The sequence below is a fragment of the Cupriavidus sp. GW823-FHT07B10 genome (assembly GCF_058794355.1).
In genome coordinates, this window is sequence record NZ_JBXAGS010000002.1 from 1 (window position 1) to 56163 (window position 56163).

At 67.4% G+C, this 56163-nt stretch carries 52 protein-coding genes, 1 tRNA gene and 2 pseudogenes (1 of these 55 only partly in view); 29 read left to right on the forward strand and 26 right to left on the reverse strand.

Going from position 1 to position 56163, the window contains the following annotated elements; all coding sequences use genetic code 11:
* From AC1Q6V_RS04815 to AC1Q6V_RS04835, 5 genes are all read left to right on the forward strand, one after another.
* Positions 1-457 (forward strand): citrate/2-methylcitrate synthase (locus AC1Q6V_RS04815; protein ID WP_492316401.1); only part of this gene is annotated, 457 nt, incomplete at its 5' end.
* A gap of 165 nt (positions 458-622) precedes the next feature.
* Positions 623-1180, forward strand: coding sequence for a hypothetical protein (locus AC1Q6V_RS04820; RefSeq protein WP_010813536.1), 558 nt, complete (start codon positions 623-625; stop codon positions 1178-1180).
* 279 nt (positions 1181-1459) lie between these two features.
* A complete protein-coding gene (acnA, locus tag AC1Q6V_RS04825; protein WP_454751417.1) occupies positions 1460-4165 on the forward strand; it encodes an aconitate hydratase AcnA in 2706 nt (901 codons plus the stop codon).
* Positions 4166-4403: 238 nt separating this feature from the next.
* A complete protein-coding gene (locus AC1Q6V_RS04830; RefSeq protein ID WP_010813538.1) occupies positions 4404-4559 on the forward strand; it encodes a hypothetical protein in 156 nt (51 codons plus the stop codon).
* A gap of 106 nt (positions 4560-4665) precedes the next feature.
* Complete coding sequence (locus AC1Q6V_RS04835; protein ID WP_010813539.1) at positions 4666-5868, forward strand: DUF2863 family protein; 1203 nt, start codon at positions 4666-4668, stop codon at positions 5866-5868.
* 65 nt (positions 5869-5933) lie between these two features.
* Here AC1Q6V_RS04835 and trmB read toward each other — a convergent pair whose 3' ends face one another.
* On the reverse strand, positions 5934-6620 hold the full coding sequence (trmB, locus tag AC1Q6V_RS04840; RefSeq protein ID WP_454751416.1) for a tRNA (guanine(46)-N(7))-methyltransferase TrmB: 687 nt from the start codon (positions 6618-6620) through the stop codon (positions 5934-5936).
* Between the two features lie 137 nt (positions 6621-6757).
* Here trmB and AC1Q6V_RS04845 point away from each other — a divergent pair, with 137 nt between their 5' ends.
* Positions 6758-8389 (forward strand): ABC transporter substrate-binding protein, encoded by a 1632-nt coding sequence (locus AC1Q6V_RS04845; RefSeq protein ID WP_011615749.1) that lies wholly within the window; start codon positions 6758-6760, stop codon positions 8387-8389.
* A 52-nt stretch (positions 8390-8441) separates the two neighbouring features.
* On the opposite strand, the gene AC1Q6V_RS04850 is transcribed toward AC1Q6V_RS04845, so the two are convergent.
* The 3 genes from AC1Q6V_RS04850 to AC1Q6V_RS04860 form a co-directional block, all read right to left on the reverse strand.
* Complete coding sequence (locus tag AC1Q6V_RS04850) at positions 8442-9314, reverse strand: class I SAM-dependent methyltransferase (protein ID WP_010813542.1); 873 nt, start codon at positions 9312-9314, stop codon at positions 8442-8444.
* A gap of 54 nt (positions 9315-9368) precedes the next feature.
* Entirely contained in the window at positions 9369-10121 is a 753-nt protein-coding gene (locus tag AC1Q6V_RS04855) for a tetratricopeptide repeat protein (protein ID WP_010813543.1), read from the reverse strand.
* 74 nt (positions 10122-10195) lie between these two features.
* Positions 10196-11332, reverse strand: a complete 1137-nt coding sequence (locus AC1Q6V_RS04860; RefSeq protein WP_010813544.1) for a PLP-dependent cysteine synthase family protein — start codon at positions 11330-11332, stop codon at positions 10196-10198.
* A gap of 323 nt (positions 11333-11655) precedes the next feature.
* Here AC1Q6V_RS04860 and AC1Q6V_RS04865 point away from each other — a divergent pair, with 323 nt between their 5' ends.
* Positions 11656-12525 carry a spermine/spermidine synthase domain-containing protein gene (locus AC1Q6V_RS04865; protein ID WP_011615752.1) on the forward strand — a complete coding sequence of 290 codons (870 nt, stop codon included), beginning with the start codon at positions 11656-11658 and terminating at the stop codon, positions 12523-12525.
* 56 nt (positions 12526-12581) lie between these two features.
* A pseudogene (locus tag AC1Q6V_RS04870) lies at positions 12582-13388 on the forward strand (YoaK family protein); the annotation flags it as partial.
* 46 nt (positions 13389-13434) lie between these two features.
* Here the strand turns inward: AC1Q6V_RS04870 and AC1Q6V_RS04875 are convergent.
* Both AC1Q6V_RS04875 and AC1Q6V_RS04880 read right to left on the reverse strand, forming a co-directional pair.
* Positions 13435-13872, reverse strand: a complete 438-nt coding sequence (locus AC1Q6V_RS04875) for a universal stress protein (RefSeq protein ID WP_010813547.1) — start codon at positions 13870-13872, stop codon at positions 13435-13437.
* A 52-nt stretch (positions 13873-13924) separates the two neighbouring features.
* A complete protein-coding gene (locus AC1Q6V_RS04880) occupies positions 13925-14416 on the reverse strand; it encodes an MFS transporter (protein WP_168163304.1) in 492 nt (163 codons plus the stop codon).
* A 29-nt stretch (positions 14417-14445) separates the two neighbouring features.
* On the opposite strand from AC1Q6V_RS04880, the gene AC1Q6V_RS04885 reads away from it, so the two are divergent.
* The 3 genes from AC1Q6V_RS04885 (at position 14446) to AC1Q6V_RS04895 (ending at position 16389) form a co-directional block, all read left to right on the forward strand.
* Positions 14446-14664 carry a type 2 periplasmic-binding domain-containing protein gene (locus tag AC1Q6V_RS04885; protein ID WP_174549479.1) on the forward strand — a complete coding sequence of 73 codons (219 nt, stop codon included), beginning with the start codon at positions 14446-14448 and terminating at the stop codon, positions 14662-14664.
* Positions 14665-14906: 242 nt separating this feature from the next.
* Positions 14907-15587, forward strand: coding sequence for a methyl-accepting chemotaxis protein (locus AC1Q6V_RS04890; protein WP_041687462.1), 681 nt, complete (start codon positions 14907-14909; stop codon positions 15585-15587).
* Between the two features lie 13 nt (positions 15588-15600).
* Entirely contained in the window at positions 15601-16389 is a 789-nt protein-coding gene (locus AC1Q6V_RS04895; protein ID WP_454751415.1) for a type IV pili methyl-accepting chemotaxis transducer N-terminal domain-containing protein, read from the forward strand.
* 18 nt (positions 16390-16407) lie between these two features.
* On the opposite strand, the gene AC1Q6V_RS04900 is transcribed toward AC1Q6V_RS04895, so the two are convergent.
* The 3 genes from AC1Q6V_RS04900 to AC1Q6V_RS04910 form a co-directional block, all read right to left on the reverse strand.
* Positions 16408-16920 (reverse strand): DNA-deoxyinosine glycosylase, encoded by a 513-nt coding sequence (locus AC1Q6V_RS04900; RefSeq protein WP_011615757.1) that lies wholly within the window; start codon positions 16918-16920, stop codon positions 16408-16410.
* Between the two features lie 73 nt (positions 16921-16993).
* Complete coding sequence (gene htpG, locus AC1Q6V_RS04905) at positions 16994-18895, reverse strand: molecular chaperone HtpG (protein ID WP_010813553.1); 1902 nt, start codon at positions 18893-18895, stop codon at positions 16994-16996.
* Positions 18896-19018: 123 nt separating this feature from the next.
* Positions 19019-20569: an aminotransferase-like domain-containing protein gene (locus tag AC1Q6V_RS04910; RefSeq protein ID WP_454751414.1), complete on the reverse strand. Its 1551-nt coding sequence runs from the start codon at positions 20567-20569 to the stop codon at positions 19019-19021.
* A gap of 84 nt (positions 20570-20653) precedes the next feature.
* On the opposite strand from AC1Q6V_RS04910, the gene AC1Q6V_RS04915 reads away from it, so the two are divergent.
* From AC1Q6V_RS04915 to AC1Q6V_RS04950, 8 genes are read left to right on the forward strand one after another with little or no spacing between them, the layout of a single operon-like run.
* Complete coding sequence (locus AC1Q6V_RS04915) at positions 20654-21331, forward strand: VOC family protein (protein ID WP_058696636.1); 678 nt, start codon at positions 20654-20656, stop codon at positions 21329-21331.
* Positions 21332-21365: 34 nt separating this feature from the next.
* A complete protein-coding gene (locus tag AC1Q6V_RS04920) occupies positions 21366-22079 on the forward strand; it encodes an alanyl-tRNA editing protein (RefSeq protein WP_010813556.1) in 714 nt (237 codons plus the stop codon).
* Entirely contained in the window at positions 22079-22717 is a 639-nt protein-coding gene (locus tag AC1Q6V_RS04925; protein WP_454751413.1) for a LysE family translocator, read from the forward strand. Before AC1Q6V_RS04920 ends, AC1Q6V_RS04925 begins: the two co-directional genes overlap by 1 nt.
* A gap of 46 nt (positions 22718-22763) precedes the next feature.
* The gene (locus AC1Q6V_RS04930; protein WP_454751419.1) at positions 22764-23747 is read left to right on the forward strand and encodes a DMT family transporter; all 984 of its coding nucleotides are present in this window, start codon (positions 22764-22766) and stop codon (positions 23745-23747) included.
* An 11-nt stretch (positions 23748-23758) separates the two neighbouring features.
* Positions 23759-24220, forward strand: coding sequence for a RidA family protein (locus tag AC1Q6V_RS04935; RefSeq protein WP_010813559.1), 462 nt, complete (start codon positions 23759-23761; stop codon positions 24218-24220).
* Positions 24221-24227: 7 nt separating this feature from the next.
* Positions 24228-24557 (forward strand): DHCW motif cupin fold protein, encoded by a 330-nt coding sequence (locus AC1Q6V_RS04940; protein WP_010813560.1) that lies wholly within the window; start codon positions 24228-24230, stop codon positions 24555-24557.
* Between the two features lie 53 nt (positions 24558-24610).
* On the forward strand, positions 24611-25801 hold the full coding sequence (locus AC1Q6V_RS04945; protein WP_439668085.1) for an aminotransferase-like domain-containing protein: 1191 nt from the start codon (positions 24611-24613) through the stop codon (positions 25799-25801).
* A 31-nt stretch (positions 25802-25832) separates the two neighbouring features.
* Positions 25833-26477, forward strand: a complete 645-nt coding sequence (locus AC1Q6V_RS04950) for a glutathione S-transferase family protein (protein WP_010813562.1) — start codon at positions 25833-25835, stop codon at positions 26475-26477.
* A gap of 34 nt (positions 26478-26511) precedes the next feature.
* Here the strand turns inward: AC1Q6V_RS04950 and AC1Q6V_RS04955 are convergent, their stop codons facing one another.
* Positions 26512-27165 carry a LysE family translocator gene (locus tag AC1Q6V_RS04955; RefSeq protein ID WP_011615762.1) on the reverse strand — a complete coding sequence of 218 codons (654 nt, stop codon included), beginning with the start codon at positions 27163-27165 and terminating at the stop codon, positions 26512-26514.
* Positions 27166-27579: 414 nt separating this feature from the next.
* Here AC1Q6V_RS04955 and AC1Q6V_RS04960 point away from each other — a divergent pair, with 414 nt between their 5' ends.
* Both AC1Q6V_RS04960 and AC1Q6V_RS04965 read left to right on the forward strand, forming a co-directional pair.
* Positions 27580-29262 (forward strand): L-lactate permease, encoded by a 1683-nt coding sequence (locus AC1Q6V_RS04960; protein ID WP_439670816.1) that lies wholly within the window; start codon positions 27580-27582, stop codon positions 29260-29262.
* Positions 29263-29423: 161 nt separating this feature from the next.
* Entirely contained in the window at positions 29424-31253 is a 1830-nt protein-coding gene (locus AC1Q6V_RS04965; RefSeq protein WP_454751412.1) for an ABC transporter ATP-binding protein, read from the forward strand.
* A 74-nt stretch (positions 31254-31327) separates the two neighbouring features.
* Here AC1Q6V_RS04965 and parC read toward each other — a convergent pair whose 3' ends face one another.
* From parC to AC1Q6V_RS04980, 3 genes are all read right to left on the reverse strand, one after another.
* Positions 31328-33670, reverse strand: coding sequence for a DNA topoisomerase IV subunit A (parC, locus tag AC1Q6V_RS04970; protein WP_454751411.1), 2343 nt, complete (start codon positions 33668-33670; stop codon positions 31328-31330).
* A 72-nt stretch (positions 33671-33742) separates the two neighbouring features.
* Entirely contained in the window at positions 33743-34540 is a 798-nt protein-coding gene (locus AC1Q6V_RS04975) for a lytic transglycosylase domain-containing protein (protein ID WP_058696637.1), read from the reverse strand.
* Positions 34541-34647: 107 nt separating this feature from the next.
* Positions 34648-36639 (reverse strand): DNA topoisomerase IV subunit B, encoded by a 1992-nt coding sequence (locus tag AC1Q6V_RS04980; RefSeq protein WP_454751410.1) that lies wholly within the window; start codon positions 36637-36639, stop codon positions 34648-34650.
* 348 nt (positions 36640-36987) lie between these two features.
* Between AC1Q6V_RS04980 and AC1Q6V_RS04985 the strand changes: the two genes are divergently transcribed.
* Both AC1Q6V_RS04985 and AC1Q6V_RS04990 read left to right on the forward strand, forming a co-directional pair.
* Positions 36988-38199, forward strand: coding sequence for an MFS transporter (locus AC1Q6V_RS04985; RefSeq protein ID WP_037023614.1), 1212 nt, complete (start codon positions 36988-36990; stop codon positions 38197-38199).
* On the forward strand, positions 38196-38339 hold the full coding sequence (locus tag AC1Q6V_RS04990; RefSeq protein ID WP_155737093.1) for a hypothetical protein: 144 nt from the start codon (positions 38196-38198) through the stop codon (positions 38337-38339). Before AC1Q6V_RS04985 ends, AC1Q6V_RS04990 begins: the two co-directional genes overlap by 4 nt.
* 18 nt (positions 38340-38357) lie before the next feature.
* Here AC1Q6V_RS04990 and AC1Q6V_RS04995 read toward each other — a convergent pair whose 3' ends face one another.
* A complete protein-coding gene (locus AC1Q6V_RS04995) occupies positions 38358-40289 on the reverse strand; it encodes an ATP-binding cassette domain-containing protein (RefSeq protein WP_010813571.1) in 1932 nt (643 codons plus the stop codon).
* Positions 40290-40622: 333 nt separating this feature from the next.
* Between AC1Q6V_RS04995 and AC1Q6V_RS05000 the strand changes: the two genes are divergently transcribed.
* The gene (locus tag AC1Q6V_RS05000; protein WP_010813572.1) at positions 40623-41801 is read left to right on the forward strand and encodes a benzoate/H(+) symporter BenE family transporter; all 1179 of its coding nucleotides are present in this window, start codon (positions 40623-40625) and stop codon (positions 41799-41801) included.
* A 9-nt stretch (positions 41802-41810) separates the two neighbouring features.
* On the opposite strand, the gene AC1Q6V_RS05005 is transcribed toward AC1Q6V_RS05000, so the two are convergent.
* Entirely contained in the window at positions 41811-42320 is a 510-nt protein-coding gene (locus AC1Q6V_RS05005) for a hypothetical protein (protein WP_010813573.1), read from the reverse strand.
* Between the two features lie 260 nt (positions 42321-42580).
* On the opposite strand from AC1Q6V_RS05005, the gene AC1Q6V_RS05010 reads away from it, so the two are divergent.
* From AC1Q6V_RS05010 to AC1Q6V_RS05020, 3 genes and pseudogenes are all read left to right on the forward strand, one after another.
* Entirely contained in the window at positions 42581-42913 is a 333-nt protein-coding gene (locus tag AC1Q6V_RS05010) for a DMT family transporter (protein WP_010813574.1), read from the forward strand.
* A 76-nt stretch (positions 42914-42989) separates the two neighbouring features.
* Positions 42990-43175: pseudogene (locus AC1Q6V_RS05015) on the forward strand (type II toxin-antitoxin system HigB family toxin); the annotation flags it as partial.
* A gap of 29 nt (positions 43176-43204) precedes the next feature.
* A complete protein-coding gene (locus tag AC1Q6V_RS05020; RefSeq protein ID WP_058696640.1) occupies positions 43205-43567 on the forward strand; it encodes a helix-turn-helix domain-containing protein in 363 nt (120 codons plus the stop codon).
* A 27-nt stretch (positions 43568-43594) separates the two neighbouring features.
* On the opposite strand, the gene AC1Q6V_RS05025 is transcribed toward AC1Q6V_RS05020, so the two are convergent.
* From AC1Q6V_RS05025 to AC1Q6V_RS05045, 5 genes are all read right to left on the reverse strand, one after another.
* Positions 43595-43831 carry a hypothetical protein gene (locus tag AC1Q6V_RS05025; protein WP_010813577.1) on the reverse strand — a complete coding sequence of 79 codons (237 nt, stop codon included), beginning with the start codon at positions 43829-43831 and terminating at the stop codon, positions 43595-43597.
* Between the two features lie 31 nt (positions 43832-43862).
* The gene (locus AC1Q6V_RS05030) at positions 43863-44072 is read right to left on the reverse strand and encodes a hypothetical protein (protein ID WP_010813578.1); all 210 of its coding nucleotides are present in this window, start codon (positions 44070-44072) and stop codon (positions 43863-43865) included.
* A 164-nt stretch (positions 44073-44236) separates the two neighbouring features.
* Positions 44237-44311: transfer RNA gene (locus tag AC1Q6V_RS05035), tRNA-Arg, on the reverse strand.
* A 62-nt stretch (positions 44312-44373) separates the two neighbouring features.
* Positions 44374-44604 (reverse strand): hypothetical protein, encoded by a 231-nt coding sequence (locus tag AC1Q6V_RS05040; protein WP_010813590.1) that lies wholly within the window; start codon positions 44602-44604, stop codon positions 44374-44376.
* A gap of 34 nt (positions 44605-44638) precedes the next feature.
* A complete protein-coding gene (locus AC1Q6V_RS05045) occupies positions 44639-45130 on the reverse strand; it encodes a lecithin retinol acyltransferase family protein (protein ID WP_010813591.1) in 492 nt (163 codons plus the stop codon).
* A gap of 497 nt (positions 45131-45627) precedes the next feature.
* Here AC1Q6V_RS05045 and AC1Q6V_RS05050 point away from each other — a divergent pair, with 497 nt between their 5' ends.
* Together AC1Q6V_RS05050 and AC1Q6V_RS05055 are read left to right on the forward strand one after the other, a co-directional pair.
* Positions 45628-45807 carry a hypothetical protein gene (locus AC1Q6V_RS05050; protein WP_234788091.1) on the forward strand — a complete coding sequence of 60 codons (180 nt, stop codon included), beginning with the start codon at positions 45628-45630 and terminating at the stop codon, positions 45805-45807.
* Between the two features lie 74 nt (positions 45808-45881).
* Positions 45882-46658 carry a PP2C family protein-serine/threonine phosphatase gene (locus tag AC1Q6V_RS05055; protein ID WP_010813593.1) on the forward strand — a complete coding sequence of 259 codons (777 nt, stop codon included), beginning with the start codon at positions 45882-45884 and terminating at the stop codon, positions 46656-46658.
* Between the two features lie 38 nt (positions 46659-46696).
* Here AC1Q6V_RS05055 and AC1Q6V_RS05060 read toward each other — a convergent pair whose 3' ends face one another.
* The 6 genes from AC1Q6V_RS05060 to AC1Q6V_RS05085 form a co-directional block, all read right to left on the reverse strand.
* Complete coding sequence (locus AC1Q6V_RS05060; RefSeq protein ID WP_454751409.1) at positions 46697-48013, reverse strand: sigma-54 interaction domain-containing protein; 1317 nt, start codon at positions 48011-48013, stop codon at positions 46697-46699.
* Positions 48010-51129: a peptidase domain-containing ABC transporter gene (locus AC1Q6V_RS05065; protein WP_234788093.1), complete on the reverse strand. Its 3120-nt coding sequence runs from the start codon at positions 51127-51129 to the stop codon at positions 48010-48012. The genes AC1Q6V_RS05060 and AC1Q6V_RS05065 overlap by 4 nt, the downstream gene beginning before the upstream one ends.
* The gene (locus AC1Q6V_RS05070) at positions 51110-51862 is read right to left on the reverse strand and encodes a peptidylprolyl isomerase (protein ID WP_010813596.1); all 753 of its coding nucleotides are present in this window, start codon (positions 51860-51862) and stop codon (positions 51110-51112) included. The genes AC1Q6V_RS05065 and AC1Q6V_RS05070 overlap by 20 nt, the downstream gene beginning before the upstream one ends.
* A gap of 80 nt (positions 51863-51942) precedes the next feature.
* Positions 51943-53322: a beta-barrel domain-containing protein gene (locus tag AC1Q6V_RS05075; RefSeq protein WP_454751408.1), complete on the reverse strand. Its 1380-nt coding sequence runs from the start codon at positions 53320-53322 to the stop codon at positions 51943-51945.
* On the reverse strand, positions 53319-55931 hold the full coding sequence (locus AC1Q6V_RS05080; protein WP_454751407.1) for an FHA domain-containing protein: 2613 nt from the start codon (positions 55929-55931) through the stop codon (positions 53319-53321). Before AC1Q6V_RS05080 ends, AC1Q6V_RS05075 begins: the two co-directional genes overlap by 4 nt.
* Before the next feature lie 227 nt (positions 55932-56158).
* On the reverse strand, positions 56159-56163 hold the final stretch of the coding sequence (locus tag AC1Q6V_RS05085) for an efflux transporter outer membrane subunit (RefSeq protein ID WP_454751406.1). The gene runs 1516 nt beyond the window's last position; 5 of the gene's 1521 nt are visible here — the last part of the coding sequence; the start codon falls outside the window, past its right edge; it ends in the stop codon at positions 56159-56161.

Genomic DNA, 56163 nt, shown 5'->3' on the forward strand with positions numbered 1-56163 from the left:
CAATGAAGTCGCGTTCGAGATCCAGAAGCGCTACGACAACCCCGACGAGGCCCAGGCCGACATCACGCGCCGCGTCGGGAACAAGGAAGTCGTGATCGGCTTCGGCCACCCGGTGTACACCACCGGCGACCCGCGCAACCAGGTGATCAAGGAAGTGGCGAAGAAGCTGTCTAAGGATGCCGGCTCGATGAAGATGTTCGACATCGCCGAGCGCCTGGAAACGGTGATGTGGGACATCAAGAAGATGTTCCCGAACCTGGACTGGTTCAGCGCGGTGAGCTACCACATGATGGGCGTGCCGACGGCGATGTTCACGCCGCTGTTCGTGATCGCGCGTACTTCGGGCTGGGCCGCGCACATCATCGAGCAGCGCATCGATAACAAGATCATCCGCCCGAGCGCCAACTACACCGGTCCGGAGAACCTGAAGTTCGTGCCGATCGGCAAGCGCAAGTGAAGCGGGGCCAACTAGCCCCCGTCGATAATGTAACCAAAGACCAGAGCACTACGCCGCTCTGGGCAAATCGTAGAGAATAGCGGCGGAAATTGTCCCGGCGCCGCCCGGTTTGACGGCGGCGAATGAAACATAAATCGATTTCAGTATCCGAAAGGCACTCACAATATGAAACATCTTGTCCTTGCCGCCTGCATCGGCGCATTCAGCCTGACCACCGCCACCGCCGTGATGGCGCAGGAACCCGCCAAGAAGACCACCAGCAAGAAGGCTTCGACCAAGAAGAAGGCGGCCGCCGGAACCGCCGCAGCGGCCGGCGCTGCTGCCGCGGTCACCCCGAACGGCGAAAAATGGCAGTGTGAACTGGGCAACAACCTGTATATCGCCGGCGACATGCTGCGCGACGAAGTCCTGACCGTGCACTGGCAAGGCAAGGACTACAAGCTGCCGCGCCAGGCCACGGTGACCGGCGCCGACCGCTACTATGACGCCCGCACCGGCCTGGACCTGGTGGTGATCCCGAGCAAGGCCATGCTGTTCAACAAGAACCTGGGCCAGCGCCTGGCCGACGACTGCCAGAGCGCCGCCATGCAGGCCGGCGCCGCGGCCCCGACCCAGGCCGGCGGCCTGCGCGCCCCGGCCACCACCCCGCTGCTGGTCACGCCCCCGGGCGGCCCGACGCAGGTGCCGGAAGGCGCCCAGCAATCCGCAGCACCCAAGCAGTAAGTCCGTACCGGGGCGCTGGCGGCCGCTGAATTCCGGCCGCCAGCGCCCTTTTTTGCCTTGCCGGACGGCCAATCCCGGGTGGGCATGCTGTCGGGCCGGCGCCGTCGCGGCCGGCGGGTTGCCGAGCCGGGTGGCGCCAAAGCCGCGCGGCGGTTAGAGTATGCAGTTGCAGTGCGCTGCCGGCCTCGGACCGCGGTCAAATGCCGCGGCAGCGCACCGGGGTCTCGATTCAGGTCCGAGCCAAATGCCATCGCATCATCCTTCGATCGGAGTACGGCAATGCCCCACAACCTCAAGAACACGCTAAAAGAATTCAAGATCGGCTCTTCCGGCAAGGGCCAGTATTACTCCCTGCCCCAGTTGGGCGAGGAGCTGGACGTGGCAATCGGGCGACTGCCGGTGTCGATCCGCGTGGTGTTGGAATCGGTGCTGCGCAACTGCGACGGCAAGAAGGTCACCGAAGAGCACGTCAGGCAACTTGCCAACTGGAAGCCGAACGCCGAGCGCGTCGACGAAATTCCCTTCGTGGTGGCCCGTGTGGTCTTGCAGGACTTTACCGGCGTGCCGCTGCTGGCCGACCTCGCCGCGATGCGCAACGTCGCCGAGAAGATGGGCAAGAACCCCAAGAAGATCGAGCCGCTGGTGCCGGTGGACCTGGTGGTCGACCACTCGGTGCAGGTCGACCATTTCCGCGAAAAGAAGGCGCTGGACCTGAACATGCAGCTGGAATTCCAGCGCAACAACGAGCGCTACCAGTTCATGAAGTGGGGCATGCAGGCGTTCGATACCTTCGGCGTGGTGCAGCCGGGCTTCGGTATCGTCCACCAGGTCAACCTGGAATACCTGGCCCGTGGCGTGCACAAGAAAGACGGCGTCTACTACCCGGACACCCTGGTCGGCACTGACTCGCACACCACCATGATCAACGGCATCGGCGTGGTGGGCTGGGGCGTCGGCGGCATCGAGGCCGAGGCCGGCATGCTGGGCCAGCCGGTCTATTTCCTGACGCCGGACGTGGTTGGCGTGGAGCTGAAGGGCCGCCTGCGCGAAGGCGTCACCGCGACCGACCTGGTGCTGACCATCACCGAGATGCTGCGCAAGGAGAAGGTCGTCGGCAAGTTCGTCGAGTTCTTCGGCGAAGGCACCGCCAGCCTGGCTCTGCCCGACCGCGCCACTATCGGCAACATGGCGCCGGAATACGGCGCCACCATGGGCTTCTTCCCGGTGGACGAGAAGACCATCGACTACTTCAAGGGCACCGGCCGCACCGAAGAGGAAATCGCCGCGTTCGAGGGCTATTTCCGCGCACAGAAGATGTTCGGCATTCCCAGGGCCGGCGAGATCGACTACAGCAAGGTGGTGACGCTGGACCTGGGCACGGTGGCGCCGTCGCTGGCGGGCCCGAAGCGTCCGCAGGACCGCATCGAGATCGGCAACGTCAAGAGCACCTTCGCCTCGCTGTTCAGCAAGCCGGTGGCCGAGAACGGCTTCAACAAGGAGGCGGCGGACCTGGACCGCGCCTACACCACCACCGACGGCCTCGAGGTGAAGAACGGCGACGTGCTGATCGCCGCGATCACGTCCTGCACCAACACCTCCAACCCGAGCGTGCTGCTGGGCGCCGGCCTGCTGGCCAAGAAGGCGGTGGAAGCCGGCCTGACGGTGGCGCCGCACATCAAGACCTCGCTGGCCCCGGGCAGCCGCGTGGTGACTGAATACCTGAAGGCCGCCGGCCTGCTGCCGTACCTGGAAAAACTGGGCTTCGGCGTGACCGCCTATGGCTGCACCACCTGCATCGGCAACGCCGGCGACCTGACGCCCGAGCTGAACGAGGCCATCACCAGGAACGACCTCGTGGCCGCTGCCGTGCTGTCGGGCAACCGCAATTTCGAGGCCCGCATCCACCCGAACATCCGTGCCAACTTCCTGGCCTCGCCGCCGCTGGTGGTGGCCTACGCCATCGCCGGCAATGTCACGCGCGACCTGATGACCGAGCCCGTGGGCAAGGGCAAGAAGGGCCGCGACATCTACCTGGGCGATATCTGGCCGACCTCGGAAGAAATCCACGCACTGATGAAGTACGCGATGGATGCCAAGACCTTCAAGGGCAACTACGAACAGGTCAAGAAGCCGAGCAAGCTGTGGGCCGGCATCAAGGGCACCAAGGGCCAGGTCTACGACTGGCCCAAGTCGACGTACATCGCCGAGCCGCCCTTCTTCCAGGACTTCAGCATGCAGCCCGCCGCCACCAGCGCCAGCGTGCGCGGCGCGCGTGCGCTGGGCATCTTCGGCGATTCGGTGACGACCGACCACATCTCACCGGCCGGATCGATCAAGGACACCTCGCCCGCGGGCAAGTACCTGCTGTCGCACGGCGTGCTGAAGGCCGACTTCAACAGCTACGGTTCGCGCCGCGGCAACCATGAAGTCATGATGCGCGGCACCTTCGCCAACGTGCGCATCAAGAACCTGATGATCCCGCCCAAGGCCGACGGCTCGCGCGTGGAAGGCGGCATCACGCTGCACCAGCCCACTGGCGACGAAATGTCGATCTACGATGCCGCCATGAAGTACGTGGCCGAGGGCACACCCACGGTGGTGTTCGGCGGCGAAGAGTACGGCACCGGCTCGTCGCGCGACTGGGCCGCCAAGGGCACGCAGCTGCTGGGCGTGAAGGCCGTGGTGGCACGCAGCTTCGAGCGCATCCACCGCTCCAACCTGGTCGGCATGGGCGTGCTGCCGCTGCAGTTCAAGGGCAACGACAGTGCGCAGACGCTGGGCATCACCGGCAACGAGACCTTCGATATCGAAGGCATCGAGGGCGACCTGAAGCCGCAGCAGGACGTGGTGCTGGTGATCCATCGCGCCAATGGCGACGTGCAGCGCGTGCCGGTGCTGTTGCGCATCGATACGCCGATCGAGGTCGACTACTACAACCACGGCGGCATCCTGCCGTTCGTGCTGCGCCAGCTGCTGGCCGCCTGAGATCCACCTGAGGCGCCCGCAGCCTGCCAAGGCTGACGCCGCCTGCCCGGGCCCCGTTGCGGGGCCCGGGCAGGCGGCGTTTTTTATTGGGGTCCTGCGCCCCTTGCATCACCCCGAACGAAGCCGGGCGCGTGTAAGTTCCACGCAAGCCAGTGCTGCCACACTGTGTTGCACAAGAACAGCGGTCGCACGACCGGAAGCCGGGTCCGCCCGGCATCATCCAGAATCAGGAGACACCATGGTTAAGATCCTTATCGCATTCGTCGTGGTTGCCGGCGCGGCCCTCTACCTGCTGACCAAGGGCGGCAGCGACGTTTCCATGTCCGGCGAGTCGCACAGCGTCGAAAGCCACGCGCCCGCGGCCCCTGCCGCCTCCGCTCCGGCCCAGAAATAAAGCCACACGCCCGGGCGCGTCCGCACACGCTGCACGCATATAGCGGCCTGCGTGTCAACGCAACGAGTAGAATACCGTTTTACGCATAAACGGACGGTTTCTTTCTATGGCAGGTTTTCGCCCCAAGGCTTCCCCACGACTCTCCCCTGACGCCGAGCGTCTGGTGGCCGATGCGCTCGCCCTCGACGCTTCGGGCAGCCGCATGGAGGACGCGTACTGGGAACGGCGGCTCTCGCAGCGCCTGGGCCGCCTGCTGAAAAACGGGAGCCAGACCGCGCTCGACGCGGCGCTGGAACACCTGTTCAAGCACAATGCAGACGCCTCCGACGTGCTGGCCGAGCAGGCCGAGACGCTCGCCGAATCCGCCACCATCGAGGTCGACGGCCAGCGCCATGACGCGCTGCTGATCGCCGCCCCGATCCTGGCGCACACGCGCTACGCCATTCCCTCCGGCTCGCTCAAGCCGGAGCTGGCGCAAACGTTGGCGGTGCACTTGCAGGCACATGTGCTGGCCACCGGGACCAAGGTCTCGCTGTCGCCCTACCTATACAGCATCGACCAGCTGCCGCGCACGCACAGCGACACCTTTGCGCTGACGCACAAGCTGTCCGCGGCCGCCCTGGCCGGCACGGTACCCAAGGTCGACTTGCGCGACCTGCCCGAGACCGCGCCGATCCTGGCCGATCCGCGCTACCTGCTGGCCGTGGTGGTGGCTCCGCACGAGCAGGCGCTGTTCCGCTGGCAGGAAGACGCCAAGGAGCACCACGCCGAGCGCTCGACCTGCCTCGACCAGTGGCGCACCCAGGTGCAGCCGTCGGTGGCGCTGCTGCTGCCGGGCTGCGAGTTCGAGCTGCTGCTGCCCGACGCATTCTTCCTGTCCTGCCGCGAGTCCGACAAGAGCATCCGCCCGCTGACCGTGCGCGCCGCGGTCAACTACCTGTGCGGCACGCTCGACATCTCCGCCGGCCAGCTGGCCGCCGTGGTGGCTGCCTTCGGCGAGGAAGTGGTCGAGGAATACCGCGTGGGCTTCACCATGCGCGGCGAGAAGGATGTGATCTACGGCATCGTGTGGCCGGTCTACGGCCGCGAAGCCGGCGAGGTCGATGCCGACGAAAAGGGCAACCCGCTCGAGCAGATCTGCGAGGAACTGCGCAACGCCGGCGTAGAAGACATCTTCCGCCACGCCGCGCTGTTCGATCCGGAATACTGCGAGGACTGCGGCACGCCGCTGTACGCGGACCGCAACGGCGAGATCGTGCATGCCGAACTGCCCGAGGACGCCCCGACGCAGCAGCCGCTGTTCCACTGACGCGCCCGGCTGCGCCTGGCAAAAAGACGGCCCGCATGCGCGGGCCGTTTTCATTGGCGAGCCGCTCAGGCGCGCTGGCGCTCGCTGACGCAGCGCCACAAGCCGTGGCCCGATGCCCCGTACTTGCGCTCGAACGGCGTCATCGGCTGCGCCGGGGCCCACGCCTCTACCCGCGCCGGGCGCCCGACCAGTGCTAGCGCCTGGGCAAACTCATCGATATAGATGCGCCAGTTGCTGCGGCACTCCAGATAGTCGCCGCAGGCGGCCAGCGCCGGGAACACCGCATGCCCCTGCCAGCGCCGCCCCAGGTGGCCGATCTTGGGCCACGGGTTCGGGTACAGCACGTAGTGGCGCGCCACCGGCACGGCCTCGGCCTGCAGCAGGCGCCACACATCGACCAGGTCGGCCCGCGCCCAGCAGAAGTTGGCTGGCATCGGCGCCTCGCCCCACCAGTCCTTGCCGGCGGCCAGGCGCTTCTCGGACTGGTCGATGCCGATCACGAAATGGTCCGGGAACGCTGTGGCCAGCCGCAGCGTGCTTTCGCCCACGCCGCAGCCCGCATCCAGGATCAGCGGCGCGCCGCCGGCCTGCTGCCAGCTTTGCAGCCCCGCGCCGAGCTCGCGCCGGCTGGCTTCGCCGATGGGCTTGCGGAACGGCTCGGCCAGGTGGCGCGCGACGCGCGCGGCCAGGTGTTCGTGGACATCGGCCTGGGCCGAGACAATGGTGCGGGAATTGGCAAACATGGGCGCCATTCTAACGGCGCCGTCCCGCATCGGCTTGCCTGCCCGCGCCAAAGGCTGCAACCAAGCCACTTTAGCGGCACAATGCGGGACAAACCCGCCTGAGAACCCGGCCGCGCCCGCGCGGACCCGTACGAGGAGCCAGCCAGATGACACCGACCCACGCCCTGCCGCCGCAACGTCCGCCCCGCCGCCCTGCCCGTCGCGCCGTGCTCCATGCCGCCACCGCGCTGGTGCTTGGCAGTGCCGCCTTCACGCTGCTGCCGGCGGGTGCCGCCCACGCCGAAGACCTGCGCATCGGCCTGGCGGCCGACGTGACCTCGATGGACCCGCACTGGAACAACTCGGGCCCCAACAACGCCATCGCGCTGCATGTGTTCGAGTCGCTCGTGTTCATGGACAAGAACGCGCGCTACATCCCCGGCCTGGCGTTGTCGTGGAAGCCGGTCAACGCCATCACCTGGGAGATCAAGCTGCGCCCCAACGTGAAGTGGCATGACGGCTCGCCCTTTACCAGCGAGGACGTCAAGGCCTCGCTGGAGCGCCCGGAGAAGCTGGTCAACAGCCCCGGCTCGTTCACCAGCTACACCAAGCCGATCGCGCGCATCGACACGCCCGACCCGCTGACGGTGCGCCTGACCATGAGCGTGCCCAATTACGCCAACCTGGCCAACGACCTGAACAGCGTGCCGATCATGCCGAAGAAGGTCGCCGCCACGCTGACGCAGGCGGACTTCGACTCGGGCAAGGCGATGATCGGCACCGGCCCGTTCAAGTTCGTGCGCTTTGCGCGCGGGCAGGAAATCGTGATGGAGCGCAACCCCAACTACTGGGGCCCCAAGCCCGAATGGGACCGCGCCATCTTCCGCATCATCACCGACAACGGCGCGCGTTCGTCCGCGCTGCTGGCGGGCGATGTCGACGTGATCGAGAGCGTACCGTCGGCCGACGTCGCCAAGCTGAAGCAGAATCCGAAGTTCAAGATCGAGCAGCAGGTGTCGTGGCGCACCATCTTCTGGCAGATGGACCAGTCGCGCGACAACCCGCCCTTCGTCACCGACAAGGCCGGCAAGCCGCTGGGCAAGAACCCGTTCAAGGATGCGCGCGTGCGCGCCGCAATCAGCAAGTCGCTGAACCGCGACGCCATCATCAGCCGCATCATGGAAGGGCTGGCGGTGCCGGCATCGTCGATCGTGTCGCCGCAGATCTTCGGGCATCCGGGCACCAAGCCGGAGGCCTATGATCCGGAAGGCGCGAAGAAACTGCTGGCCGACGCGGGCTACCCCGACGGCTTCGGCCTGACGCTGCACGCCACCAACAACCGCTACCTGAACGACGCCGCGGTGGCGCAGGCCACCGCCAGCATGCTGACGCGCATCGGCATCCAGACCAAGGTGGAGACGTTGCCGGTGGCGGCCTACTTCACGCGCGCACGCCAGGGCGAGTTCGCCTTCCAGATGCTGGGCTGGGGCTCGGCCGCGGCCGACGTGGCCTTGCGCTCGATCACTGGCACGCCCAACCCCAAGACCGGTTACGGCACCTGGAACTGGGGCAAGTACAGCAACCAGCAGCTGGACCAGCTGATCGAGAAGTCGCTGACTACCGTCAGCAGCGACAAGGCGCGTGAGGAGAATGCCCGCATCGCGGCCAAGTTTGCGCTGGCCGACCACGCGATCATTCCGTCGCACAGCCAGCTGGCGATGTGGGCGATGAAGAAGGGACTGAAGTACGAGGCGCGCACCGACGAGTGGTCGCTGGCGCAGTTCTTCCACAAGGAGTGAGGGCGGGACTGCCCGCTGCCGCTCTCCCGCGCAGCGGGAGAGCGGCCGTTCCTCAGATCTTCAACCGCTCTTCCTGCCGCGCATTCGCCGCGCGCAGCTTCTGCACCCAGTCGCGCGCAGGCAGGCCGGTAGTCTTCTCGACCACATCGGCGCGCGCCTCGATCACTTCCCACGACACATCGATCTCCGGCCCATTGAATGCCAGCGCAATGACGTTGCCGTCATGCACTTCCGGGAACACCAGCACGCGGTTGTCGAAGGCATCGCAGATGCGTTCGATATTCTTCGGAAAGCTGTCGTGGTCGCCGAACAGGTTGATGGTCATCACCCCGGGTGCCTTCAGCGTGCGGCGGCAGGCGCGGTAGAACGCGGTGGTGTCCAGCACCGGGCCGCGCGCGGTGGCGTCGTACAGGTCCACCTGCAGCACGTCGATGGCGCCGGCGTGGGTGCCGTCCATGACGTAGTCCCAGGCATCCTGCTCGCGCACGGTCAGGCGCGCGTCGTCCTCGCGCAGGCCGAACATGCTGCGCCCGGCGATGATCACCGCGGGGTTCAGCTCCACCGCGGTCACGCGCGCGCGGCTGAACTGGCGGTGGCAGAACTTGGTCAGCGCCGCTGCGCCCAGGCCCAGTTGCACCACGTGGAATTCTTCGACCGAGGGCGACAGGAACAGCAGCCAGGCCATCATCTGCTGCGCGTATTCCAGCTCGATCGCATCGGGCTTGCGCAGGCGCATCGCGCCCTGCACCCACTCGGTGCCGAAGTGCAGGTAGCGCACCCCTTCCATTTCCGAGAAGGTCACCGGCGCAAAGCGCGGCGTCATGCGTTTTTCTTCGCGTGCCGGCGCCTCGCCACGGGTGCGGGTGCCACGTGCCGGACGGCGCGAGGCCACGGCTTCAATCGATTTGCGTTTCAGTAGGGTCATGTTGTCGAGAAAGGCGTTCAGCACCCGTTCCAGCATAGATGGGGGAAACGCGGATTACTTGCCCAGCGCCGCCTGCGCGCGCTGCAGCCATTCGCGGTTGTGTTCGCGGGCGTGGCGCGGCCAGTGGCGGGCGTCGTGGACGATATCGGCATAGAGCTGCTGCGCGCGTTCGCGGTCGGCGGCGTCGGGCTGCGCCGCCAGCCAGTCGGCGAAAAGGCAGCGCGGCGCGGCATCGCTGGCGCTGGTCAGCGCCTGCTCGAACGCGGCGCGCGTGCCGGATGCGCCGGTGGCCGCCAGCGCGCGTGCATACAGCAAGGCCGGATCGGGCTGCTGGCGCGACTGCGGATTGGTGGCGAACAGCTTTTCCAGCGTTGCCAGCGCGCCGGCCGCATCGCCGGTGGCGAACTGCGCCTGTGCCAGTCCTTGTAGCAGCGCCGGATCGGTCGCAAACGGTCCGCTGGCCGCTGCCTGGTAGTGCTGCAGGGCTTCCGACGGCTCCCCGGCCGCCAGCAGCGCGGCGCCCAGGCGCATGCGGTGCGCCACCGTCGGGGCGCGGTCAAAGTCTGAGCGGGCCTCGCGCACCGCGCGGTTCGGATCGACCAGTTGCGTGATGGCACGCGTGGCCGCACGCGCGCCGCGCGACTGGCGCAGCTCGGGCAGGTAGATCGCGAAGAAATACACCACGCTGCCCAGCCCCGGGAACAGGAACAGGATCAGCAGCCAGTACATGTTCTGGTGTGTGCGCACCGCGTGCACCGCAAAGAACAGTGCAACGATGATATGGATGCTGATGCCGAAGATACGCATAGGGAATTTACCTTGAAATCAATGGCCGGCGCGCCAGCCGCCGGCATTGTGACAGAAAGGCGGGGCCACGGGTTTCAGCCGCCCGCCGGGATGCCGGCGCCGGCCGACTGCAGCCCCGCCACCGCCTGCGGCGTCAGCACGGCCTCGCCATTGACCGCGCGCGCCACCAGCGCATCGGCCGCCTCGATGGCAATGCCCTGCGCGCTGTACCAGGCATCGTCGTAATAGGTGTTGCCGTAGCGCTCGCCGCTGTCGCACAGCAGGCTGACGATGGCGCCGCCCTCCCCCGCCGCGCGCATCTGCTGGGCCAGGTACAGCACGCCGACGAAATTGGTGCCGGTGGACCCGCCCACGCGGCGCCCGAAGCGCCCGGCGAGGTAGCGCATGGCCGCGAACGAGAGCGCGTCCGGCACCTTAAGCATGGCGTCGATACAGGTCGGGATAAACGAATGCTCCACGCGCGGCCGGCCGATGCCTTCAATGCGCGAGCCCTCCGCCAGGGACAGGTCCGGCTGCGGCTTGCCGTCCAGGCAGCTGCGGAAGTAGTCAAAGAACACCGAGTTCTCCGGATCCGCGCACAGCACGCGGGTCTTGTGGCGCCGATAGGCCACATAGCGCCCCAGCGTGGCGATGGTGCCGCCGGTGCCGCCGCTCGATACCAGCCAGGCCGGCACCGCATGCTCTTCGTGCGCCATCTGCTTGAAGATCGACTCGGCGATATTGTTGTTGGCGCGCCAGTCGGTGGCGCGCTCGGCGTAGGTGAACTGGTCCATGAAATGCCCGCCCGTCTCCTGCGCAATGCGGCGCGAGGCGGCGTAGATCCCGGACGGGCTGCCCACCAGGTGGCAGTGCCCGCCGTAGAACTCGATCGCCTCGATCTTGGCGCGCGAGGTCCCCGCCGGGATCACCGCCACGAACGGCAGCCCGAGCAGCCGCGCAAAGTAAGCCTCGGAGATCGCGGTCGAGCCGCTGGATGCCTCCACCACCGTGCTGCCCTCGTGCAGCCAGCCGTTGCACAGCGCATACAGGAACAGCGACCGCGCCAGCCGGTGCTTGAGGCTGCCGGTCGGGTGGCTGGACTCGTCCTTGAAATAGACGCGGATGTCCGGGTAGCCCGGCAGGTCCAGCGGGATCAGGTGGGTGTCGGCGGAGCGGTTGAAATCCGCATCGATCTTGCGGATGGCTTCGTGGGTCCAGTCGGAAAGTGGCATGGCAGTGTTCCGGGCAGGCCGGACGTCAGGACAGACCGTCAGGATGCCAGAAGCGCACGCCGCAAATCCAGTTTCCGGGATGGGCAGGCGGGCTGGCACAGCCCGCAAAGGGCGGTTTCACCACAACCGCGGGACCGGGCATGGCATTTCCCGGCCGGATGCAGCCACCGCGCGGGTGCTGGGATATGATAATACGATTAATATCATATGTGACTGAAACAGATGTCCACGATGTCCGCGATACCCGGGCGAGCCACCCGCCGCCTTGCCCGCGCCAGCCAGCCGGCTGGTCCCCGGATCCTGCATTGCGCAAGGCTGCCGTCATGAACGAACGCAAACCGGACGCCGACCCCGGCGTCGCAGCGGGTAGCCGCCGCACATCCTTTGAGTCCTATATGCGCTTCCTGGCCGAAGCCCCGCGCGACGGCACGCCCGTGGTGCTGGAGACCGAGACCGCCCTGTCGCTGCACTTCGACGTGCTGGCCACGCAGAGCTTCATGTCGCGGCGCGATCCCGACCGGCTGGTGCTGGGCTACACGCGCACCATGATGGGATTCCTGCTGTTGCATCCGTCGCCGGCACGGATTTCGGTGATCGGGCTCGGCGGAGGCTCGCTGGTCAAGTATTGCTACCGGCACCTGCCCGCCACGCGGGTGGTCGCTGTCGAGATCGACCCGGCGGTGATCGCACTGCGCGAGCGCTTCCGCATTCCGCCCGACGATGTCCGCCTGCAGGTGGTCTGCGCCGATGGCGCCGAGTACGTCAGGGGCCGGGAAGCGCGCCCCGAGGTCATCCTCGTCGACGGCTTCCTGGCTGACGGCATGCCGCTGCAGCTTGGCTCCGCCGGCTTCTACGCGGCCTGCCACGCGCGGCTGGCCGACGACGGCATGCTGGTGGCCAACTTCCTTGCAAGCGACCGCGGCATGCCGCACTACCTGGGCGCGGTGCGCGCCGTGTTCGGGGCCTCGATGTCGGTCGCACGCGCCGAGGACAGCTGCAACTACACCTTGTTTGCCTGGAAAGGCCCGCCCCGGCTGCCGTCGCTGCAGACGCTGCTGGCACGCGCACGGGCGCTGGAAGCCGTGCATGCATTGAAGCTGACACCGACTGCCCGCCGCATGAAGCGCGGCGAGGCGGTTGCCGCCGACCCCGACGCCTGGCACGCCCTTGCCCGGCCCCGGGACACCCTGTAGCGGCAACGCAGGTCCGCCGCCGCCCTTCCCAATCCGCCAGACGCCGCCCCATCGCCATGCCGATCCTGTACCTGCGCAAACTGACCGGGAAGCGGCGTAGCCCCCACGCCAACCGGCACCTGGCCGGCTACCTCTGCTTTGTCGCCGGCGCCATCAATGCCGGCGGCTTCCTGGCCGTGCAGCAATACACCTCGCATATGTCCGGCGTGGTCTCGGCCATGGCCGACAACCTGGCGCTGGGCAGCTTCGCGCTGGTGCTGGATGGGGTCGGGGCGCTGCTGTCGTTTCTCGGCGGCGCCGCGTGCTCGGCGGTGCTGGTCAACTGGGGACGACGCCAACGGCTGCACAGTGAATACGCGCTGCCGCTGGCGCTGGAGGCGGGGCTGCTGCTGTGCTTTGGCCTGATCGGCGGCAACCTGGGGCAGCACCAGTGGCTGTTCGTGCCAGCCACGGTGATGCTGCTGTGTTTCATCATGGGGCTGCAGAATGCCATGATCACCAAGCTTTCGAACGCCGAGATCCGCACCACACACCTCACTGGCATGGTCACCGATATCGGCATCGAGCTGGGCAAGCTGTGCTACTGGAACGCAGCCGCGCCGGCGCGCACGCCATCACGCACACAAGCGCGCCCACTGCCCCGCGTGCTCGCCAACCGGCGCAAGCTGCGCCTGCTGGTGGTGCTGGTCACGCTGTTCTTTGCCGGCGGCATCACCGGCGCGCTGGGCTTCAAGCACATGGGTTTCAGCGCCACGCTGCCGCTGGCCGCGCTGCTGCTGGCGCTGATCGCAGTGCCGCTGAGCGACGACCTGCGCAGCCGCTGGCGCACAGGCTCACTGCCGCGCCTGGCGGCGCGGATGCGGCTATGCGTGCAGGCGGGCACGCCGCGCCGGCGGCGCTAGGCGCCGCCTAGCGGTACACCAGCACCGGGATCTTGCTGTGGGTCAGCACCTTCAGGGTTTCGCTGCCGATCAGCATGCCCTGGACCCCGCGCCGCCCGTGCGAAGCCATCACGATCAGGTCGCAGCCTTTTTCCTCGGCCGTCTTGATGATAGCCTCGTAGGGATGGTCGTTGACGACGTATGCCGTGTCACAGGCCACGCCCGCGGCGACGGCCTCGTCGGCCAGTCCGCGCAGGTAGCGGGTCGCGTTTTCCCAGGCCTCCTTCACGTAGGTTTCGCGCGTGTCCTCCAGCATCTCGACCTGGTAGGTCAGGACGTGGTAGTTCGGACAGACGCGCACCGCGGTGGCACTCGCCCCCATGTCCCGCGCCAGCGTGAGAGCCTTGCGGAACGCCGATTCAGACAGGTCGGAACCATCGACCGCCAGCAGGAGATGCTTGAACATGATTGCCTCCTTGCCAGCATGGTTGCCGGCTAAGGCGCTCACTTCCGATGCGTCATCGCCATGCGTCCGAAAGTGCAAGCCCGCAAGGCGCACTACAAGGAGCGATCGATACCCCCGGTTTCGAATGATTCGTCGCTCGACTCCAGTATAGGTGCGCCATGGCCCACGGCAATCCGGCATGCGTCACATGCTCACGGGTGGATTCAGTACGGGCGATTTGCGAAGCCGTTGGCTGGCTGCGGGCCGCGTCAGGCCCGGCATAGGCCATCAGCGCGATGAAGACAGCCATGACGGTGGCGCCGACCGCCATGAACACGCGCTCGCGGCCCTGCCCGACCTTGTCGAGCAGCCAGCCCACCACGAGCAGGCAGGCAAAGGCCACCACATAGGGCACCGCCGAGGCGATGCCGGCGTGCAGGACGTGGCGAGGCACTGTCAGGAAATCATGCCGTGATGATCGGATCCGCGGCCATGTCCTGGCACCGGGCGGCGCGACGCCATGGCGCTCACCGATGCGGGCGCGAATACCTGGCTGAAATTGCACCGCTGCTGCGGCAGCTGGAGCGGGCCACCATGAACGTGATGGCCCTCAAGGGCAGAGGTGGCGCCCTGTCGCTCTCGGTAGGTGCGTCGCTGGGCAGCTACTGGCTGATCCCGCGCCTGCCCGCATTTACGCGCGCGCACGGCGAGATCACCCTGAACCTGCGCACGCGCGTGGGTCCGGTGGACTTCAGCACCGCGTCCGTGGATGCGTCGCAGCAGCACGAGGCAGGTGTCGCCGAAAGAAGCTGATGCAACTTCCGTGAGCCATGGCATGGATATTGCGAAGCGGTCGCACAGGCCAACGGCGGCCTTGAAACAAGCTGGCAAGTCGCGATGACATGCTCCGAAAAGGAGCATCCCGGGCAACGACGCCCCGAAGCGAATGGACCACGAACCGGACAACCGGTTCGCAGGCATCTCGCTTCGGGGCGCTTTTGCTTCGCCGGTCAGCGCGGTGCGCGTCTGCGTCGACACTACCTGCAAGGCATGGCATGAACGCTCTCTCCACTCAGTCACCCGAGACCGAAGTGTCCGCCGAGACCATCGGCGCATTGATCAACCTTTCCGGCAGGCAGCGCATGCTGTCGCAACGGATCGTCCTCCAGATGCTGCTCGCTTCGCGGGGGGACACTGCCGCGCTCGATATCGCACGCAAGTGCCTGTCAATGTTCGAGTCGGCGCATTCGGATCTCGTGACGGGCAGTGAGCGCTTCCCCGGCACATTCTCCGGCGCCTTGCAGCAACTGTACTTTGGCAGTGCGCGCGCTGACGCTCGCATCCGTGAATTCATCGCCCGGGTCAGAACAGCGATAGACACACCACTGGCCGACACCAGCCGGCAAGCGTCATTCCTCGATGTGCTTGTGACGCAGGCCACGCCGATACTTGAGCTGCTGCAGACTGTCACGCAGGCCTACCAGGAGGAAATGCACCGTTGCGAGCTCGCTGTGCGCAAACGCCAGACCGACCTCGCCGATCGCCTCAGCGGTATTTCGATGCAGGCCAACATCGTCGCAATGAATGCACGCATCTCGGCGGCGCGGGCGGGAGAGTACGGCAGGGAGTTCTCGGTGATCACGCAGGTGCTTGCGGACATCATCAAGGAAATGGATCAGCTGATCCGCCACGTCGTCGGCTCGAACGACGGGCCCAAAGGACCAACCAGAGCCTGACGCGGAGACGCCCTTGAAACGTTACCTCAGTTCCTTCTGCCTGATTGTCTGCAGCGTCCTGGCGCTGGCCGGGACCGCTTGCGCCGAAACGCTGACGATCAACGCGGCGATCAACAAGGCGGGCCGCCAGCGCATGCTGTCTCAGCGCATGGCCAAGGCTTACTGCCAGGCTGGCCTCGGCGTTGAAGTCGAACGTTCGAAGAAGATTCTCGAGCAGTCCGTGGCGCTCTTCGACAAGCAGCTCATGGAGCTGACGGCGTTCGCACCCACGCCGGAGATCAAGGATACCTACGCCAGGCTCGAGCAGACATGGATTCCCTATAGACAGTTGCTGTCCGGCGGCGATCCGAATCCCGATAGCGCGAAAACCATCGCAAGAATGAGCGAGGACGTGCTGAAGCTTGCGCAACAGGCGACCCTCCTGCTCGAGAAACATTCGGGCACCGCGACGGGCAAGCTGATCAACGTTGCCGGCCGCCAGCGGATGCTCTCGCAGAGAATCGCCAAGATCAGCATGTTCCGCGCCTGGGGCATTACCTCCCCCCGGATGGCGCAGGATCTGGACATGGCTACCAGGGAATTCGCAGCCGCGCACGAGCTTCTCACCTCGGCGCCGCAAAACACCGAGGCAATCCGTCGCGAACTGCTGCTGGCCGGGTCTCAGTGGCTGTTCTTTGAAGAGGCACTCAACCAGACCGGGGTCAGTCGCGCGGAACAGTTGAGGAACATCGCCACGACCAGCGAGCGTATTCTTCAGGTAATGGATGACGTCACCGGCATGTATGAAGGGATGCCCAGGTAACGTGGGTGCGTGAACGAGCTATGCCAGACGCTGCCTTACAGGCAGCCACTCTCGCAATGCCTGCCAGGCGCCCAGCTTTTCCGTGTAGGGCAAGGTATGAGCGGGACTACTGGAAGGAAGCCTGATGATCCGGTGATGGTCGCCATGCTGCCCAAGGGCCTTCAAACCGATACGCGCGGCAGTGCCGCCATTGAAGGCGATGACAGCCAGCCTGGGTAGTGATTCGATCAGGCTCGCCAGGTCGTTGCCGGCGTGATCCCGGATATTGCTGTCCAGGCTGCCCTCACGCTTCGCTTGCGCCACCACGTCCCACAGACCGACGTGATGCGCCAGAAGCGTTTGCAGCCGCGCGGCATATTCCATGCGGACCAGGTCTTCACCGAGAACTTCGCCGGTCAGGCGCCAGAACTGATTCTGCCGATGCGCGTAATACTGGCATTGCGCCAGTGACGCCTCGCCCGGCAGGCTGCCGAGAATAAGGATGCGCGTGCCGGCGTCAACGACAGGCGGGAAGCACCGCTTCAGTGTCATCGGTCACGCGCTCCGCTACAACACATTGAGATGGGAATCCCCCGCCGCCTGCGCGGCGGGGGCAGCCGGGGCGTCAGGCCAGCAGCTTGTTGACACGCTGCACGTAGGCGGCCGGATCGTCCAGCATGCCGCCTTCGGCCAGCAGCGCCTGGTCGAACAGCACCTGCACGCGGTCGCTGAAGGCATCGCCCTCGGGGAGATCGCGCAGTTTCTGCACCAGCGCGTGTTCCGGGTTCAGTTCCAGGATCGGCTGGGCGTCCGGCGCCTTCTGGCCGGCCTGCTTGAGCAGGCGCTGCAGGTAGCCGCTCATGTCGCCTTCGTCAGAGACCAGGCACGAGGCCGACGCGGTCAGGCGCAGCGTCACACGCACGTCCTTGGCCTTGCCGTCGAGCACGGTCTTGGCGCGATCGACCACGTCCTTCCAGTCGGCCTCGGCCTTTTCCTGCTCGGCCTTCTCGGCTTCGTCGGCGAGCTTGCCCAGGTCCAGGTCGCCGCGCGCGACCGACACCAGTTCCTTGCCGTCGAACTCGCGCAGGAATGAAAGCATCCATTCATCGACGCGGTCGGTCAGCAGCAGCACTTCGATGCCCTTCTTGCGGAACACTTCCAGGTGCGGGCTGTTCTTCGCGGCGGACCAGGTATCGGCGGTGACGTAGTAAATCTTGTCCTGGCCTTCCTTCATGCGGCCGACGTAGGCGGCCAGCGCCACGTTCTGCTCGGCGGTGTCGTTGTGGGTGGAGGCAAAGCGCAGCAGCTTCGCCACGCGCTCCAGGTTGGCCTGGTCTTCACCGATGCCTTCCTTGAGCGCCTGGCCGAACTGCTGCCAGAAGGTGGTGTACTTGGCGCGCTCGGCTTCTTCTTCACTGTCGGCCAGCGTTTCCAGCATCGACAGCACGCGCTTGGTGCAGCCCTCGCGGATTGCCTTGACGTCGCGGCTTTCCTGCAGCAGTTCGCGCGATACGTTCAGCGGCAGGTCGGCGGAATCGACCACGCCCTTGACCCAGCGCAGGTAGCCCGGCAGCAGCTGGTCGGCATCGTCCATGATGAAGACGCGCTTGACGTACAACTTCAGGCCGGCCTTGTGGTTGCGGTCCCACAGGTCGAACGGGGCGCGCGCCGGGATATACAGCAGCTGGGTGTATTCGCTGCGGCCTTCCACGCGGTTGTGGGTCCAGGCCAGCGGCGCCTCGTTGTCGTGCGCGATGTGCTGGTAGAAGGCGGTGTACTGCTCGTCGGTGATGTCGGACTTGGCGCGGGTCCACAGCGCGCTGGCCTGGTTCACGCTTTCCCACTCGGCGGTGCGCTGGTAGGTGCTGGATTCAGCGTCCCACACCTCCTTGGGCATGCGGATCGGCAGCGAGATATGGTCCGAGTACTTCTGGATGATGCCCTTCAGGCGCCAGGCCGAGAGGAAGTCGTCCTCGCCCTCGCGCAGGTGCAGCGTGATGGTGGTGCCGCGCTCGTTGCGGGCGATGGCATCGATGGTGAACTCGCCGTCGCCGGTGCTTTCCCAGCGCACCGCGTCTTCGGCGCCCAGGCCGGCGCGGCGCGTTTCCACCGTGACCTTGTCGGCGACGATAAAGGCCGAGTAGAAGCCCACGCCGAACTGGCCGATCAGCGCGGCGTCCTTCTGCTGGTCGCCGGAAAGCTGCTGGAAGAATTCCTTGGTGCCCGAGCGGGCGATGGTGCCGAGGTTGTGGATGGCCTCGTCGCGGCTCATGCCGATGCCGTTGTCGGTGATCGTCAGCGTGCGCGCCTTGGCGTCGGCCTCGATGCGGATCGCCAGGTCGGCGTCGTTCTCCAGCAGGGACGGGTTCGCGATCGCCTCGAAGCGCAGCTTGTCGGTGGCGTCCGAAGCATTCGAGACCAGCTCGCGCAGGAAGATTTCCTTGTTGCTGTACAGCGAGTGGATCATCAGGTGCAGCAGTTGCTTCACTTCCGCCTGGAAGCTCATCGTCTCGTGCGGTGCGGTCATGGTTCTCCTCTTGGAAACAGGCGAATCTGGAAAGTCGGTGTGGCCACGGTCCTGTGGCCGGTGCCGCCAGACATAGGGCCGCCCGGGCCATTTTTCAAGGCCCGGGTGCTGCCGGGATGTGACTTACAGGCGTTCTAGCTGGCGCGCCAGGAAGGCCAGCATTTCCGGGTGGCCGCTGCTGGCAACGTTGAAGCGCATCCAGCCCGACGGCATCTGCGACGGCGAGAACAGGCTGCCCGGGGCGAACAGGTAGCCCTCTTCATGCCCCGCGGTGGCGATCGCGTTGGTGTCGCGGCCGGTATCGGCCCACAGGTACATGCCGGCGTGCTGGCCGGGAAAGAGCCGCAGGCCCAGGCGCTCCAGCTCGCGCCGGGTCTCGTCGCGGGCGCGGTCCAGCCGGGTGCGCACGCGCTCCACATGTTTGCGGTAGTGGCCCTCGGTCAGCACCTTGTACAGCACGCGTTCGTTGATCTCCGGCGTGGCCAGCCCCGCCAGCAGCTTGCTGTCGGTCAGCGCCGACGCCGTCTCCGGGTGCGCGGCGATAAAGCCCACGCGCAGGTTGGCCGCCAGCGTCTTGGAAAAGCTGCCCAGGTAGATCACCCGGCGCAGCTGGTCCAGGCTGGCCAGCCGGGTGGCGGCGTGGCCGGGCGGGCACAGGTCGCAGTAGATATCGTCCTCGACGATCAGGAAGTCGTACTGCTCGGCCAGGCGCAGCAGCTGGAAGGCCTTGGCCGCCGACAGCGAGGTGCCGGTGGGGTTGTGCAGCACCGAGTTGATCACGAACAGCTTGGGCCGCCGCGCCTGCACGATGCGCTCCAGCGCCTCCAGGTCCGGCCCTTCGGCGGTGTACGGCACCCCGATCACCTGGGCGCCCTGCGCGGCAAAGCGGCCGAACATCACGAACCAGGCCGGGTCGCCCACCAGCACCGTGTCGCCGGGCTGCAGGTAGAGCCGCGCGATCAGGTCCAGGGCCTGGGTGATGCCCGAGGTCAGCACGATCTGCTCGGCACTGGCACCGATCTCCAGTTCTTCCAGCCGTGTGCGCAACTGCTGGCGCAGCGACAGGAAGCCCTGCGGCGTGCCGCTGGCCAGAAAATGGTTGCCGGGCTGGCGGCCCAGCCCGCGCAGCGCGCTGGCGATCAGTTCGCCGTCGAGCCAGTCATTGGGCAGGAAGCCCAGTCCGGGCGCCTTGTGCGCCTCGGCGGTATGGAACATGCTGCGCAGCAGCCAGGTCACGTCGATATTACGCGCCACCGCCACGGCGCCGGACACCGGCGCCGCGGGCGCGGCCGGGGCACGCTCGCGCACGTAGAAGCCGGAGCCGCGGCGCGATTCCAGGTAGCCCAGCGCCACCAGCCGCTCATAGGCCTCGACCACGGTAAAGCGCGAGATGCCCTTCTCCTGGGCCAGCTGCCGGATCGACGGCATGCGCATGCCGGAGCGGAACACGCGCTCGTCGATGCGCATGCGGGCCCATTCGGTCAGTTGCTCGACCAGCGTCATCTGCGCCGAGGGGATCGGATCCGGGAAGCGCTCGGTGGGCGGCACCACCAGCCGCAGCGCGCGGCCGGAGGTATGCCCCGATGTGCTGTGGGCGTCGCCTCCGCTATCCTTCTGACGGGTGACGGTGGCGGTCTCGCCGCCGGCGTCGCCATCCCTGCTGTTGGCATCCATGTGCTGCTCCTGCAACTGTACTGAATACGATCCGCTCAACTGTACCGGTACTGTACCGACTACCTTGTCTACCATCAAGCCAAGATGAAGCTCGCCCTCGATCACCTTGTCATCGCCGCGCCCGACCTGGACGCCGGCACGGACCATGTTGCCGGCCTGCTGGGCATTGCGCCCCAGGGCGGCGGTGCGCACACGGCCATGGGCACGCACAACCGTGTGCTGGGCATGTTCGGCGGCGTCTACCTGGAAGTGATCGCGGTCGATCCGGCCGCCGCCGCGCCGGCACGCCCGCGCTGGTTCGGCCTGGACACCGAGGCCGTGCAGCAGCGCCTGCGCGACGGCCCCTTCCTGCTGCACTGGGCCGCGCGCGTGGAACGCCCCGCCGACCTGGGCCGGTGGCAGGCGCAGTACCCCGAGCGCATCGCCCCGGTCATCCCGATGACCCGCGGCGGCCTCCACTGGCGCATCACCGTGCCCGAGGATGGCAGCCTGCCGGCCTGGCCGGGCGAAGCCGACATCGCCGGCGACGGCCTGCTGCCCAGCCTAATCCAGTGGGACGTGGCCAGCTACCCCGGCGTCAGCCTGCCGCGGCAGGACCTGGCGCTGCGCAAGCTGTCCGGGCGCCACCCGCGTGCCGAGCTGCTGCGCCAGGGGCTGGCCTGGCTGGGCGCCGACCACCTCATCGCCATCGAGCAGGCCGACGGCCCGCCTGAACTGAGCGCCGAAATCGAAACCGCGCAGGGCATCCGCACCCTGCGCTAGCCACACCCGGAACAAGCCCACCAGGAGACCCCCGATGTCCGCCACCCGCAAGCGCTTCGACGAAGACCCCTACCTCGACCACTGCACCGCCACCGTGGTGGCGGCGGGCGCCGAAGGGATCGAACTCGACGAAACCGTGTGCTACGCGCGCAGCGGCGGCCAGGCCGGCGACACCGCCACGCTGGCGCTGGCCGACGGGCGCACGGTGGCCATCGCCGACACCATCTACGCCGAAGACCGCAGCCGCATCCTGCATGTGCCCGCACCGGATGCGCCGCTGCCGCGCGTGGGCGAGCGCGTCACCGTGACCATCGACTGGGCGCGCCGCCACAAGCTGATGCGGCTGCATACCTGCCTGCACCTGCTGGGCTCGCTGATCCCGGTGCCGGTGACCGGCTGCGGCATCTCGCCGGAGTCGGCGCGCGTCGACTTCGACCTGCCGGAATCGACCCTGGACAAGGCCGACCTGACCGAACGCCTGAACGCGCTGATCCACGCCGACACCGCCGTGCGCACCACGCTGATCACGCCGCAGGAACTGGCCGCCCAGCCCGAGCTGGTGCGCACCATCGGCGCCGCGCCGCCGGCGGGCACGGCCAGCATCCGCATCATCGAAATCCCCGGGGTGGACCGCCAGCCCTGCGGCGGCACGCACGTGGCCAACACCAGCGAGATCGGCGCAGTGGTGGTGACCAGGATCGAGAAGAAGAGCCGCACCAACCGGCGCGTGGTGGTCGCGTTCGCGTGATGGCGTCCGGCTTGCTCACCGGCCTGACGGCCGCGCAGTTCCTGGCCCTGCTGACCCTGCTGACGGTGGGCCTGTTCACGCCCGGGCCCAACACCACCATCGCCGCGGTCACCGGCGCCAACTTCGGGCTGCGCGCCACGCTGCCGCACTGCGTGGGCGTGGCCTTCGGCTTTGCCAGCATCCTGGCGCTGTGCGCACTGGGCGTGGGCGCGCTGATCCTGGGCCAGCCCGCGCTGGCCGCCAGCGTGCACCTGGCCGGCGTGGCCTACCTGCTGTGGCTGGCGTGGAAGATCGCGCGCAGCACGGTGCTGGCGCAGAAGCAGGTGCTGCGCCCGCTCAGCGTGTGGCAGTCGGCGGTGCTGCAGTACGCCAACATCAAGGCGTGGATGCTGGCGCTGGCAGTCGCGGCCTCTTACATGACGGGCGCGCCCTCGCCGCTGCAGCGCGTGCTGCTGGTGTGCGGCTTGTTCGCAGTGCTGGGCTTTGTCAGCAACGGCGTGTACGGCGTGCTGGGCGCGTCGTTGCGGCAATGGCTGCAGCAAGGCCAGCGCGTGAGCTGGTTCAACCGCGCCATGGGCGCGGCGCTGGCGCTGACCGCGCTGTGGATTGCGGTCAGCGCCAGCCCGGGCGTGCCGTGACCCGCGGCGATCCGATTCCGAGCCGATGACAACCAAGACCCCGACCATGCCCGCCAGCCGCCCCGCTTCTCCGCCACTGACGTCTGCCCCACCGGCCTCCGGCGGCATGCTGCTCGGCTTTGTCGCCGTGGCGATCTTCAGCCAGACGCTGCCGTTCACGCGCATGGCGGTGGCCGAGCTGGACCCGGTCTTTGTGGCACTGGCGCGCGCCGTGCTGGCCGCGCTGCTGGCGCTGGCGCTGCTTGCCTGGCGCGGCGCGCTGTCCGCCAGCCGCCGCCCGCGCGGCGGCCAGTGGCCGCGGCTGGCCGTGACCGCGCTGGGCGTGGTGGCGGGTTTCCCGCTGTTTTCTTCGCTGGCGATGCGCGAGGTGCCGGCCAGCCACGGCGCCATCGTGATCGGCCTGCTGCCGCTGGCGACCGCGGTATTCGCCGCCTGGCTCGGGCGTGAGCGGCCGTCGCCGGCGTTCTGGCTGTCGGCCGTGGCCGGCAGCGCGCTGGTGGTGGGCTTTGCCGTCTGGCAGGGTGCCGGCGGCCTGCAGCATGCGGACTGGTACCTGTTCGCCGCCGTGGTGCTGGGCGCGCTGGGCTATGCCGAGGGCGGCAAGCTGTCGCGCGAGCAGGGCGGGCTGGAAACCATCAGCTGGGCGCTGGTGGTGTCGCTGCCGGTGCTGGTGCCGGTGGTGGCCTGGCTGACCCTGCGCGACCTGCCGGCAATAGCCGCGGCGTCGCCGCGCGCCTGGGGCGGCATGGCCTATGTGTCGGTGTTCTCGATGTTTGTCGGCTTCCTTTTCTGGTACGCCGGCCTCGCAAAAGGCGGCGTGGCGCGCGTCGGCCAGATACAATTGCTGCAGCCGTTCCTGACGCTGGCGGGCGGTGCGCTGATCCTGGCCGAGCCGCTTGACGCCCCCACCATCGCCTTCGCGGTGGCGGTGATCGCCGTCGTGGCCCTCGGCCGCCGCGCCGCCGTGCAGCAAAGCGCACCCGCCCCCGCCCCGGAAACGCCACCGATCCTCCCTGGACGCATTCACTGACTGGAGCCTACATGTCCGTCTACGACACCCTTGCCCGCCTCGGCATCGAACTGCCGGCCGTCAACGCCCCCGCCGCCGCCTATGTAATGGCCGCGCAAACCGGCAACACCGTGTTCCTGTCGGGCCATATCGCCCGCAAGGACGGCAAGGTATGGACCGGCAAGCTGGGCAAGGACATCGATACCGAGTCCGGCAAGGCCGCAGCGCGCGCGATCGCCATCGACCTGCTGGCCACGCTGCACGCGCATGTGGGCGACCTGAACCGCGTCACCCGCATCGTCAAGGTGATGAGCCTGGTCAACTCGACTCCCGAATTCACCGAGCAGCACCTGGTCACCAACGGCGCCTCGGAGCTGCTGGCTGAAGTGTTCGGCGACAAGGGCAAGCATGCGCGCAGCGCCTTCGGCGTGGCGCAGGTCCCGCTGGGCGCCTGTGTCGAGATCGAGATGATCGCCGAAGTGAAGGCGGCCTGAGGCCCGCATGCGCATCGACAACCTGCCCTTCGGCACCACCGACTGGTCGGCCATCGCGCCGACCCGCCACCCCGGCGAGCAGGGCGAGGCCACCTGGCGCACGCGCCAGTTCGGCGACATCCGCGTGCGCATGGTCGAATATTCGCCGGGCTACCTGGCCGACCACTGGTGCAGCAAGGGCCATATCCTGTTCGTGCTGGACGGCGAGCTCCATACCGAGCTGGAAGACGGCCGGCAGTTCGTGCTCGGCGCGGGCACCAGCTACCAGGTAGCCGACCAGGCGGAAGCGCACCGTTCGTCCTCGCCGAAGGGCGCACGACTATTTATCGTTGACTGAGCGGCAGGCTTGCCGCTCAGCCCAGAACTCCCCCAGACCACAAGAGACACATCATGAAATGGGCCATCTCCCGCCGGGCACAGCAACTGACCAGCTCGGCCATCCGCGAAATCCTGAAGGTCACCGAGCGTCCGGAAGTCATTTCGTTCGCCGGCGGCCTGCCGTCGCCGGCCTCGTTCCCGGTAGCGGCCATGGAGGCAGCGACGGCCCGCGTATTCGCCGACAACCCGCAGGCGGCGCTGCAATACGCCGCGACCGAAGGCTACCTGCCGCTGCGCGAGTTCGTCGCCAGGCGCCATGGCGCGCCGGTCGAGCGCGTGCTGATCACCACCGGCTCGCAGCAGGCACTGGACCTGATCGCCAAGGTGATGATCGACCCGGGCAGCAAGGTGCTGGTGGAAACCCCCAGCTACCTCGGCGCGCTGCAGGCGTTCTCGCTGTTCGAACCTGAGTTCGTCTCGATCCCCAGCGATGACAAGGGCCTGCTGCCCGAGGCGCTGACGCCCGAGCTGACCGCCGGCGCGCGCTTCCTGTACGCCCTGCCCAACTTCCAGAACCCGACCGGGCGCCGCCTGCCGCTGGAACGCCGCGAGGCGCTGGTGGCCCGCGCCAAGGAACAGGGCGTGCTGCTGGTCGAGGACGATCCCTACGGCGCGCTCAGCTACACCGGCGACCAGCTGCCCAGCCTGCTGTCGATGAATCCGGACGGCGTGATCTACATGGGCTCGTTCTCGAAGATCCTGGCCCCCGGCATGCGCCTGGGCTACGTGATCGCCCCGCCCGAGCTGCACTTCAAGCTGTGCCAGGCCAAGCAGGCGTCTGACCTGCACACGCCGACCTTCACCCAGCGCGTGGCCTACGAGACCATCCGCGACGGCCTGCTCGACACGCATATCCCGACCATCCGCGAGCTCTACGGCAAGCAGTGCCAGTACATGCTGGATGCGCTCAAGCGCCATATGCCCGAGGGCGTGACCTGGAACGAGCCCGAAGGCGGCATGTTCATCTGGATGGAGCTGCCCGAGGGCCTGGACAGCATGGTGATCCTGGAAGAAGCCGTGAAGCGCAACGTGGCCTATGTGCCGGGCGCGCCGTTCTACGCCAGCAACCCGAAGCGCAACGCGCTGCGCCTGGCCTTCGTCACGGTGTCGGCAGAGCGCATCGAGCAGGGCGTGGCCATCCTTGGCGAGCTGTTCCGCGAAGCCATCGCCGCGGCCGCCGCCAGGCAACCGCGCGCGGCCTGAAGCCCGGGCGCGCATCACCACTGGAGCCGAAATGTTGCGTATCTGGGGCCGACTCTCCTCCATCAACGTGCAGAAAGTGGTCTGGTGCGCGCGCGAGCTGCACCTGGACCATGAGCGCGTGGATATCGGCGTGACCAAGGGCGACCTCGACACCGAGGCCTATGTGCGCCTGAACCCGAACCGCCAGATCCCCGTGATCGAGGATTTCCGCGGCACCGATGTCGGTGGCGAGCCCTTCGTGCTGTGGGAATCCAATGCGATCGTGCGGTACCTGTGCGCGCGCTACGGCGAAGGCACGCTGTGGCCCGAGGACGTCAAGGCACGCGCCTCGGCCGACCGCTGGATGGACTGGCAGACCACCGCCTTCAGCCCGGCCATGGTGACGGCGTTCCTGAACCTGGTGCGCAAGCCGAAGGCGGAGCGCGACGAGGCTGCCATCAAGGCATCGTGCGAGCGCACCGAGCCGCTGGCCGAACTGCTGGACAAGGCGCTGGCCGGGCGCGAGTTCATCGGCGGCGACCGCTTCACCATGGCCGACATCTCGCTGGCCTGCGCCGCGCACCGCTGGATGGGGCTGCCGCTCAAGCACCAGTCGCGCCCCAACCTGGAGCGCTGGTTGAGCGCAATGCGCGCCCGCCCCGCCGCGGACGGCATCCTGGAACTGCCGCTGCGCTGAGCCGCGGCAGTTTTTTCTTTCCTGCCGTCCTGCCTTACTTCGCCGCGCGCGAGCCCGACGCCGCGGTAAATACCCCCAGCCCGATAAACGCCGCGCCGGTCAGGTAGCGGCCGAGCGCGCGCGCCCTGCCGGCGCGGCGCAGTGCCGGCATCACCGCGGCGGCGGCCATCACGTAGCAGGCGTCCGTGGTCGCGGCGATCAGCACGAAGGCCACGCCCAGTGCCAGGCTCTGCGTCAGCGCCGAGCCTGCCGGGTTCATGAACTGCGGCAGGAAGGCGGCAAAGAAGATCGCGGTCTTGGGATTGAGCAGCGCCACCACGAAGCCGTCGCGCACCACCTGGCGCAGGCTGCGTGGCGCTGCTTCAACCGTGCCGCCGTCAGCCGCCGCGGCGCCGCCACGCAAGGCGCGGATGCCCAGCCAGATCAGGTAGGCCGCCCCTGCGTACTTGACCACCGAAAACGCCAGCGCCGATACCGAGAACAGCACCGCCAGCCCCAGCGAGGCGCCGATCGCGTTGCCCAGGTTGCCCAGCGCCACCGCGCCGATCGAGGCCAGCCCGGCCTGCCGGCCCTGCGCCAGGGTGCGCGTGACGATATAGACCACGGCCGGGCCGGGCGTGATGGCCAGCGCCAGGCTGGCCAGCACGAATGCGGTCAGCAAAGGCCAGGGGGGAAGGAATTCGGTCATGGGCAGCCTCATTCAATGGTTGGATGCGGGCGGCAGCGCGCCTGCGGCATGACGCCCGCCAGTATGCGCCGAGCGCCGGCGCTTGTGCCAGTCCCGGCATGGCTGCCGGGCCGGTCATGCAAGCCGGTGGCAGGCACGCAGACTTTTGCAACAGGCGCCGTTTAGAGTACTCTCGCCGGAGTGCCTGGAAGGCACCACGTGCGCCGCAATGCCCCCCAGGGAAACCCTGATCCCTGAATGTGGCTCATGCCAGGCATGACGCAATATACGACAGCGAACACGGAACCCGTTCCTACAATCGCTGGTTCTTTCCCGCGCGCGGCGGATGCCGCTCGCCGGGGCAAAGCGCATGCACGGCGCCGAGGGCACGCAGATCGTCCCGGCGCCTGAGCCAACCTGAGGAGGACATCGATCGTGTGGAGTCAAGTCTATGACCCGCTAGGCAATATGGCGCTGTCGACCATTGCCGCGGGCATTCCCGTCGCCGTGCTGCTGGCAGCGCTGGCGTTCTTTCATATGCAGGCCCACCTGGCGGCGGGGCTGGCGTTGCTGATCGGCATCGTGGTCGCCTCCACGGTGTTCGGCATGCCGGCGGCAATGGCCGGCAAGGCAGCGGGGCTGGGCATCGTGTCCGGGCTGTTCCCGATCGGCTGGATCGTGCTGAACATCATCTTCCTGCACCGGCTGACAACCCTTAACGGGTCATTCAAGGTCTTGCAGAACTCGATCTCCGGCATCACCGAGGACCGCCGCCTGCAGCTGCTGCTGGTGGCGTTCAGCTTCGGCGCCTTCTTCGAGGGCGCGGCCGGCTTCGGCACACCGGTGGCCGTGACCGGCGCCATCCTGATCGGCCTGGGCTTCTCGCCGCTGGCCGCCTCGGGCCTGGCGCTGATCGCCAACACGGCGCCGGTGGCCTACGGCGCGCTGGGCGCCCCGATCATCGGCCTGGCGTCGGTGACCGGGCTGGACCTGCTCGACCTGTCGGCCATGATCGGCCGCCAGCTGCCGTTCTTCTCCGTGATCGTGCCGTTCTGGCTGATCTGGGCCTTTGCCGGCTTCCGCGGCATGCTGGCGATCTGGCCGGCGATCCTGGTGGCGGGCGTGAGCTTTGCGATCCCGCAGTTCCTGGTGTCCAACTACCACGGACCGTGGCTGGTGGACGTGATCGCCGCGCTGGTGTCGATGGGCTCGCTGACGCTGTTCCTGAAGGTCTGGCATCCGAAGGAGATCTGGACCTCGACCAGGATCCTGGGCCGCCACGACGACTCCAAGGTCGACCATCCCGAAGCGCTCGAAGCCGATGCCCGCGCCAGCGCCGCCTCGGCCGGCATCTCGGTGGCCAAGGCCTGGATGCCGTGGGTGATCCTGACGGTGTTCGTCTTTGTCTGGGGCGTGCCCGAGTTCAAGAAGCTGATGGATAGCCTGTGGGCGTGGAAATTCCCGATCCCGGGGCTGGACAAGGCCATCGTCAAGGTGCCGCCGGTCGTGCCCAAGGAAGTCATCGAAGGCGCGGTCTTCAACTTCAACGTGCTGTCGATGGCCGGCACCGGCATCTTTGTCTCGGCCATCGCCGGCGGCCTGCTGATGGGCTACTCGGTGCCGCGCCTGTTCAAGGAATACTGGGAAACCATCAAGCTGGTGCGCTACTCCCTGCTGACCATCTGCGCGATGTTCGGCGTCGGCTACCTGACCCGCTACTCGGGCCTGGATGCCACGCTGGGCCTGGCCTTCGCCCACACCGGCGTGTTCTATCCGCTGTTCGGCACCATGCTGGGCTGGCTGGGCGTGGCGCTGACCGGTTCGGACACGGCCTCGAACGTGCTGTTCGGCGGCCTGCAGAAGACCACGGCGGAGCAGCTGGGCCTGTCGCCGGTGCTGATGGCCTCGGCCAACAGCTCAGGCGGCGTGATGGGCAAGATGATCGATGCGCAGTCCATCGTGGTGGCCTCGACCGCGACCAAGTGGTACGGCCACGAAGGCGACATCCTGCGCTATGTGTTCTTCCACTCGATCGTGCTGGCGATCCTGGTGGGCCTGTTCGTGACGCTGCAGGCCTATGTGCCGCCGTTCACGCATATGGTGATCCACCACCCCTGACCATTCAGAAGTTTCCGCGCTGCGGTTCTGACAAGGCCCCGCCCCTGGCGGGGCTTTTCCATTGTGCAAGGCGCGTATCATGTTGTGTCTGATCCGCCGCACGCGCGCCCCCACCTCCCACGAAGACGCCGGGGCGCGCCGGGCACAACGGGAAACCTGCCATGTTGCGTCGCCTGGAAAGACTGATCGCCCCCTTCCGGGGCATGCCCGACCACGAGCCGCCCGGCCAGGTCTGGCGCTTTTATGCCTGGTACCTGCGCGAAGTGTGGGGTGTGTTCGCGCTGCTGTTGCTGGTGGGTCTGGTCGGCGCACTGATCGAGGTGGCGCTGTTCAGCTTCCTCGGCCGACTGGTCGACATGGCACAGACCACGCCAGGCGCGGAGTTCTTCAGCCGGCATCGCAACGAGCTGCTGTGGATGGCCGTGGTGGCGCTGCTGCTGCGCCCGATCTTCTTCGGCCTGCACGACGTCCTTGTGCACCAGGTCATCAACCCCGGCCTGGCCAACCTGATCCGCTGGCAGAACCACCGCTACGTGCTCAAGCAGAGCCTGTCGTTCTTCCAGAATGATTTTGCCGGGCGCATCGCGCAGCGCATCATGCAGACCGGCTTCTCGCTGCGCGATTCCGCGGTGCAGGCGGTGGACGCAATCTGGCACGTGGTGATCTACGCGATCAGCTCGCTGGTGCTGTTCGCGCAGGCCGACTGGCGGTTAATGATCCCGCTGCTGCTGTGGATCGCGTGCTACGTGGCCGCCCTGCTCCACTTCGTGCCGCGCGTGAAGCAGCGTTCGGTGGTCGCCACGGAATCGCGTTCCCGGCTGATGGGGCGTATCGTCGACGGCTACACCAATATCACCACACTCAAGCTGTTCGCCCACACCCGTCACGAGGAAGACTATGCGCGCGACGCCATGTCCGAGCAGACCGAGAAGTCGCGGCTGGCCGGGCGCATGATCAGCGGCATGGACATCACCATCACCGCCATGAACGGCGCGCTGATTGCCGGCACCACGGGGCTGGCCCTGTGGCTGTGGAGCGAGGGGCACGTCACCACCGGCGCGATTGCGCTCACCACCGGGCTGGTGATCCGCATCAACAATATGTCCGGCTGGATCATGTGGGTGGTCAACGGCATCTTCGAAAACGTCGGCCAGGTGCAGGACGGCATGAAGACGATAGCCGTGCCGCGCGTGGTGACCGACCGCGCCGACGCGAAGCCGTTGCGCGTCACCCATGGCGAGGTCCGCTTCGAGCGGGTGGGATTCCACTATGGCAAGGGCTCAGGCGTCATCGAAGGCGTGGACCTGACGGTGCGCCCGGGCGAGAAGATCGGGCTGGTCGGCCCCTCCGGCGCCGGCAAGTCGACGCTGGTCAACCTGCTGCTGCGACTCTACGACGTCGAGCGCGGCCGCATCCTGATCGACGGCCAGGACATCGCCGCGGTCACGCAAGAAAGCCTGCGCGCACAGATCGGCATGGTCACGCAGGACACCTCGCTGCTGCACCGGTCGATCCGCGAGAACCTGCTCTACGGCAAACCCTCCAGTACCGAGGCTGAACTGCAGCAAGCCCTGCACCGCGCCCGCGCCGACGAATTCACCCCGCACCTGGTCGACGCCCACGGCAATACCGGGCTGGAGGCACAGGTCGGCGAGCGCGGCGTGAAGCTGTCAGGCGGACAGCGCCAGCGCATTGCCATCGCGCGCGTGCTGCTCAAGAATGCGCCGATCCTGATCCTGGACGAAGCCACCTCGGCCCTGGATTCGGAAGTGGAAGCGGCAATCCAGGAAAGCCTGGAAACGCTGATGCAGGGCAAGACCGTGATCGCCATCGCCCACCGGCTGTCGACGATTGCGCGCATGGACCGGCTGGTGGTGCTGGACAACGGCCATATCGTGGAAAGCGGCACGCACGCGCAATTGCTGGCGCACGGCGGACTGTATGCGCGGCTGTGGGCGCATCAGACCGGGGGATTTGTGGGAGTGGATTGAGTCGCTGGTTTGCTCCCCTCTCCCGCTTGCGGGAGAGGGGAGCAAACATTCGCCTGGGCTGACGATTCAGCTAATCAATTGCCGCCAGCCGGCGGCTCCACGCGCACCGGATCGATGCGCGGCTCCTTGAGCTTGGCCTCGATCGCCTTGCCCTTGCGCGCGCGCTTGCCGACGTAGGCCTGCAAGGCCACGCCTGCCAGCTTCTGCGAGGTCGGCTTGCCGCCGCGCCCCGCGCCCGAGAGCATCAGCCCCGGCGCGCCGACGCCCACCGCCTGCAGCAGCTTCTCCTTGGGTTCCAGCTCGATCAGGATCACGCCACGCCCGCCGGCGGACAGCACCTTCACTTCATCGAGCGCCACCAGCAGCAGGCGGCCGTTGCCGGACAGGCAGGCCACATGCGTGGCCTCGTCGCCGATCGGCGCCGGCGCCAGCGGCGTGTCGCCGTCATCCAGCGTCAGGAACGACTTGCCGCCCTTCTGCCGGCTGATCATATCGCCGACCTTGGTCTGGAAGCCATTGCCGCCCGCGGTGGCGATCAGCATGCGCTGCTCCGCGCTGCCGGCAAAGGTGTGCGCGACCTGGCTGCCGGACTGCAACTCGATCAGCGTGGTGATGGGCACCCCGTCGCCGCGCCCGCCAGGCAGGCTGGCGACCGGCACGGAATAGACCCGGCCGTTGGTGCCGAAGGCCAGCAGCACGTCGACGGTACGGCATTCGAAGGTGCCGTAGAGCGCGTCGCCGGCCTTGAAGGTGAACTGCTGCGCGTCGTGGCCATGGCCCTGGCGCGTGCGCACCCAGCCCTTCTGCGACATCACCACCGTCACCGGCTCGTCGATCACGCGCACTTCGGCCGCGGCGCGGCGCTCTTCCTGGATCAGCGTGCGGCGCGGGTCCTTGTCTTCCGGGCTGTACTGCTTGGCGTCGGTCTCGATCTCCTTGATGATGCGGCGGCGCATCATGGTCTCGGACTTGAGCAGCACGTCCAGGTCGGCCTGCTCCTCGCGCAGTTCCTTGAGTTCCTTTTCGATCCGGATCGCTTCCAGGCGCGCCAGCTGGCGCAGCCGGATTTCGAGGATGTCCTCGGCCTGGCGGTCGCTCAGGCCGAAGGCCTCGATCAGCGCCGGCTTGGGCTCGTCGCTCTCGCGGATGATGCGGATCACCTCGTCGATATTGAGCAGCACCAGCATCCGGCCTTCGAGGATATGGATGCGGTCCTCGACCTTGCCCAGGCGGTGGCGCGTGCGGCGCGTGACGGTGTCGAAGCGGAACGCGATCCACTCCGACAGGATCTCGCGCAGGCCCTTCTGGCGCGGGCGCCCGTCGGTGCCGATCATCACCAGGTTGATCGGCGCGCCCGACTCCAGGCTGGTATGCGCCAGCAGCGTATGGATGAACTCCTGCTGGCCGACGTTCTTGCTCTTGGGCTCGAACACCAGCCGCACCGGCGCATCCTTGCCCGATTCGTCGCGCACCGCATCCAGCACTGCCAGCACGGTGGCCTTGAGCTGCTGCTGGTCCTGCGTCAGCGCCTTCTTGCCGGTCTTGATCTTGGGGTTGGTGATTTCCTCGATCTCTTCCAGCACCTTCTGCGCCGAGGTGTTCGGCGGCAGCTCGGTCACCACCAGCTGCCACTGGCCGCGCGCCATCTCCTCGATGGTCCAGCGCGCGCGCACCTTCAGGCTGCCGCGGCCGCCCTCGTAGATCTGGGCGATATCGGACGCCGGCGAGATGATCTGGCCGCCGCCCGGGTAGTCCGGCCCCGGCATCAGCGCCAGCAGCTCGGCCAGCGTGATATTGGGATTGCGGATCATCGCCACGGTGGCCGCTGCGACTTCGCGCAGGTTGTGCGGCGGGATCTCGGTCGCCATGCCCACCGCGATGCCCGAGGCGCCGTTGAGCAGCACGAACGGCAGCCGCGCCGGCAGCAGCCTGGGCTCCTGCATCGAGCCGTCGTAGTTGGGGGCGAAATCGACCGTGCCTTCATCGATCTCATCGAGCAGCAGCCGCGAGATCGGCGTCAGGCGCGCTTCGGTGTAGCGCATCGCCGCCGCGCCGTCGCCATCGCGCGAGCCGAAGTTGCCCTGGCCGTCGATCAGCGGGTAGCGCAGCGAGAAGTCCTGCGCCAGGCGCACCAGCGCGTCGTAGGCGGACTGGTCGCCGTGCGGGTGGAACTTGCCCAGCACATCGCCGACCACGCGCGCGGACTTGACCGGCTTGGCGTCGGCGCGCAGGCCCATCTCGTGCATCGCGAACAGGATGCGGCGCTGCACCGGCTTCTGGCCGTCGGCCACCTCGGGCAGCGCGCGGCCCTTGACCACGCTGACGGCGTAGTCCAGGTAGGCGCGCTCGGCGTAGCGCGCCAGCGTCAGCGAATCGGCCGGCTCTTCAGGTTGAAACGTGATGTCTTGTTGTTCCATGGGTAGGCAAGAATTCGGCGCGCCACGTTGAACTGCCGGCGCGCCGGGTTGCTTGTTGTTCGGGTATGCCGGTCAGGGCATGGCGCGGCGCCCGCCGATGACCATCTTCACGCGCGGGCCGTCCGCGCTGGCGCTGGCGCGCTTGAGCACCGCGCCCTGCTGCGGCTGGTACAGCCGGTAAAACTGCAGCACGGTGCTGACATACTGCCGGGTCTCCGGGTAAGGCGGAATGCGGTTGTTGTAGCGCTGCACCGCGCCCTCGCCGGCGTTATAGGCAGCCAGCACCAGCTCCAGGTTGTTCGGGAACAGCTGCATCAGCCAGCTCAGGTAGCGCACGCCCGCGGTGATATTGGTGCGTGGATCGGCCAGCTTCTGCTCGATGCTTCGGCGCGCATCGGCGTTCACGCCAAAGCGCGCGCCGGTGTCGGGGATCACCTGCATCAGGCCGATCGCGCCCTTGGGCGACACCGCGCCCGGGTTGAAGCCCGACTCGACCGCCATCACCGCCTTGACCAGCGCGGGATCGACATCCTGCTTGCCGGCGATCTGGTGGATCAGCGGCTCGACGGTCTTGATATTGGGATGGTTGACGACGTAGCGGTACAGCTTGTGCTGCTCCAGGTCGATGTCAGCGCCAGCGGCCGCCTGCGACTGCCGCGCCGCCAGGCGCGCGGTATCCAGCTTGCCGCCATCCTTCATGAACAGCTTGTAGCGCGCGTCGAGCTTCTGGTCGGCAAAGTGCGCCACGCCATCGGCATCGATAAAGCCCCACAGCTCGGCATGCGCCGCCGGCACGAAGGCGAGCCCGGCCAGCGCCACGACGGCTGCCGCCGCCTTGCGCCATGGTTTGCCGGGAGTTCTCGTCGTCATCGTGCGTTCCAGATTACTGTCCGTTGGCGGCCGTCGGGAATGACGGCCAGGCAGACTGGGGGATTATCTACCCAATCACCGGCCGCCGCTTTCCGCTCAGGTTTCGCTCAGATATCGGCCTCGACCTCGTTGCCCTTCTCTTCCAGCCAGCTGCGGCGCTGCGCGGCCTCGCCCTTGCCCATCAGCATATTCATCATCTCGACGGTCTGCGGCAGGTCGTATTCGCCCAGCGACACGGGCAGCAAGCGCCGCGTGTCGGGGTTCATGGTGGTTTCCCAGAGCTGCTCGGCGCTCATTTCGCCCAGGCCCTTGAAGCGGGAAATCTGCCACGAGTTTTCCTTGACGCCGTCCTTGAGCAGCTTGTCCTGGATGGCCAGCAGCTCGCCTTCGTCCAGCGCGTACAGCTTCTGCGCCGGTTTCTTGCCGCGCGCGGGTGCATCGACGCGGAACAGCGGCGGACGCGCCACAAAGACGTTGCCGGTCTCGATCAGCTTGGGGAAGTGCCGGAAGAACAACGTCAGCAGCAGCACCTGGATATGCGCGCCGTCCACGTCCGCGTCGGACAGGATGCAGATCTTGCCGTAGCGCAGGTTGGACAGGTCGGGCTCGTCGTTGGCGCCGTGCGGGTCCACGCCGATCGCCACCGCGATGTCGTGCACCTCGTTGTTGGCAAAGAGACGATCGCGCTCGGTCTCCCAGGTATTGAGCACCTTGCCGCGCAGCGGCAGGATGGCCTGGAACTCCTTGTCGCGGCCCATCTTGGCCGAGCCGCCGGCCGAGTCGCCCTCGACCAGGAACAGTTCGTTGCGGGTCACGTCGGTGGACTCGCAATCGGTCAGCTTGCCGGGCAGCACCGCCACGCCGGAGCCTTTTTTCTTTTCGACCTTCTGCGCCGCGCGCGTGCGCGCCTGGGCCTGGCGGATCACCAGCTCGGCCAGCTTCTTGCCGTACTCGACATGGTGGTTCAGCCACAGCTCCAGCGCCGGACGGCTGAAGGTGGAGACCAGCCGCACCGCGTCGCGGCTGTTCAGGCGTTCCTTGATCTGGCCCTGGAACTGTGGGTCCAGCACCTTGGCCGAGAGCACGAACGAGGCGCGCGCAAACACGTCTTCGCTCATCAGCTTGACGCCCTTGGGCTGCAGCGCGTGCATCTCGATAAAGCTCTTGACCGCCTGGAACAGCCCTTCGCGCAGGCCGGATTCATGCGTGCCGCCGGCCGGCGTCGGGATCAGGTTGACGTAGGACTCGCGCACCGGCGCGCCGTCTTCGGTCCAGGCCACCACCCAGGAGGCGCCTTCGCCCTCGGCAAAGCCTTCTTCGCCGGGATTGGCGTCGGGGTCGGCAAAATGCTCGCCCTCGAACATCGGGATCACCAATTCCGCGCCGCTGCCCTGCGCCAGCGCCTCGACCAGGTAGCCCTTCAGGCCCTGGTCGTACTGCCAGGTCTGGCGCTCGCCGGTCTTCTCGGTCACCAGCGTGACCTTGACGCCGGGCAGCAGCACCGCCTTGCTGCGCAGCAGGCGCTGCAGCTCGGCCAGCGGGATCGCGGCCGAGTCGAAATACCTGGCATCCGGCCACACCTGCACGCGGGTGCCGCTCTTCTTCTCGCCCCGCTCGATCTTGCGCGAGGCCAGCGGCACGGTCACGTCGCCGCCGGAGAAGGTCAGCGTCGAGCACATGCTGTCGCGCCACACGGTCACGTCCAGCTGCGTCGACAAGGCATTGGTCACCGACACGCCCACGCCGTGCAGGCCGCCCGAGAAGGCATAGGCACCGCCCTTGCCCTTGTCGAACTTGCCGCCGGCGTGCAGCCGGGTGAAGACGATCTCGACCACCGGCACGCCTTCTTCCGGGTGGATGCCCACCGGGATGCCGCGGCCGTCGTCTTCCACGCTGAGGCTGCCGTCGCGATGCAGGGTCACCAGGATCTCGGAGCCGTGGCCGCCGAGGGCCTCGTCCGAGGCGTTGTCGATCACCTCCTGCACGATATGCAGGGGGTTGTCGGTCCGGGTGTACATGCCGGGACGCTGCTTGACCGGCTCCAGGCCCTTCAGGACCCGGATGGAAGATTCGCTGTACTGACTGGTTTTGCTCGCCATGGAGTCGCTACGAAAGTGATGGTCCCGGCTGCCATGAGGCGCACAACTGTGCACGCACCGGGGCACCGGGCACTGCATTGTAATGGAAGCGGGCGACGGCAATCCCGCCAAAAAGGCGCTTGGCCTGCCGACCCGCGCTGGCGCCGGTTTTGCCGGGCCGCCGCCACTTTTTGCCAGGGCGCCGGCAGCGCGGGCAGCGCCGTACGCGTTTTCCCGAGCCGGAGTAAACTCGCCAGCACCCGGCCCCGGCAAGCCCGATTGCCGTCCCGGCATGGACAACAACAAGCACACACAATCCCTGTCGGCACCGCGCTTACCCGGCGGGACTGCCGCACATCGAGCCAAGACATGCAGAACCGACAACTCTCCCTGACCACCGTACTTGTGTGCGGTGGGCTGCTCGTGACCCTTTCAATGGGCATCCGGCACGGCTTCGGCCTGTTCAACCTGCCGATCACCCAGGCCCATGGCTGGAACCGAGAGACCTTCGCCTTCGCGCTGGCGCTGCAGAACCTGATGTGGGGCGCCAGCCAGCCCTTTGCCGGGGCGCTCGCCGACAAGTTCGGCGCGCTGCGCATCATGCTGGTCGGCGTGGCGCTGTACGTGGCCGGGCTGGTGGTGATGGCGCTGGCCACCAGCGGCACCGCCTTTGCCACCGGTGCCGGCGTGATGATCGGCATCGCCCAGTCCGGCACCACCTACAGCATCGTCTACGGCGTGATCGGCCGTGTGGCCAGCCCCGAGAAGCGGGTCTGGGCCATGGGCATCGCCGCCGCGGCCGGCTCCTTCGGCCAGTTCCTGATGATCCCGGTGGAACAGGGCCTGATCTCCGGGCTGGGCTGGCAGAACGCCCTCTATGTAATGGCATTGATGGCCTGCGTGATGCTGCCGCTGGCGCTGACGCTGCGCGAGCCGCGCGAAGCGGCCCACACCGGCGGCCACCACCAGACCATCGGCCAGGCCGTGCACGAAGCCTTCGGCAACCGCAACTTCCAGCTGCTGACGCTGGGCTACTTCGTGTGCGGCTTCCAGGTGGTGTTTATCGGCGTGCACCTGGCGCCCTACCTGAAGGACCAGGGCCTGACCGACCCAAAAGTCGCCGTCGTGGCGCTGGCGCTGATCGGGCTGTTCAATGTATTCGGCACCTATACCGCGGGTGCGCTGGGGCAGCGCCTGCCCAAGCGCTACCTGCTGTCCGCCATCTACGTGACGCGCTCGGTGGTGATCGCCAGCTACCTGCTGCTGCCGCTGACGGTGGCCAGCACCTGGGTGTTCGCGGCGGTCATGGGCTTCCTGTGGCTGTCCACGGTGCCGCTGACCAACGGCATCATCGCCCAGGTGTTCGGCGTGAAATACCTGTCGATGCTATCGGGCGTGGTGTTCTTCTCGCACCAGATCGGCAGTTTCCTGGGTGCCTGGCTGGGCGGCTTCCTCTACGACCGCACCGGCGGCTACAACACCGTGTGGCTGATCGCGATCGCGCTGGGCGTGGTGGCCGCGCTGGTGAACCTGCCGATCCGCGAGCAGGCGCTGGTGCGCGCGCAGCCGGCGGCGGCATGATGAGCACGACCCAGGCGCGCGTGATGAAGGCAGCCGGGCTGGCGGTGCTGGCCGGGGTGCTGGCGCTTGGGTTCGTGGGTTACCTGCGGCCGGGGTTCATGGTCGACCTGACCAACATGGTGTTGGCCTGGTGCGGGTGAGGGTCGGCTTGCCTGACCTCAGGCCCCCTCGCCCTTCGACTTCGCCTCCAGCACTTCCCAGCGCTCCAGCGCTTCCAGCAGTTCCATCTCGATCTCGTCGTGCCGCGTGCCCAGCTGCGCGGCCTTGGGCGCATCGCTGACATAGAGCGAGCCGTCCGCGAGCTGTGCCGAGATCACCTTCTGCTCGGTTTCCAGCGCGGCAATGCGCTCCGGCAGGCCGTCCAGTTCGCGCTGCTCCTTGTACGACAGCTTGACCGTACGATTGGCGCCGCGCGCTTCGCGCGAATCCTTGCCCTTCACCGGCTCTGCCGCCTTCTGCTCCGGCTTGCGCGCCGCTTGCAGCGCCGCGCTGCGGGCCGACTGCTCGACCCAGTCGGAATACCCGCCCACCGACTCGCGCCACACGCCATCGCCCTCGGCGGCCAGGGTCGAGGTCACCACGTTGTCCAGGAAGGCGCGGTCGTGCGAGACCAGGAACACGGTGCCGCCATAGTCCTGCAGCAGTTCTTCCAACAGTTCCAGCGTGTCGATGTCGAGATCGTTGGTCGGCTCGTCCAGCACCAGCACATTGGCCGGGCGCGCAAACAGGCGCGCCAGCAGCAGCCGGTTGCGCTCGCCACCAGACAGCGACTTGACCGGCGAACGCGCGCGCTCCGGCGCGAACAGGAAGTCGCCCAGGTAGCTCATCACATGCTTGCGCTGGCCGTTGACCTCGACCCAGTCGCTGCCCGGGCTGATGGTGTCGGCCAGCGAGCGCTCCAGGTCCAGCGCGGTGCGCATCTGGTCGAAGTACGCCACCTGCAGGTTGCTGCCGTTGCGCACGGTGCCGCTGTCCGGCGCCAGTTCGCCCAGGATCAGCCGCAGCAGCGTGGTCTTGCCGGCGCCGTTGGGGCCGATCAGGCCGACCTTGTCGCCGCGCATGATGGTGGCGGTGAAGTCGCGCACCACCACCTTGTCGCCGTAGGCCTTGCTGACGTCGGTCAGCTCGGCCACGATCTTGCCGGAGCGGTCGGCCTGCGACACCTCCAGCCTGACATTGCCCTGCACCTCGCGCCGCGCGGCGCGCTCGTTGCGCATCGCCACCAGGCGCTGGATGCGCGACACGCTGCGCGTGCGGCGCGCCTCCACCCCCTTGCGGATCCACACCTCTTCCTGCGCCAGCAGCTTGTCGAACTTGGCCTGCTCGACCTGCTCGGCGGCAAGCATCTCTTCCTTGCGCGCCTGGTAGGCGGCGAAGTTGCCGGGGAAGGACACCAGCCGGCCGCGGTCCAGTTCGATGATGCGGGTGGCGACGCGGTCGAGGAAGGCGCGGTCGTGGGTGATCAGCAGCACGCTGCCGCGGAAGCCCAGCAGCAGGTCTTCCAGCCAGCGGATCGCTTCCACATCGAGGTGGTTGGTGGGCTCGTCCAGCAGCAGGATGTCGGGCTCGACCACCAGCGCCTGCGCCAGCGCCACGCGTTTCTGCAGGCCACCGGACAGTGCCTCGACGCGCGTGTGCGAATCCAGCCCCAGGCGCGCCAGCGTGGTTTCCACGCGGGTGCGCAGCTGCCAGGCGCCGGCGGCGTCGAGCTCGGACTGCAGCCGGTGCAATTCGGCCAGCGCGGCTTCGTCGTCGTGGTTCTCGGCGACGCGGTCGGCGGCGGCCTCGTAGCGCACCAGCAAGTCGTGCGCATCGCCCATGCCCTGCGAGACCGCGTCGAACACGGTGATGCCCGCCTCGAACTGCGGCTCCTGCGGCACGTAGGCGCTGGTCACGCCGCTCTGGCGCGCGATCAGCCCGTCGTCGGGCGCCGACAGCCCCGCCACGATCTTCAGCAGCGAGGACTTGCCCGAACCGTTGCGCCCGATCAAACCCACGCGCTCGCCGGCCTCCAGCGAAAAGTCGGTGTGATCGAGCAGGGCCACGTGCCCGAAGGCAAGCTGGGCGTCGGTAATGGAAAACAGGGCCATGGGAAAAAGACGAGACGACGAGGGAAAGGAGGGACGGCCTGGCAGCCAGGGCTGGCGTGGCACGGCAGCCCGCATTGTAGACGACCGGGGCCGGGCCAAGGCTGGCCCCAAAAAAGAAGGGCCCGCGCACTGCGGGCCCAAGAGTCTCTCCTCGGTGCCCTGCTCGCAAGGCACGAAGCCAGCATAACAACGCCCCCCTGCCCGCTCCAGTCGGAAAAGTCCGTAAGGGAAAGCCCCGTCAACCGCGATTTCTGGACGCCGCCGCGGCAAATTGGTACGACCAAGGCACTCATGCGAAGATGTCGGCCGTGCCAATGGCCTGCTGCCACCTTCATGACCACCGCTTCGCTGAAATTGTCCGACCTGTCCGTGTCCGCGCTGGTCGCCGGGCTGGTCGCCACGCTCACCGGCTATACCAGTTCGCTGGTGCTGATGATCCAGGCCGGCCACGCCGCCCACCTGACCGATGCCCAGATTTCGTCCTGGATCTGGGCGCTGTCGATGGGAATGGGGATCACCACCATCAGCCTGTCGCTGGCGCTGCGCGTGCCGATCGTGGTGGCCTGGTCCACGCCCGGCGCGGCGCTGCTGATCGCCAGCCTGCCCGGCGTGCCCTACGCGGAAGCCATCGGCGCCTTCCTGCTGGCCGGGCTGATGATGGCCGCGGCCGGCATGACCGGGTGGTTCGACAAGCTGATGCGCGCCCTGCCCGCCAGCATCGCGTCAGCCCTGCTCGCCGGCATCCTGTTCCGCATCAGCGTGGATGTGTTCGTGCAGGCGCAGCACCAGACCGTGCTGCTGCTGGCGATGTTCGCCGCCTACCTGCTCGGGCGGCGCCTGTGGCCGGCCTATGCGGTGCCAGGGGTGCTGCTGACCGGGGCGGTGGTCGCCGGCGTGCTCGGCCAGCTCGATTTCTCGGGCGTGCGGCTGGCGTTGGCGGTGCCGGTGTGGACCACGCCGGCATTCTCGCTGTCAGCCTTGGTCAGCATGGCGGTTCCGCTGTTCATCGTGGCGCTGGCCTCGCAGAACATCCCCGGGCTGGCCGTGCTGCAAGCCGACGGCTACCACGTGCCGGCCTCGCGCCTGATCTCGATCACCGGCCTGACCTCGGCCGTGCTGGCGCCGTTCGGCTCGCACGGCGTCAACCTGGCGGCGATCACCGCCGCCATCTGCACCGGCCCGCAGGCCGACCCCGACCGCAACCGCCGCTATACCGCGGCCGTGGTCTGCGGCGTGGGCTACCTGGTCGCGGGCACGCTGGCGGCCAGCATCGCGGCGCTGTTTGCGGCCTTTCCGCAAGCGCTGGTGGTGGGCGTGACCGCGTTCGCGCTGATGGGCTCGATCGCCAACGGCCTGACCGTGGCCATGCAAATCCCGGCCGAGCGCGAAGCCGCGCTGCTGACCTTCATGATCACGGCGTCCGGCATGACCCTGGCGGGTGTCGGCTCCGCGTTCTGGGGCGTGGTGGGCGGCATGCTGGCGTTCCACGTGCTGCGCCGGCGCGCCGCCTGAGCATCGCCGCTAGAGCATCAGGAAAGCCACGTCCGCGTAGCCGATATCGTCGGACGACACGCCCCTGCGGCGCTGGAACAAGACATGCTGCAGCACGCGGTCGCGATGGGCCGCGAAGGTTTCCGGATCCAGGTTCAACGCCGCGCGCGCGTAGTGCTCGGCCATCAGCTTGTAGACGCGATGACGCACCTGCAGCATCTCGTTCGCCGCCTGGAGCCGGCTCATTTCCCCCACATGGTCTTCGTCCAGCTGACGCATGCTGACCACCACCCGGGCATGCATGCCCCGGTAGCGATCGACCTCCGCATGGGCCTTGCGCAACTCTTCGCGCAGCGACCGCACCTCCTGCAACAGCTTCAGGTTGTGCTGCACGCCGCGTTGGATGCGCGAAGCCTCTTCCAGTGCTTGGTCCGCCGCGGCGATGGTGTCCTGCCACGGATTCGCGTCCGGCGCGGGCGCCCCGTCCCCGGGCTGCGAAGACGTCCAGGCGGCCGTGCCGTCGATGCCATTGTGATGCATACCGCTCCCCTTACCCATGCCCGCCGCCGGCATCGTGGGGTTCGTGCCGGCTTGGTCGGGCCAACTACCGCGACTGCCCTGTAGGACTTGTGCCGCGGGCCGGCCATGCGCCCGCTTGTTCTCTTCGTTATAGCCACATTCAATCCTCCATCACCGCTTTGCACAACCACCGCAACGGAGGGACGCGGCTTTGGCGCAACATGCGGGAGCGCTAAGATGCCGGCTTCGGCCCGTTTCGGCCCACCCACTTGTACGCTCCCATGAACGGATACCTGCTCCTCGCCCTCGCCATCGTCGCCGAAGTCATCGCCACCAGCAGCCTGAAGGCGTCGCAGGGCTTTACGCGGCTGGTCCCCAGCGTGCTGGTCGTGACCGGCTATGTGGCGGCGTTCTATTTGCTGATGCTGGTGATGCGGACAGTGCCGGTGGGAATTGCCTATGCGATCTGGAGCGGGGCCGGGATCGTACTGGTATCGCTGATCGCGGTGGTGCTGTACCGGCAGGTGCCGGACCTGGCGGCTTGCGCTGGGATTGGTCTGATTATTGCCGGCGTCGCCGTCATTCAGCTGTTTTCGAAGACTAGCGCGCATTGATCGTAGGTATGCTCGGCAGTGGATGACCCCTCATCCACTCTTGCCGCAGTCCCATTTTGGGACTGGCATTGCCCACATGCGAATCATAGCGAAGAGGTCTTTGCTGCAATTCAGCAAGTTCCACCCCGAAGCCAGGCAACCGCTGCTTGCCTGGCATGAAGAAGCCCGCTGCGCGGCCTGGACCGCGCCCAGGGACATCAAGGCACGCTACGCCAGTGCCAGCTTCGTCGGCAGCAACCGCGTGGTCTTCAATCTCGGCGGGAACAAGTACCGGCTTATCGTCGCTGTCGCATACCGGTTGGGGGTCGTCTGCGTGAAGTTCAAGCGCTGGCCGCGGTCTCCGCCCTGGTCGACGCAGACCCTGCGCCCGACACGCCTGAGGGCGACAAGCTGGAAATCCTCTCCATGCTGGTGGAACGGTATGAAGCCGGGCACTTTCCGATGGATCTGCCGGATCCGATCGCCGCGATCCGCTTTCGCATGGAACAAGCTGGCCTCACGCCACGCGACATGCAACCGTACCTGGGTAACCTCAACCGCGTATATGAAGTGCTCAATGGCAAGCGCGCGCTGAGTCTGGCCATGATCCGGCGGCTGCACCGTGACCTGAAGATTCCCGCGAACGTGCTGATCGCCGAACGCAGTGCGGCATGAGCACTTGCGCAGCGACTGGCGCGCGTGCTAGCCAAAGCGCGCATCGATCTGCTTCCTGGCCCAGTCCGAGGCATGCTGCCATGCCTCGCCTTCGCTGAAGAACTGGCCCGGAACAAGATGGTGATCGAAGACCTTGAGTGGCGCGCCATCCGCCGCTTTCGCGCAGATGGTCACCTCACCTTGCCAGGGGCCGCCAACGCCAAGGGACGTTGCCGATGCTTCATACCAGTGGTCGCGGTAATACGTGAACCCTTGGAGATCCATGTCTTTCTCCACTTGTGGCGTTCAGGAAGTGTCAGTCGTTGGCGTCGCCTGAAGTGGCCTGGTCAATCTCCCGTTTCGCGCACGCATAGGCGTTATCGATCGCGACCGATTCCGTGGGAGCAAGCGCCCCGGTGTTGTGCCGGTGTCCGTGACCGCGGATGCCATATGACCAGTCCCACTGGCCGCCCGAGTCCTTTTTGGCCTGGATTGAGATCTCTCGGCCTTTGTATTTCAGTTCCATGGCGAGCGCTCCGGAGTTTGGAGGATCGTAGCATGAAGCACCTGTCAATCCAGGCCCTCGACGGCGAGGCTGGCGCCATCTTCTTGGGCTGAAATTCCGGGGGAATACCTAGATTGAGTTGGGGAGAGGGCACAGCTGGGAACCACAGGGTACGGACTGTGGACTGGTCCCGCCGACAGGAATCGAACCTGTATCTAGCGCTTAGGAGGCGCTCGTTCTATCCATTGAACTACGGCGAGGGACAGGACTGTCAGGATCGGGAACCGCGGGCGCGGTGATCCTGGAGACGGCCCGGAGTATATCAAAATCCGCACCGGCCCGGCTCGCCCGCAGTGGCGGACCCGTCCCGGCGGCCTCGCCCGGCAAGGCGGCCGGACGACGGCAGGCGCGTCGGCCGGCCGGCATGGCGCAGGGCGCGGCGCCCCGGCCGGTGGTGGCCGCGGGCGCAGTTGGCGGCGGCAGTGGCGCAGCTGCGGTGGCAGGCTTGTCCGCGCAGGTTGCAGCGCAATTCCCAGTCGATCAGTCCGGACATGGCAGGCTCCTTGATTCGGTGATGGCCGCGCGGTTCAGGCGAGGCCCAGGCCCAGGTTCAGGCCGCCCAGTTGGGCTTGCAGCAGCGCGCCCAGCAGCAGCCAGCCGATGTGCAGCGCGGCGCTCGGGCGGCGCATGCATGTTTCCACCTGCTCGCTGCGGCTTTCGCCGGACAGGCACCAGGAGCAGAAATGCTCACAGTTGTTGGTCAGCAAGTGGTAGGCGTTTTCGCCAACGCGGGAACGGGCGCGTTCGACGGCCTGGCGGCCGGCGAAGCGGGCGCAGGGTTCCGGCCTGACGGCGATGCCGAATCCGGCGGCGAAGGCTTCGAGGGTAGTTTCTTCAACTGGCGCGGCTTGCAGGGAGCGGGCGAAACCGGCGTAGTGGATGACGCGGCCGGCGCCGGCATAGATCCCATGATGGGCGTAGCCGTGGCGCTTCGTGACCAGGTGCGCGCCGAGCGGCAGCGGGTCGGCGAAACGATCGTCGCTGCCGGTAGCGCGTTCTTGTTGTTCCTGGATGTTCATGGCTGGCCTCGGTGTGTCTGGTTGCTGCAGGCATTGCTGCTTCATGCCAGACCAACAGCATCAACCATGCCAATACCAGGGAGGCACGGCAGGACAACGGTTTGGCGGGAATCCGGGGGTTTTGGAGGGGATGGACTGTCGGATGGCAGCCAACCGCGTGGCGGCAACTCTGTTGGCTGGCAGCCACCATTCGCCGTGCGCCGGGGCCTGGACGGGCTGGCGGCAGCGATCGCGCGATGCGTACGCTGTGGTGGGCGCATCCCGACACTGGCTGGCCGGGTGTCGGGTCCAGGCCAACGTGGCAGGCCCGCCGGGGTGGGCCCCGTTGTCGCCACTCCGCCCTGCAGCCCGCGCCGGCCTTGGGTTTCCAGTCGCCCGCCTGCCACACCCATGCTGTGGCAGGCGCCTTGCTAAATACCGGTACCGCCCCCCGGCGCCACGCCACATCCACCGGAGACCGATCATGGCCACCCTTGCGATCAACGATCCGCCCGTTCGTGCCCTCGTCTCCGCTGCCGCTCGGGACGGTGATCAACTTTTACGAGATCAACTACAGCTTCTATGCTGATCAGATGAACAACCAGTTCCAGAACATCGATATCCGCAACAACGCGCCAAACGCCAACATCAATGTCCAGGGCGACCAGGGCGCGAGGAACGACGGCCGGCTGATCTGATGCTGATCTGAGCGCCAGCGCCGCCGTGGTAGTGCCCCGGCTGGTCCGGGGCTTCACGCGGACCGGAGACAAGATTGGGTTTCGACTCGCACTTCCAGTGGACCTCGGCCGCATGCACGGACGTCGGGCGCGTGCGCGAACGCAACGAGGACGCTTGCCTGGACCTGCCCGGCCAGGACCTGTGGGCGGTAGCCGACGGCATGGGCGGCCATGCCGTGGGGGACTTCGCCAGCCAGGCGGTGGTCCAGGCGCTGGCCACGCTGCCGCCGCAGCCCCGGCTGGAAGACCGGGTCGACGCCACGCGCGCGGCGCTGCAGGGCGTGAATCTGGCGCTGGTCGATGAAGCGGCGCGCCTGGGCGTGCGCTGCATCGGCAGCACGGTGGTGGTGATGCTGGCGGGCGATCGCCGTTGCGCCTGCGTGTGGGCCGGCGACAGCCGCCTGTACCGGCTGCGCGGCGGCCAGTTCGCGCGCCTCACGCGCGACCACAACCAGGTCGAGCGCCTGCTGGCGCGCGGGCTGATCACCCCGGAAGAAGCGCGCCACCATCCCGCGCAGAACACCATCACACGCGCAGTCGGCGCGGCCCCGACGCTGGCGCCGGAGCAGCTGCTGACCGAGGTGGCCGATGGCGACGTCTACCTGCTGTGCAGCGATGGCCTGAGCAACGAGGTCGACGATGACGACATCGCGGCGGTGCTGGCGCAGCAGGACGTTGCGCAGGCCGCGCCGACGCTGGTGCAGATGGCGCTTGATGCCGGCGGCCGCGACAACGTGTCGGTGGTGGTGCTGCGTGCGGCGGACCCCTACGGCTCTGACAAGACGCTGGTCAATCCCGAGCTGGACGCCTGAAGGCGCGACCGCCGGCAGCCTCGGCCCCCTGCCCCTTGCTACCCCTTGCCACCGTCGGCCTGCCGGTTGGCGCGGAAATCCTTCGAGTGGATGCCGTGCTTCTTCAGCAGCATCTGCAGGTGCGAGCGGTTCATGTCGAAGCGCCGCGCCAGTTCGGCGACGGTGCCGCCGACTTCCTGCAAGCCCCGTTCGAGGAAGGCCCGCTCGGCCTCGTCGCTGGCGGCGCGCTTGGCCTCGCTCAGCGACGTCGCCATGGTGATGTCCGCGGCTACCGTGCCCGCGCCGACCACCGCCAGCGCGGCCGGCCTGGGCCGGATGTCCTGCGGCAGGTGGGCCAGGTCGGCGGTGTCGCCGGCCAGGCAGCTCAACCGGTACAGCAGGTTGCGCAGCTCGCGGATATTGCCCGGGTAGTCGTAGTGCAGCAGGAAGTCGCGCAGCCGCGGCGTCAGCTTGAGCGGCCGGCGCTTGAGCATGCCTGCGGCCTCGTCACTGAAGTACGACACCAGCAGCGGGATCTCGTCGCGCCGCTCGCGCAGCGGCGGCAGGCTGACGTGGATCACGCTCAGGCGGTAGAACAGGTCCTCGCGGAAGGTGCCGGCCTGGCTCATGCGGCGCAGGTCCTTGTTGGTGGCCGCGACGATGCGCGTATCGACCGAAATCGCCTCGTCCGAACCCACGCGCTGGATCTCGTGCGCCTCCAGCACGCGCAGCAGCTTGACCTGCCCGGTCAGCGGCAGCTCGCCGATCTCGTCCAGGAAGATGGTGCCGGTATGCGCGCTCTCGAACTTGCCGCGCCGGTCGTTGCTGGCGCCGGTGAAGGCGCCCTTCTTGTGGCCGAACAGCTCGGATTCAAGCAGGCTGTCGGGAATCGCGCCGCAGTTGACCGAGATAAACGGCTTGTCGGTGCGGGAGCCATTGGCATGGATCACCTTGGCCATCAGCTCCTTGCCGGTGCCGCTCTCGCCATCGATCAGCACCGGCAGGTCGGTCGGCGCCGCCTTCTCGGCAATCTCCAGCGCTTCCAGCAACTTGGGGTTGTCGCCGAAGGTCCCTTCGAAAATAAAGCTGCGCTCCACCAGCGCCTGCCGGCGCTCGCGCGGCATGCGCTCGACTTCTTCCTGAAGCGCGGCGGCCTCGGCCGATGCCGCCTGCACGAAGCGCTCCTTGTGCGACAGCCCCATCACCTCGTCGCGCAGCGTGGTGGCCTGCTTGAGCAGCTTCTCGATCTCGGGCCGGTCAAGCCGCGACGACCAGCGCAGCGTGGAGCGCAGGATCTCGATCTTCTCGATCAGGCCGGCAAACGACACCGGCGAGGTGGCCGAGGCGGGGGTGGCACCCTGGTTATATAGCTTCATGCGGCACTCAGTTGCTTCTGCACCAGTTGGAAATACATGCCCTTGCGCTCGATCAGCTCCTCGTGCCGGCCCTGCTCGACGATGGCGCCTTCATACAGCACCAGGATCTTGTCGGCCTGCATGATGGTGCTGAGCCGGTGCGCGATGATGACCGCGGTGCGCCCGCGCAGGATCTCCTGCATATTGGCCAGGATGTTGCTCTCTGACTGCGTGTCGAGCGCCGAGGTGGCCTCGTCGAACACCAGCAGGCGCGGGTCGTGGTACAGCGCGCGGGCGATGCACAGGCGCTGGATCTGCCCGCCGGAAAGCCCGATGCCGCGCTCGCCCACCACCTGCTCGTAGCCCAGCGGCAGCTTGCTGATAAAGGCGTGGGCATCGGCCATGCGCGCCACCTCCTCGATGCGGCGCCGGTCCGGGCTGTCGTCGCCGCAGGCGATGTTCTCGGCAATGGTGCCCGAGAACAGCAGGTTGGACTGCATCACGTAGCCCACCTGAGCGCGGTAGAACGCCGCGTCGATCACGTTCAGGTCGTAGCCGTCCACCGTCATCGAGCCCTCGGTAGGCTTGTAGAAGCCCACCAGCAGCTTGGCCAGCGTGGTCTTGCCGGAGCCGCTGCGCCCGACGATGGCCACCATCTCGCCCGGCCGGATGGCGAAGCTGATGTTCTCCAGCACGTAGGGCGTGTCTTCGCCGCCGTAGCGGAAGTACAGGTCCTTCATCACGATCTCGCCCTGCAGGTCGGGCAGCATCACGCGCGACAGCACGTCCTGCGGCTTCTGCTCGGGCTCCAGGTCGAGCACGTCGCCCAGCCGCTCCATCGCCACGCCGGCGTCGTTGAGCTGGCCCCACAAGGCCACCAGCCCCATCAGCGGCGCCAGCACGCTGCCCATGAAGGCATTGAAGGCGATCAGCTGGCCGATGGTGAGCTCGCGCTCCAGCACCAGCGTCGCGCCCACCCACAGCACCGCGATGGTGGTGGCGGCGTTGAGCAGCTGGCTCACCAGCCCCACCAGGATATGGAAGGCCTGCGCCCGGTATTGCGCGTCCAGGGCCTTGGCGTACTTGCGCTCCCAGCGCAGCCGCACCGGGCGCTCGATGCCCATGCCCTTGACGGTCTCGGCGCCGCCCAGCGTTTCCATCAGGTAGGCCTTGGCATCGGTCGATGCCGCGAACACCTCGCGCGCATAGGTCTTGACCTTGGGCGTCACCACCACCGTCAGCGCCGCGATCGGGATCACGAAGGCGATCAGCAGCAGCGTCAGCTTGACGTTGTAGAGGAACATGATGGTGAAGTAGATAAACACCATCAGCAGGTTCAGCGCCGTGGTCACCGTCGACTCGGTCAGGAAGGCGCGGATGGTCTGGTTCTCCTGGAAGCGCGCGAAGATGTCCCCGGTCTTGCGCTTGGCAAAGAACGACAGCGGCAGCGATAGCGTGTGCTTGAAGAACTGCGACATCATGGCGAAGTCCATGCTGCGCACCATGAAGTTGGCCAGGTAGGCGCGGATGGTCGCCATCAGCTGCGAGAACACGCTGGAGATAATCAGCCCCGCGATCAGCAGGTGCAGCAGCCCCACGTTCTGGTGCACCACCACGCCGTCCAGGATGTTCTGGATGATCAGCGGCGGCACCACCCCCAGCATCTGGATCACGAAGGTAGCCAGGAACAGGTGCGACAGGATCTTCTTATACGGCGCCAGGTAGCCGATAAAACGCAGCCACGGCGAGCGCGACACCGACAGCTGGGTCATGCTCTCGCCCGGCGTGAACAGCAGGCAGGTGCCGCTCCAGCCGCGCTCGAACTCCTCCGCGCTCATCTTGCGGAAGCCGATGGCCGGGTCGGCCACCCACACCCAGCGCGACGAGATCCCGTACACGACCACGTAGTGGTAGCCCTCCCAGTGCACGATAAAGGGCAGCTCGAAGCCCATCAGCGAATCCCGCGTGCACTGCACCCCGCGCGTGGTGAAGCCGAGCGATTCGCCGGCTCGTGCCAGGCTGTCCAGCGTGGCGCCCTGGGTGGTCACGTTGGCCAGCTCGCGCAGCTTGCCCAGCGTCATCGGGATGCCGTAGTGCCGGCAGATCATCGCCAGGCAGGCCGCGCCGCAATCCATCTCCTCGGCCTGCTCCACCAGCGCGAAGCGGCGGATCAGCTTCTCGCCCAGCTCCGGTTTGGAATGCAGGTCGAGCAGCACCGGGCGCTTGCGCCGTTCGGCCAGCTTCTTCTGCCGATGCAGCTCGCGGTCCAGCACGCGGATGCGCTCTTCCAGCACCTCGCGCAGGCGCGGGTTACGCTCCAGGATCAGCTGCACCGTCTTCTCGGGGATCACCAGCAGGCGCACGTCGGTTTCGGCAATGGCCGAGGCCAGCTGCTCCTGCCGCATCACGCAGGCGCGCTCGCCGAAGATATCGCCCTGCCCCAGCGTGGCCAGTGGGAACTCGCTGCCCTCTTCGCTGCGCACGATGCGCACCGTGCCCTGGCGCACCACGTACAGGCGCCGGTCCTCGCGCCCGTCCTGCTTCAGGATTTCCTTGCCGGCCGCCACGCGCTTGACGCCGACGCTGCGCACGGCGTCTTCCAGCTCCTGCTTGTCGAGCTTGCCGCGCAGGTCGAAGAGCCGCGCGACAAAGCCGCCGGCCGAACTGATCGCGACATAGCTGGTGATAAAGGCCAGCGCGGCGGGGTTGCCCGCCACCACGGGCTCGCCCACGCTGCGCGGGATCATCAGCAGCTCGGTCTTGCCGGAGGCGCGCACCGACGACTCATGCCGGTACTCGCGCAGCAGCGCGATATCGGCAAAGACCTCGCCGGTCTTGCGCACGCCCATGCTGATTTCCTTGCCGTGCTCCTCGTTGAACACGCGCACCGAGCCGGACTTGACGACAAACAAGCCCGGCGCCGCTTCGCCGGCATTGCAGACGGTGTCGCCAAAACCGAAGGTCAGCACCTGCGCGGCTTCCGCCAGGCGTGCCAGCTCCTCCGGCGTCAGCACCGACAGGATCTCGACGCTGGCCAGGAAGGCGGCCAGCGCCGATCCTGCCTCCGGCTTGTCCGGGGCAGCCGCGGCGGCGCGATCACCGGCCTGGCCGGACTCGCTAGCGGGCTTCGATGACATGTTCCTGCGCCCTGGCCATCAGCCAGTTCTCGCGCAACAGGCGCCGCACTTCCACCGCCACCTCGCTGTCGAGCGTGGCCTGGTGCTTGTCGCGCACCAGGAACACCTCGAAGAAGGAGCGGTCAGCGGCGGGGAACGGCCCCAGCAGGTCGCCCGGCTCGGCATTGAAGACCTTGGCCTCGATATCGGTCTTGAGCGAGCCGCGCAGCACCTTGCCGATCTCGCCGCCGCGCTCGCGCGTGTCGGCAATGGAATGCTCGCGCGCCATCTCGGCGAAGGCCTCCGGATCATCCTGCAGGTATGAGATCAGCTCCTTGGCCTTGCCCTCGCTGTCGACCACGATATGGCTGACCTCGATGCTGTCGAAGCGCGGCGAGTTGAGCGCAAAGTACTCCTGCACCGCGGCGTCGTTGCAGACCTGCTCCATCATCCGCTCCTGATACAGGTTGTCGGTGATAAAGGCCTCGAACTCGTCCAGGCTGACGTTCAGCGCATCCAGGTAGTGGTTCATGTCGGCGGCGCGATGCAGGCCCTGCACGCGGCGGAACTGGTCGGCGCGCTCCTGGATCTCCTCGGGCGTGACCACCAGGCCCTGCCGTTTCGCGGCGTGCACGGTCAGCTTGTCGCGCACCATCTGCTCGACCAGGCCCTCGAACTGCCCGGTCAGCTTGAGCAGCCGCACGAACTCCTCGACGCCGAACACCTCGTCGTCGATACGCACAATGCCAGTCATTTCTCGGCTCCTTTGACGGCCCCTGCGCTTGCGCACCGGGCTGTCCAGATCGGCTGTTTTCGTGTTTCCCCCCGGCTGCGCTACCCTGCCACCTCACGGAAGGGGTCAAGCCCCAGATCGATCAGGCGACGTTCGCGCACAACGATCTCTGCCGTGGCGGTCATGCCGTAACGCAACGGATACTTGTTGTCGGACACCGCGTAGTAGTCGCGTGCCAGGCGCACACGGCCCTCGTAGACCGGCTGCTTGTCCGGCCCCGGCTTGGTGGCGGGCGAGATAAATTCCAGCGTTCCTTCTATGATCCCGTAGCGCTGGTACGGGAAGGCGCTGAACTTGAGCTTGACCGGCAGGCCTTCGCGCAGGAAGGCGCGGTCGCGCTCGGCAATGACGATCTTGACCACCGGGCGCGCATCCTTGGGCGCAATGCCCCCCAGCGGCGTGTTGGCCTGCACCTTGTCGCCGCGCTGGGTGGAGGTGACATCGGTGATCACGCCCGACACCGGCGCCAGGATCAGCAGGAAGTTGTCCTTGTCGATGTTCTCGAAGCGGATGCGCGCCGCCGCGTCTGCCACCAGGCGGGCGGTCTGCACCTGCAGGCGCAGCTTGTCCTCGGTGTTGGCAATCTCGCGCAGGGCCGCCTCGTACTGCACGCGCAGCCCGGCCAGGTCCTGGCCGCTGCTTTCAAGCTCGGAACTGGCCTGGGTGAGTTCGCGGCCCAGGCGCGCATCCAGTTCACTCAGCCGCGACTGCGCCACGCGCAGGTTGTTCTCCGCGTCCTGCGCCGCGGCGCGCTTGGTGTCAACCTGCGACTGCGAAACGCCACCACCGCCCGGCAGCGCCAGCAGGCGCGCATAACGGTCCTGCTCCTGGCGCGCGAACTCGCGCGCGCGGCGGGCGTTCTCGAGGTTGCTGCGTGCTTCCTGCAGCTGGGCGCGCTGCTGTTCGGCAAGCCGCGTGGTGCCTTCTGCAATGCGGGTCTCGTGCTGGCGCGTGGCCACGTCGATCTGCTGCTTGAGCGCCGCGGCCCGGCGTTCCATCAGCGCCTTCTTGTCCGGGAACTGCTTCCACTCGCGCTCGGAGTCTTCCAGCTTGAGCTGCGCCTCCAGTGCATTGGCCGCGGCCTCGATTGCGCCGCGCGCATTCAGGCGCGCCAGTACGTCGTCCTTGGACACCGGCTGCCCTTCGGCCACGTAGAGGTCGGCGAGCTCGCCGTCCACCGGGGCATAGAAGCGCCGCACCTCGGATTCCGGCGCCAGCGTGCCCTGCGCCGTGACAATGACATCGGCATGCCCGACGAAGGACCACACCAGCCCGCACAACACCAGTGCAAAGGTCGTGACGATGGTCAGCAGTCCCAGGCGCGACGGCTCGGCACTCAACAGGCCAATGCCCTCGGCGCTGTGGTCTTCCAGCGCCTCGGAGAGTGGCTTGAGGCCGCCCTGTCGGGCATCGTCCTTCATGGCTGCCCCGCTTGCTGTGGCGCCGCGGCAGCAGCGGCTGGCTCCGGCGCCTTGCCGGTGTCTTCACCGCCGATCAGCTCCAGCTTGGTCTTGAGCACGGCGGGATCGAGCACGGTGCGCAATTCGTGCAGCGCGCGCCGCTGCTGGTCGGCCTCGGCGCGGATCTCTTCCTCGATCTTGGCGAGCTGTGCCAGGTCGGCGCTTTCCCCCGCGCGCAGTTGCGTAAAGATACGCATGCCCTGGCGCGCGTCTCCCTGCGCCTGCGACAGCAACCGGGCCTGCGCGCGGAACCTGGGCGAGATGCCGGGCTCGAGCCGCTGTTCGCTGCCGATCACGCCATTGCTGCGGTATTGCTTCCATGCGGCGACGGCGCTGCCCATCAGCTCCCGCGCGCGCCGCAGGGCGCTGTCGCGCACGCCGTTGACGTCGGCCTCGACCGCCTTGGCGAAGTGGCCGTCTTCTTCGGCATCGAGCATGGCGTAGAAGCCCAGCAGCCGGTCCTCATAGCCCTTGCTGCCGCGCGCGGACTGCAACTCGGCGTACTGCGCCGCCACCTTCTGCTTGTGCGACAGGTCGCGCGCGAGGTCGTCGACCCAGGGTCCGCCGCTGATCTGCTTGATCCCCGCCAGCGCAGCGGCGCTGTCGCCCTGCTGCCACGCCCTGGCCGCACTGGCATACTGACGCACCATCTCCGGCGGCGGCAGGCGCGCGGCCAGGTTGTTGAACTGTGCCTGGAACGGCGGCGTGGCGAAGCGGCTGTCGGCGAGCCGCGCCACCAGCGGCCCGGGCCGGCGCGCGCGCAGTGCCTGCATCAGCGCGATGTAGCGGTCCAGGTCTGACTGCACGCGGTCCAGCCCGGCCAGGCGCGGATACTTCTCGCGGTACTCGGCGATGACCGGCTGCAACGCCTCCGGGCGGTCGCGGCCGAGTTCGGCAGCGATGGTGGCGTTCAGCCGGTCGATCGCCGCCAGGTAGACCGAGGCATCATTCTGCAGGCGGCGCACATCACTGAGCGCATCGGCATAGAGATCGCGGAACGCCGGCACATCGGCCGCGATGCGCCCGAGTGCGCGCTGGTGCGCGGTAGTGTCCTGGTTCCAGTACGCCAGCAGTTGCCGGATCGGAGCCTCATCGGTGTAGAGGCGGATCGGCGCGTCGGCGCCGCGCTGCGCGGTGAAGCGTTCGAGCCGGCCGATCCAGTCGAGCTCGGCCACCAGCGGCCGCGCATCGGCGTTGTGCGCACTGGGCTTGCGCATCCGGGCCAGCGCGGCATCGGCGCCGCTGACATCACCGGCCTTCAGCCTGGCTGCAAAATCGGGCACGTAAGCGCGCATCAGTGCCTCGGCGCCGAGGGCCTGCACCTGGGCATCGTCGGGATGACGCGCCAGGTAATCGTCGGCGGCCTGCGCCGCGCGGGCGTGATCGCCGGCGGCAAATAGGGCCTGCACTTCGCGCTCCGCCGCACCGCGCCAGTACACGGCCGCGCCCGCCAGTATTGCGAGCAACAGCAACGCGCCACCCCATCGCGCCGCGCGCCGCGTGCGTGCGGGATCGTCCAGGCCGAACAGCCTGGCGCCCTCCGCCAGCAACAGCGCGGCACGTCCGCGCTTGCGGCGTGCCTGCGCGCCGTCGTGCGCCGCAGTGGCCGCCGCGGCCTGTGCCTCGGCCTCGGCGTTGACCTCGTCGTCCTGCTGCGCGGCGTAGTCGACGCAGAAGATGTCGAGGAAGGAATCGGCCGCACCGACAAAGGTGGTGCGGTCATCCTCGTCGCGCGCGGCCGGCGCCGGGGAAGCGGCCGGCGTGTCCGGTGCCGCGGCGACGGGCTGCAGCATCGAGCGCGTCGCGGTGGCATCGCCATCGCCCGTGCGCTGGACCTGCGCCTGGTAGACAAAGTGGTTGCCGCCGAAGGCGATCAGGTCGCCGTCGTCCAGCGGCACGCCGTGGTCTGCCAGGCGCTTGCCGTTGACGAAGGTGCCGTTGGTGCTGCCCAGGTCCTCAACGAACGGCACGCCACCCTTGAGGTACACGTGCGCGTGGCGCCTCGACAGGTAGTTGACCTGCTGAGGATAACTGTCGCGGTAGCGCGCGAAGGCATCGTCGGCCTTGCTGATCAGGTACGGGAAGCCGTCCACGTGCAGCGGCTGCAGTCCGACATCTCCGCGTTCGGGCACCAGCGTCACCGCCACCCGCGGCGGCTCGGGCTGCGGCGCGCGCGGCAACAGCCGGACCCGGAACGACAGCGCGGGCCCGAAGGCCACCTCATCGCCGTCGCTGAGCTGCGCCGGCTGGCGCGCCACCGCCGCGCCGTTCACGCGCGTGCCGTTCTTGCTGCCGAGATCCGCCACATAAACCGCGCCATGCTCGGCGAAGATGCGCGCATGCCGGCGCGACAGCGGCGCGGCCAGGTCTTCCGGGTAGGTGGCGAACGGCAGCTCGCTGCGGCCGACGGCGAACAGGTCTTCGTCAATGCGGATTTCGCCCAGCTCGGGGCGCGCGACGGGCGTCAGGAATACATCGAATTCCTGCGCCAGATCGTGAGAGAACTCCCGCGTGAATCCCTGGGCCATTTTCACCGGCATTTCCATGATCAGTGCTTCGTCAGGAGCCATGTTTCCAGCGAGCCAACAGCGCGGCTGCCGCGGCGGCAGGCCAGGGGAGTGAAGCGACTAAGAACATAGTAGGCGACGGCTAAGGCTAGTCAATCGGGCGCGGGACGCGCGGTTGGCACGGGAGCGGCACATGCAGCGGGGCAAGCGGCCAGGGCTATGGACGCGTTGCGCAACGCGTTGCTTACGCCGGTATCACATGAACACCGCCAAGGAACCTCTGGCAGCACTTATT

Coding starts and splice junctions, on each gene's coding strand:
- AC1Q6V_RS04820 (WP_010813536.1), top strand. CDS start 623: ATGAAACATCTTGTCCTTGCCGCCTGCATCGGCGCATTCAGCCTGACC.
- acnA (WP_454751417.1), top strand. CDS start 1,460: ATGCCCCACAACCTCAAGAACACGCTAAAAGAATTCAAGATCGGCTCT.
- AC1Q6V_RS04830 (WP_010813538.1), top strand. CDS start 4,404: ATGGTTAAGATCCTTATCGCATTCGTCGTGGTTGCCGGCGCGGCCCTC.
- AC1Q6V_RS04835 (WP_010813539.1), top strand. CDS start 4,666: ATGGCAGGTTTTCGCCCCAAGGCTTCCCCACGACTCTCCCCTGACGCC.
- trmB (WP_454751416.1), bottom strand. CDS start 6,620: ATGGCGCCCATGTTTGCCAATTCCCGCACCATTGTCTCGGCCCAGGCC.
- AC1Q6V_RS04845 (WP_011615749.1), top strand. CDS start 6,758: ATGACACCGACCCACGCCCTGCCGCCGCAACGTCCGCCCCGCCGCCCT.
- AC1Q6V_RS04850 (WP_010813542.1), bottom strand. CDS start 9,314: ATGACCCTACTGAAACGCAAATCGATTGAAGCCGTGGCCTCGCGCCGT.
- AC1Q6V_RS04855 (WP_010813543.1), bottom strand. CDS start 10,121: ATGCGTATCTTCGGCATCAGCATCCATATCATCGTTGCACTGTTCTTT.
- AC1Q6V_RS04860 (WP_010813544.1), bottom strand. CDS start 11,332: ATGCCACTTTCCGACTGGACCCACGAAGCCATCCGCAAGATCGATGCG.
- AC1Q6V_RS04865 (WP_011615752.1), top strand. CDS start 11,656: ATGAACGAACGCAAACCGGACGCCGACCCCGGCGTCGCAGCGGGTAGC.
- AC1Q6V_RS04875 (WP_010813547.1), bottom strand. CDS start 13,872: ATGTTCAAGCATCTCCTGCTGGCGGTCGATGGTTCCGACCTGTCTGAA.
- AC1Q6V_RS04885 (WP_174549479.1), top strand. CDS start 14,446: ATGAACGTGATGGCCCTCAAGGGCAGAGGTGGCGCCCTGTCGCTCTCG.
- AC1Q6V_RS04890 (WP_041687462.1), top strand. CDS start 14,907: ATGAACGCTCTCTCCACTCAGTCACCCGAGACCGAAGTGTCCGCCGAG.
- AC1Q6V_RS04900 (WP_011615757.1), bottom strand. CDS start 16,920: ATGACACTGAAGCGGTGCTTCCCGCCTGTCGTTGACGCCGGCACGCGC.
- htpG (WP_010813553.1), bottom strand. CDS start 18,895: ATGACCGCACCGCACGAGACGATGAGCTTCCAGGCGGAAGTGAAGCAA.
- AC1Q6V_RS04910 (WP_454751414.1), bottom strand. CDS start 20,569: ATGGATGCCAACAGCAGGGATGGCGACGCCGGCGGCGAGACCGCCACC.
- AC1Q6V_RS04915 (WP_058696636.1), top strand. CDS start 20,654: ATGAAGCTCGCCCTCGATCACCTTGTCATCGCCGCGCCCGACCTGGAC.
- AC1Q6V_RS04920 (WP_010813556.1), top strand. CDS start 21,366: ATGTCCGCCACCCGCAAGCGCTTCGACGAAGACCCCTACCTCGACCAC.
- AC1Q6V_RS04925 (WP_454751413.1), top strand. CDS start 22,079: ATGGCGTCCGGCTTGCTCACCGGCCTGACGGCCGCGCAGTTCCTGGCC.
- AC1Q6V_RS04930 (WP_454751419.1), top strand. CDS start 22,764: ATGCCCGCCAGCCGCCCCGCTTCTCCGCCACTGACGTCTGCCCCACCG.
- AC1Q6V_RS04935 (WP_010813559.1), top strand. CDS start 23,759: ATGTCCGTCTACGACACCCTTGCCCGCCTCGGCATCGAACTGCCGGCC.
- AC1Q6V_RS04940 (WP_010813560.1), top strand. CDS start 24,228: ATGCGCATCGACAACCTGCCCTTCGGCACCACCGACTGGTCGGCCATC.
- AC1Q6V_RS04945 (WP_439668085.1), top strand. CDS start 24,611: ATGAAATGGGCCATCTCCCGCCGGGCACAGCAACTGACCAGCTCGGCC.
- AC1Q6V_RS04950 (WP_010813562.1), top strand. CDS start 25,833: ATGTTGCGTATCTGGGGCCGACTCTCCTCCATCAACGTGCAGAAAGTG.
- AC1Q6V_RS04955 (WP_011615762.1), bottom strand. CDS start 27,165: ATGACCGAATTCCTTCCCCCCTGGCCTTTGCTGACCGCATTCGTGCTG.
- AC1Q6V_RS04965 (WP_454751412.1), top strand. CDS start 29,424: ATGTTGCGTCGCCTGGAAAGACTGATCGCCCCCTTCCGGGGCATGCCC.
- parC (WP_454751411.1), bottom strand. CDS start 33,670: ATGGAACAACAAGACATCACGTTTCAACCTGAAGAGCCGGCCGATTCG.
- AC1Q6V_RS04975 (WP_058696637.1), bottom strand. CDS start 34,540: ATGACGACGAGAACTCCCGGCAAACCATGGCGCAAGGCGGCGGCAGCC.
- AC1Q6V_RS04980 (WP_454751410.1), bottom strand. CDS start 36,639: ATGGCGAGCAAAACCAGTCAGTACAGCGAATCTTCCATCCGGGTCCTG.
- AC1Q6V_RS04985 (WP_037023614.1), top strand. CDS start 36,988: ATGCAGAACCGACAACTCTCCCTGACCACCGTACTTGTGTGCGGTGGG.
- AC1Q6V_RS04990 (WP_155737093.1), top strand. CDS start 38,196: ATGATGAGCACGACCCAGGCGCGCGTGATGAAGGCAGCCGGGCTGGCG.
- AC1Q6V_RS04995 (WP_010813571.1), bottom strand. CDS start 40,289: ATGGCCCTGTTTTCCATTACCGACGCCCAGCTTGCCTTCGGGCACGTG.
- AC1Q6V_RS05000 (WP_010813572.1), top strand. CDS start 40,623: ATGACCACCGCTTCGCTGAAATTGTCCGACCTGTCCGTGTCCGCGCTG.
- AC1Q6V_RS05005 (WP_010813573.1), bottom strand. CDS start 42,320: ATGCATCACAATGGCATCGACGGCACGGCCGCCTGGACGTCTTCGCAG.
- AC1Q6V_RS05010 (WP_010813574.1), top strand. CDS start 42,581: ATGAACGGATACCTGCTCCTCGCCCTCGCCATCGTCGCCGAAGTCATC.
- AC1Q6V_RS05025 (WP_010813577.1), bottom strand. CDS start 43,831: ATGGATCTCCAAGGGTTCACGTATTACCGCGACCACTGGTATGAAGCA.
- AC1Q6V_RS05030 (WP_010813578.1), bottom strand. CDS start 44,072: ATGGAACTGAAATACAAAGGCCGAGAGATCTCAATCCAGGCCAAAAAG.
- AC1Q6V_RS05040 (WP_010813590.1), bottom strand. CDS start 44,604: ATGTCCGGACTGATCGACTGGGAATTGCGCTGCAACCTGCGCGGACAA.
- AC1Q6V_RS05045 (WP_010813591.1), bottom strand. CDS start 45,130: ATGAACATCCAGGAACAACAAGAACGCGCTACCGGCAGCGACGATCGT.
- AC1Q6V_RS05060 (WP_454751409.1), bottom strand. CDS start 48,013: ATGAAGCTATATAACCAGGGTGCCACCCCCGCCTCGGCCACCTCGCCG.
- AC1Q6V_RS05065 (WP_234788093.1), bottom strand. CDS start 51,129: ATGTCATCGAAGCCCGCTAGCGAGTCCGGCCAGGCCGGTGATCGCGCC.
- AC1Q6V_RS05070 (WP_010813596.1), bottom strand. CDS start 51,862: ATGACTGGCATTGTGCGTATCGACGACGAGGTGTTCGGCGTCGAGGAG.
- AC1Q6V_RS05075 (WP_454751408.1), bottom strand. CDS start 53,322: ATGAAGGACGATGCCCGACAGGGCGGCCTCAAGCCACTCTCCGAGGCG.
- AC1Q6V_RS05080 (WP_454751407.1), bottom strand. CDS start 55,931: ATGGCTCCTGACGAAGCACTGATCATGGAAATGCCGGTGAAAATGGCC.